Source organism: Brevundimonas sp. SH203 (assembly GCF_002157625.1).
In the GTDB taxonomy this organism is placed as follows: Bacteria; Pseudomonadota; Alphaproteobacteria; order Caulobacterales; family Caulobacteraceae; genus Brevundimonas.
Map to the genome: position 1 here is coordinate 225,198 of NZ_BDMM01000001.1, position 56,630 is coordinate 281,827.

Consider the following 56,630-nt stretch of genomic DNA (forward strand, 5'->3'; position numbering starts at 1 on the left):
CCGCTACAGCCGCAATCTGACCGTGCTGCATACCGACGCCTCCCTGATGCCGCGCCGACGCCGAGCCTGGGCCAGCTGGAACTATATCGGGGCGGACGACGGCCTGTGCGTCACCTATTGGATGAACCGGCTGCAAGGCCTGGCGGGCGACGACCTGTTCGTCACCCTGAACCCGCCGCGTCCGCCGCGCCCCGACACCCTGTTGCGCAGCGAAATCTACGAGCATCCGATCTTCGACCCTGCCGCTGTCTCCGCTCAGAAACAGTTGTGGAGCCTGCAGGGGCAGGGGGGCGTCTGGTTCTGCGGGGCGCATTTCGGCGCCGGCTTCCACGAGGACGGCCTGCAATCCGGCCTCGCCGTCGCCGAGCAACTGGGCGGCGTGCGGCGGCCCTGGACCGTCGAAAACGAGAGCGGCCGCATCCATCTGACGCCCAGTCCAACGCCTCAGTTCGAGCGCGCGGCATGACCCAGGCCTCGGCCCTCTATCGCGGCCGGGTCATGCACCATCGGCTGCGGCCAAAGGTTCATCGACTGGATTACCGGGTCTTCTGGCTGTTCCTTGACCTGTCCGAGATCGACGCCGTGGCCGACCGTCTGCGTCTGTTTTCCCGCAATCGATTCAACCTGTTGTCCTTACACGACGGCGACTATGGTGACGGATCGGGCGACTTGAGGCCCCAGGTTCAGACCTGGCTGGCGCGGGCCGGGATCGACATTGGCGAGGGATCGATCCGCCTGTTAACCATGCCGCGCGTCATGGGCTACGTCTTCAATCCGATCAGCCTGTACTACTGCCATCACGCCGACGGCCGGCTGGCGGCCATGGTCTATGAAGTGACCAGCACCTTCGGCGTTCGCCATGCCTATGTCATTCCGGTGCCGGCCGCCGACCAGGCGAAGGGTTTGATCCGTCAGGGCGCCGCGAAGGCGCTCTATGTCTCGCCATTCATGGGCATGGAGATGGACTATTGTTTTCGCGGCCATGCGCCGGGCGACCAGTTGGACATGACCATAGACGGTCTGGACGCCGACGGCGTTCTGATCACCGCCGCGATGCAGGCCCGGCGTCAACCGCTGACCGACCGCGCCATCGCATCGGTCACGGCGGCGATTCCGCTGATGACGCTGAAGGTCATGGCCGCAATCCATTGGGAGGCGCTCAGACTCTGGCTCAAGGGTGTCCGCTTGACCAAGCAGCCGCCGCCGGCACACACGCCGGCGACATATCAGACGACGGCGGAAGAAAGTCGCTTAAGTCACTGAAACAGCGCCAAAGCGCCGCTTACCCTGATCTATATTTCGCATAATATATCTTAGGCGATAAACGCATGCGGTGGGCTGGACCCTAGTTCCTCAATCCCGACATGACCTCAGCCGCCCTCAGACTGTCCGGTAATCCGATGTCGATGAAGGTCCCGCTCTTGAGTTCGGCGCCGAGCAGTTCCTTGCCGCACAACATGGGCAGTATGTCCTTCTCCAGCGAGGCGCGGCCGCGAACATCGGCGAAGGCGTCGCGCTTCAGGCGATAGACGCCGCCGTTGATGACGCCTGACGCCAGATTCCCCCGCGGTCGAATGGCCGCGACACGGCCTTCAACGATGTCCAACGTCTCATAGCGATCCGCTGGCGACACCTGACGCGCGGCGATCATGCCGGACAAGCCGTGGGACAGTCTCAGGCCGGACCACTCGAAATCGAACCAGGTGTCGCCGTTAACCAGCAGAAAGTCCTCGCGCAGCAATGACGCGGCATGGGCGACGGCGCCGGCGGTGTCCAGCGGTTCGGGCTCTATCGAAAGCCGCACCGGCACGCCGCGCCATGCGCCCGCATAGGCCTCGACTGCCTCGTGCCGATAGCCGGCCAGCAGGACCAGGTCGTCGAACCCCTCGCGAACGGCCTTGTCCAGTAGGTGTTCGATGAAGGGCCGTCCCGCCACGAGTAAAAGCGGCTTGGGCGTATCCAGGGTCAGATCGCCCAGGCGCGAACCCCGGCCGCCGACCAGAAAGACGGCCTGTCCCGCGCTCATCGCGGCACGCTCCAGGCTTCGGCGCCGTCCAGAGTGAACTTGACCGCGCTGGCCGCTCCGCCCGCCTCGTTCAGGGCGGCGGTCAGGCGATAACGATTTTCGGGGTCGGTGCAGAACATCAGGAAGCCGCCGCCCCCTGCGCCCGTCACCTTGCCGCCCCAGGCGCCTTCGCGCAGCGCCAGATCGAACAACTGGTCCACCAGGGGCGTGGCGATGCCCGAGGCGGTCATCTTCTTGGCCTCCCACGACCGCATCATCACACGCGCGATCCGGCGCATGTCGCCCTCCAGAACCGCATCCTTCATCGCCGTCGCGTCCTGCTTCAGCCGATGCATCCCGTCCAGAACGGCGGCGTCCAGATCGGTCAGCCCCCTCACCTGCTCGTTGATGATGGTCTCGGACCGGCGCGACTGACCGGTGAAACAGATGACCAGCGAGGATTCCAGCTCGGCCAGATAGGCCCGGCGCACGCGCAACGGGTTCACCACCACGCGGTCGTCGGCCAGAAACTCGATATAGTTCACGCCGCCGAAAGCGGCCGCATACTGGTCCTGACGCCCGCCTGACAGACCCAGTTCTATGCGTTCGATCTGATAGGCCAGCCGCGCCACGTCATAGGGACCAAGCGGCAGGTCCAGCGCGACGCGGAACGCCTCGACCAGAGCCACGACGATTGCCGAGGACGAGCCAAGCCCTGATCCGGCAGGCGCATCCGACGTGGTCGAAACGGTCAGGGCCGGTGTTTCGCCCCCCAGCCAGGTCTGGACGACATGGCGATAGACGGCCCGGTGCAGCGCCAGTTCGCCATGATCCGGCGCAGGCAGGCCGGGCTCCATCACCTCCTCCACGCCGATGTCGCGGGCGCGGAAGGCCAGGCGTCCTTCAGGATTGAGGTCGATATGGGCGAAGGCGAAGCGGTCGATGGTGGCGTTCAGAACAGCGCCCCCGAACTGGTCGCAATAGGGCGACAGGTTCGTGCCGCCGCCTGCCAGACCGAGCCGCAGCGGCGCCCGAGCGCGTACGCCCCAGTTCGGCGTCTGGCCCGACCGCACCATCATCGCGGTGTTTCCGCCATCTGGCAGGAGCCGGTGCGGTCGATGCCGTAATGCAGGCGCGGCATGTTCTGCGCGGCCATATAGGCCTCAAGCTCGGCGCCGTCGCCGGGCTGGAACAGCATCAGAAAGCCTCCGCCTCCGGCCCCGATCACCTTGCCGCCGGTCACGCCCATGTCGCGCTTCACATGGTCATACAGGTCGTCGACGGCGGACCAGCTGATCTTGCCCGACAGCCTCTTCTTCTGGGTCCAGTGCTCGTCCAACATCCGGCCCCAACCGTCCAGATCACCCGCCGTCCAGGCGTCGCGGATGCGGTAGCCCAGGTCCTTGATGAAGCCCAAGCTGTCGCTGACTGTCTCGCGGCGCGGAGTGGCCTCGGACAGCATGGCCGTGTGCTGGTCGGCCAGAACCACGGCGGCGTCGCGACGCAGGCCGGTGTAATAGATGTGGGTGTGCGCGATAAAGGCCGCCTCGACCTCGGCGTTCAGATCGACGCGCCTGACCGTCACCTGCCCGTCCGGCGCGATGTCCAGCGTGGTCAGGCCGCCATAGGCCGCCATATATTGATCCTGCTTGCCGATGCCCTTGTTCAGGACGCGGATCTCCAGGTCGCAGGCCTCTTCGGCCAGGGCCTGGGGCGACGGCGTGTTTCCCTTCAGGCCATGCAGGGCGTTCAGGAATCCGACCATGAAGCTGGACGACGAGCCCAGCCCCGTCCCGCCCGCAATGTCGGCCAGGGATGCCGTCTCCACCCGGTCATCGAAGCCGTGGGCCATCAGGGCGGCGCGGACCAGTTCGTGCTGAACCTCGGTGGCGCGCGACGACACCTCGGGCTGCGGGCCATAGACCACCACGCGGTCGTCGAAGGCCGGCCGATGGGCGACGACGCGAATGTATTTATCCAGCGCCATGGCGAAGATGAAGCCGCCGTCGTGCCGGTAATAGCTTTCCAGGTCCGTGCCGCCGCCGCCCAGGGTGACGCGCAGCGGCGTGCGTGTGGTGATCATGGCCGGAGCTTCAGGCGGTCGGCGCGGCGACGGGGGCGATCTGCTCCCAGTGGCCCTTATGCAGGGCAAGAGCCGGGTGGGACACCAGCAAGTGCCAGACGACGGCGGCCAGACCCTCGACCAGCGGCGTTATCAGTTGCGGATCGACCGTCGGCACGATGACGCAGGCGTCCGCCGCCTCGGCCGTATAGCCGCCGTTGCGCCCGACGATGCCTGTCACGGTCGCGCCGCGCGTCTTGGCCAGCTGGATGGCGCGCACGATGTTAGCGCTGACCGGCGGTTCGACGCTGCCGCCGCCGACCGAGAAGATCAGCAGACCATCCTCGGCCTTCAGGCGGCTGGTCTCCAGCCAGGTCGACAGGGTGCCTTCCCAGCCCTCGTCATTGATGCGCGCCGTCAGCTCGGACACATTGTCGGTCGGGCAATAGGCCTCGAAGCCGCAGATCTTGCGGAAGTCGTTGGTGGCGTGGCTGGCGTGACCCGCACTGCCGCCCACGCCGATCAGAAACAGGTGGCCGCCGCGCTCGCGCACCTCGGCCAGACGCTGAGCCATGGCCTCCACGGCGTTGCGGTCGATGGCGGCCATCGCCTTTTCGGCGGCGGCGAAGAAATGGTCGGCGAACATGGTCTCGATCAGTCCTGAAGCGCCGGCGTTGGAACCGCCGGCGAGGTTTGAAGAATCCAGGCCGCAGCCTGACGAAGATCGGGAACCACGACGTCCGCGCCGCTCCCGCTGTTGTAGTCACGGCCCAGCAGCACGGTGCGAGCCCCGGCCGACCTGCCGCAATGGGTGTCGCGGTCCATGTCGCCGATCATCCAGCTGGCGCCCAGATCGATGGTCCAGCGAGCTGCAAGATCGAGCAGCATGCCCGCCTTGGGCTTGCGGCAGTCGCAACCATCGTCATTGTCGTGCAGGCAGGCCCGCACCTCATTGACCGGAACCGTCTGGATCAGGGCGTCATGGATGGCGTCCAGAGCCTCCGCCGTCATCTTGCCGCGCCGCACGTCGGGCTGGTTGGTGACGACGAAGGTCAGATAGCCCGCCGCGTTGAACGCCTGCACCGCCTCCGCCGCCCCGTCCGCGATCCGCAGTTCGTCGACGGTGCGCGGCGAGGCGGGCTTGCCGTCACGCCAGACCACGTCGTTCAGCACGCCGTCGCGGTCCAGGAATATGGCGGGACGGCCGGACATGATTACAGGCTGAATCCGGCGGCGACGGCGTCCTTGCGGAACATGGCCACGGTGTCCAGCGACAGATCGGCCAGGTCCCGGCCCGCCATCTCAAGCTTCTTGAGGATGTCCGGCGTGGCGGTGATGATGTGGCAGCCGCATTCGGCGGCCTGATAGACATTCAGCACCTCGCGGGTCGAGGCCCACAGCACCTCGGCCATGGGCTTGCGCGCCGCCATGGCCACCGCGGCCCGCATGACCGGCACGGGATCGACGCCGGTGTCGGCGATGCGGCCGGCGAAGACCGACAGGATGGCGGGGGTGTCGTCGGCCAGAACCTCGATCGCCTCGGCGACCTGCTCCAGCGTCAGCATGGCGGTGATGTTCAGCTTCACCCCGTCAGCCGCCAGAGCCTTGGCCATCGGCAGGCTGGACTGGCCCTTGGTGTTGGTGATCGGGATCTTCACATAGACATTGTCGCCCCAGCCGGCGATCAGACGGGCCTGACGCTCCATCTCGGCGAAGTCGTCGGAAAACACCTCGAACGACAGGGGCATGTCCGGGATCAGGGCGATCAGCTGCCGCGCGAAGTCGGCGTAGTCGGTGATTCCCGCCTTGAACATCAGCGTCGGATTGGTGGTGAAGCCCGTGACCCTGCCCTCGGCATGCAGTCGCGAGAATTCGGCCAGGCTGGCGCCGTCGCCGAACAGCTTGAGTCCGGTTGTCGCGGGCATGGACGCCGCCTTCGACGGGTTGGGGCGATCGACCTGGATCAGCATGACGGAAGTCCTCAAGAAAGCGGTGTGGCGCAGCATCTTCCAAGATGCGTGCCGGGCGCCGATCCTAGTATCGGCGAAAGGACGCCCCCTTAATGTAAAAGGTTAAGGCGCGCCAAGACCGTCAGGCGTTTGTTTCGTCGATGAAGCCGACCGGCCTGCGCCAGGTCAGCTTGCCCAGTCCGTGCTGCGTCAGCAGGCGCCACCTCAGGCGGGACGCGGAGCCATGCTCCAGCGTCAGCCACGACAGGGCGCCGCCGACGGCCGTCTGGATTAACCCTTTGACGAACAATTCCGCCCGCGCCAGCAGCGGGCGCCGCGCGGCATCGACGTAGATCGAGACATAGTGTTGCGTTTCGCGACGGGTGCGGATCAGTCGGTATGGAATGGCTGTCCGATTTCGGAACACCGTCTCGGTGACGCGCGCACGGGCGGCCCAGACGATGCGGCGTCCCTGACGATGCAGGCGCACGAACAGCTCGGCGTCCTCGCCGCCCGCATCGCCGAACGCCTCGCGCATGGCGGCCTGGCCGTTGGGAAAACACCGCCTCATGTCGAAGATGGAGTTGCCGGTGCCCAGACCGTATCGCGGGCGGCCCGAGGGTTCGGTCAGTTCGATGTCCGCCAGATCGGCCAGTTCGAGATCGCGCACGAACTGACGGCCCTGCGGGTCATAGTCGGGAGGCGCGCCCGCCTCGAACACCGCGAAACGCGGTCCTACGGCGATGTCGGCGTCCGTGGCTTTCAAGGCGCCGACCAGGGCGTCGGTCCAGTCGGGATCGGCCGTCTCATCGTCGTCGATGACCGCCAGCCAGCGCCCGCGCGCCTCGACGAAACCGCGATTGCGCAGGGCCGCCATATTCCGCGTCAGGTCCGACACATACCGGATGGGCCAGGACGAACCGGGCGACAAGGCCTCGACCACGCCCTGCCCCGCCCCGCCCGGATGGTTGTCCACCACCACGATCTCCATCGTCAGGCCGAGACCGTTCGTCTGGGCCAGGCAAGACCGCAACGTCGCCTCAAGCCCCCTGGGACGATCATAGGTCAGTATGGCCAGCGTCAGGTCGGGGGCCGGCTCGCTCACGCCGACGTCTCCGCGATGAAGCCGATGGGCGCGCGCCAGGTCAGCTTGCCCAGCCCCTTGGCCATGCCGATCTGGTGATCGTAGCGATGTTCGCGGTCCAGAAACTCGCCCGTCGCGACATAGAGACCGGCATGCACCGCCGTCTGCGCTAGCCCCAGCAGCGTCACCTTGGCCGTGGTCAGGGGCTTGTTGTCGCTGGTGTCGATCCGGCACACGGCATAGTGTTGCGAGCCGCGCTTCATGCGGGTGATCATATAGTCCGGCCGCGCGCGGCTGGTCTCGATGAACTCGCGCACCACGGCGTCGGGGCACCAGACGAAGCGTCGCCCCGCCATCGCCAGACGAAACAGCAACTGCGTATCCTCGCCATTGGCGTCCCCGAAGGCGACGCTGAACGGCTCGGGCCCGTCCAGACAGGTCGCGACGCGGAAGGCGGCGTTGCCGCTGCCCAATCCCTTGCCGCGTTTACGCAGCCGCCCGAACATGTGGATCGGCTCGTCCGCCGGCATCTGGAAGTCCAGCGTATAGCGCCACCCTTGCGGGTCCCAATCCGGCGCGCGACCGCCTTCGAACTCGGGCAGTTTGGGGCCAAAGGCGGCGTCCGCGCCGGTTCGGTCCAGACAGGCGGTCAGCGCCGCCAGCCAGCCGGACTGCGGTTCTTCGTCGTCGTCGATGAAGGCGACATAGCGGCCTTTCGCCGCCGCGATGCCCTTGTTGCGGACGATGGAGATGTTGCGCCGCGGATCGGCCAGATAGGTCATGGCCACGCCCTTCTCGACCGTCAGCCGCTCGACCAGACCCCGCGCCAGTTGGTCGGGATGGTTGTCGACCACGATGATCTCGAACCTGCCCCAGCCGCCGCCCTGAGCCGCGCAGCCGCGCAGCGTCCGTTCCAGCAGATGCACCCGGTCATAGCTCAGGATGACGACGCTGATGTCCACGCTCATGCCCCGGTCCCCCGCAGCACCACCCCGGCGGTGCGGATCAGAATCCAGAGATCCAGACCCAGCGACCAGGTCTCGATATAGCGGATGTCCAGCCGCACCCATTCGTCGAAGTCGTTGATCCGGTGACGTCCCTCGACCTGCCACAGGCAGGTGATGCCCGGCTTGACCGCCATCTTGCTCATCTGGAAGGGGGTGAAACGGACATATTCATGAACGCGCGGCGGACGCGGGCCGACCAGGCTCAGATCGCCCTTCAGCACGCTCCACAACTGCGGGAACTCGTCCAGGCTGTAGCGGCGCAGCACTCGCCCCAGGGGCGTGATGCGCGGATCGTTCTCCATCTTGAAGGCCGGACCCCGCATCTCGTTTCGGGACTGCAGCGCCTCTTCCTGGCGATCCGCATCGACCACCATGGTTCTGAACTTGTAGCCCCGGAACCGGCGGCCGCCCTGCCCCACCCAGTCCACGCCGTACAGCGCCGGCCCCGGTGACGTGGCCCGGACCAGAACCGCGATGGCCAGCCACAGCGGCGACAGCGCGACTAGCAGGACGGCGGAAATCCCGATGTCCATCAGCCGCTTCAGCGCCAATCCCAGGCGCACGTCGCGTCCGCCCGCCAGGCGCGGCAGGACGGGTTTTTCGTTCGACAATGGCAAGGCGGCGTCGCTCATGCCGCCCCTATATCAAGAACCACGCCACGTCGCGCGGCGCCGTGGTCGCGGCAAGCGAATTGCAGTTTGCCCCGACGCAACGCAGAACGGTCGCACCATGAACAGCCTGTCGCCCCACAGCCGTCTTCAGCCGCAGCCCGAATTGCGGTTCGCGGGGCTGCGCTTCCATCCGATGACGACGGACGAAACGGTCGCGGCCCTGGCGGCCCGTCCGGCGGACCTGGCTTTCGACATCCTGATCACGCCGAACGCCGAACACGCCTGGCTGCGTCGCAGGGACGAGGTCTTCGATCGTATCAGCGCCCGGGCCTGGCTCAGCACCAACGACAGCCGGGTCCTGCGCAAGGCCGCCGCCATCGGGGGCGTCGATCTGGGCTTCGCGCCCGGCTCCCATGTGGTCGAACGGCTGTTCCAGGGCGTCATCGGCCCCGATGACGCCCTGACCGTCATCGGCGGCGACGCCTCGGTGATCGCCGAACTGGTCCGCCGATACGGTTTGAGGCGGGTCGCCCATCACAATCCGCCGATGGGCTTCATCCATGACGCCGCCGCCGTTCAGGTCGCCGTCGACTTCGTCGTCGCCCACCCCGCCCGGTTCGTCTTCGTCGCCATGGGGCCGCCCCAGTCGGAAAAGTTCTGCCAGCGGATCATCGACGACGGCCGCGCGACCGGCCTTGGCCTGTGCATCGGCAGTTCGATCACCACCCTGATCGGTCGCACCCCGCCCGCGCCGCAATGGATGGAGGATCGGGGGCTGGTCTGGCTGTATCGCCTGGCCCGCGAACCGGGCCGCCTGTGGCGGCGCTACCTGATGCGCGGTCTCTATGGGCTGGGCCTCGGTCTGATCGATTCCATCGCCTTCCGCCTGCGGGTCAAGTCGCCTGTCCCGCGTGACTGAGGCCGGCCGCCTTCAGGACTGGCAGGGTCGCCTGGACCGGCAGACGCGCACGCGCGACATGCAGGGCGACCGCCTGATCGCCCTGTGGGCCGGGGCTGTGCTGGTTCTGATGCTGCTCTACATCTGCATCGGCCCCAACCCCTATCAGCACGAGATCGTGGTCGATCCCCTGACCGGCGGGGCCGAGGCGTCGCCGGTGAACCGGCTGGTCTGGCTGGGTCTGTTCGGTCTTTCGGCGCCCCTGCTGTGGTTTCGTCGCCGGGCCTTGCCGGCCATGATGCTGAAGCTGCTGCCGCTTCTTCTGCTGTTCGGCTGGTTCGCCCTGACGACGCGCTGGGCGCTTGACCCGGCCGTCTCGACGCGCCGACTGATCCTCTATGCGGTCAATCTGGCGATCTGCGTGGCGGTTGCGGTCGGTCTGGGCGACAGCCGACGGCTGCATCTGGCGATGGCGACGGGCTGCGCCGTGCTGGTCGGCATCGACATCCTGTCCTGGATCGCGGCGCCCGGCGTGTCGATGACGCCCCTGGGCCTGGCCGCCATCCATTCGCACAAGAACACCCTGGGCGCAGTCATGTTGTTGGCCGGCTTCGTCTGCGGAACCTACGCCTGGTCGCGGACGCAGTGGCGGGGGCGCGTTTTCTGGTGGAGCGTCACCGTGCTGGCTCTGGCGCTTCTGGTCGCCAGCCTGTCCAAGACCAGCATGGGCCTGTTCGTCGCCCTCGCCTGCGCCACCCCGGTCATCGTTGCCCTGATGGCCCAGCGGCGCATGGTGCGGCTGGGCCTGATCGCCATCGCCGCCCTGATCGTCGCGAGTCTCGTCTTCGGCTGGCTGGCCTATTGTCTGGTGGTCGGCGCCGATCCCTGGGCGCCCTTCGCCGGCATCACCTTCACCCAGCGCACCGAGGTCTGGGCCTTCGTCTGGGACGAGTTCGTCAAGCGCCCGATACAAGGCTGGGGCTTCGGCGCCTTCTGGGACATCGACCCGAAGGTCCAGCCCAGCCTGCAGACCGACGCCTGGTTCGCCCAGCCCGACGCCTACACCAACGAGGCCCACAACGGCTTCCTGGACCTTGCGGTCACGACCGGCCTGATCGGCCTGACCGGCGCCCTCGTGGTGCTGATACGCTGGATTTTCGGCGGGCTGGTCCTGATTCGCGACGCCGTGGGCGGGGATCGTCAGCGCCTGGGCGCCGCCATCCTGCTGGGCGTCTTTCCGTTGATGGTGTTCGGCCACAACTTCATGGAAAGCAGCTATTTCACCGCCAACTCCATCTTCGGCACGGTGCTGCTGCTGTTGGGGGTGGAGATCGAGCGGCGTTTCATCCGCGCCTGAGACGGCGGATCAGAGCGACCAGCACCACCAGCATGGCCGCCGCCTCCATCGCCTGCCCCGCCGCCGTGCCCAGGATCGCGCCGCCCGGTCCCAGCCGCCTGATGCCCCACAGCACTCCGACGGCCGCGACGGCCGAGGCCGAGGCGTTGGCGATGGCCAGGGGCTTGAACGCCTTCAGGATTTGCAATCCCGTGCTGACCACCACCTGAACGAAGCCGAACGCCACGCTGACGCCCCACAGCGGCAGCATCCACCGCGCATCGGCGTATTTGCCATCGAACGCCAGGCCCGTGATCGCGGGCCAGGCCGCCCAGATCACGGCCGCCCAAATCAGTGCGAAGGCCGCCCCGGCCGCGCCCGACAGCGTCAACAGCCGAACATAGCCGCCCCAGTCGCCGGCCTCGCGCCGCGCCACCAGATCGCTTCTCGCCGCCATGCTCCAGGACGAGGCCAACAGCGGCGCGGGCCGCAGGAAGGTCTGGCTGAACGACAAGGCCGCCAGCACCCCCGGCCCATAGGCGGCGCCCACGGCGAACACATAGAATCGCGCCAGGATTTCGGTGCTTGAAACACCCAGGAACAGCCAGCCGGATTGCCGGCTATAGGCGACATAGGCCGGCAAGGCCGCGATCATCCCCCGCCACAGGCCCTTGCCGATGTGCGCCAGTCCGGCCAGTCCCACGAGGGCGTAGGCCGCCCCCATTAGGGCCAGGACGGCCTCGGCCTGCAACGGCCGGAACACCACGGACCCCAGCGCCAGCAACCCCGTGGCGACGACCAGCACCGCCCCCGTCTGGATCGTCGCTGCGCCCGGCGCTCCCCGGCTGAACAGGGTCAGCCGCACATATTGCTGCATCAGATAGGCGGGCGTGAACAGAACCGCCGCCCAGACCCCGAACGGCCCGTCGCCGGTCATCAGTGCGACCGCAACGGCGGCGCCGGCCGCGACCGCCGCCCAGAAACAGATCGTCGCGCCCAACATTACCCGTTCGGTCGAAAACCGCGCCGGATCGACGCCTCGCCCGTTGGGCAGAACCTGCAGATGCGCGACGCTGACCGCGTTCTGAACGCTGGCCAGCACATAGGCGACCGAGAACCACAGGACGCAGGCCCCGAACTGGTCCGGCGTCATCACCCGCCCCAGCACCAGAACCACGCCCAGGTTCAGCAGCGAGAACAACCCCTGTTCGATGATGGCCGTCAGATAGGGCGACGCGCGGCCGATCCGCCCCGCCAGCGCCCTCATCGGAAGCGGTTCAGGTCGTAGCTGAAGCCGAAGTTGAACGGCAGGATGCCGTTCAGATACTGACGCACGAACAGATTGACCTCGGCGATGGCGCTGCGCGGCACGAAGATCAGGTCGCCGGGATGCAACAGGAAGTCCTGCTGCGGGTCGCTGTTCAACAAGGCCCTGGCGTCCACGATGCGTGAGGCCAGCCGTCCGTCGGCGACGCGCCGCAGCACCACGACCTTGCCCGTCCCGGCCGTCTCGGCGAACCCGCCGGCCGCGAAGATGGCCTGGGCCGTATTCATCTCGCCGCGAATCTGCACCACGCCCGGCGTCTTGACCTCGCCGCCGACATAGATTTGCGACGCGCCATAGGTCGTCACGCTGATCTGCACCTGCGGATTGCGCAGCACCCCGGCATAGGCTTCCGTCAGCCTCTGGCTGGCGTCGCGCACGGTCAGGCCGCCGACGGGAACCGGCCCGATCACCGGAAACACGCCCTGCCCGTCCGGCCCCAGCACGACATCGCCGTTCAGCCCGTCCTCGACCAGAAAACCCAACCTCAGCGCATCGCCCGCCGCCAGCCGATATTGATAGTCGTCCTGGCCCCAAGGCGCGAAATCATAGGGTTGAGCCTGCCCGCGCACGCCGCCGCCAGAGGCGCAGGCGGCCGAAAACAGCACCAGGACGATCGCGATCGTGCGCCAGACGGCCATCGGTTTTCCTTGTCGCGGGCCGACTCGCACGTCGCCGTCCGGGACATCTTTCTGTTTTTTGCCTGTAAAGCCAAGGCCGCACTGGCGTCCGGTCTCCGACTCAGGCCTTTATGGGACAGGCTGACCGGCAGCCTGGTCCCCCGTCGGCGGGACGCCCCGCTCAGAGCCGCGTATTGACCGACCAGACGCAGAAAACCGAAGACGATCCACGCCCCCGCAACACCGGGGCGGCGATCACCATTCGCGAGCTGGCGACGCCGGTCTTCTATCATTGGCGCAAGGCGCTGATCGCCTTTCTGATCCCGGTTCTTCTGGCCCTCGCCGCCGCGACCCTGGCCCAGCCCGTCTATACCGCCCAGTCGCGCCTGCTGATCCTGCTGGGCGACGACTATGTGTTCCGCCGTTCGGTGGGCGAGGATTCCACCGGCAATCCCCAGACCTTCGACCGCGCCCAGATCGTCCATGCCGAAATGGAAATCCTGGGCTCGCGCGAAATCCGCGAGAAGACGCTGACCGACATCGGCCTGACGCGCGTCTATCCCAAGGCGAAGACGGGCCCGGCGGGGATGAACGCGGCGCTGGAGCAACTCGGGCGCGACCTCGTGATCGAGAACGTGCCTCAGTCCAACACCATCGAGGTGCGCCTGCGCCATCGCGATCCCAGGGTGGCGGCCGACTTCGTCAATCGTCTGGTCCAGAACTACATCGCCAGCCGGCGCGAAATCTTCCAGCGCGCCGACACCGCGGCCGTCACCGATCAGAAACGCGACCTGTCCGACCAACTTGCGGCGACCGAGGCCCAGATCGCCGATCTGTCGAACCGCTACGCCATCGGCGACTACGATCAGGAGGTTCAGGGCGTCCAGTCCCAGCAGACCACCCTGACGTCCCAGTTGGCGGCCCAGGATCAGCTGATCGCCACCGCCGCCGCCCGTGCGAACCGTCTGGCCGCCCAGCTGCGCGGCAGCGCGGCCGTCATCGCCCTGAACACCGACGACACCCGTTCGCAGCAGGTCACGGCCCTGACCGAAAACCTGATGCAGCTACGCGAACGTCGCCGCATCGCCGCCGCCCGCTATGCCGACGGCTATCCCCTCGTGGTCGAGCTGGATCGCCAGATTTCCGATCTGGAGAGCCAGATCGCCGCCGCGCCGCAGTCGCAGACCACCCTGGTCCGCAGCGGCCCCAACCCCGTGACCCAGCAGATCGAGACCCAGCTGGCCACGACGCGGGGCGAACTGGCGGGCTTGCAGTCCGGTCGCGCCCAACTGTCCGACGCCCTGGGCGCCGCGCGCAGCCGCCTGGCCAGTCTGGTCGAGATAGGGCCGCGTTATCGCGAACTGACGCGCCAGCGCACCCTGACCGAAACCGCGTATCGCAGCGTCGCCGAGAACGCCGAGGATACGCGGCTGCAAAGCTCGATCGCCGGCGCCAACGCAAACGTGCGTGTGATCGAGGCGGCCCAGCCGCCGACCAAGGCCCGCACCGGCCGCCTGCTGATCCTCGCCGCCGGTCTGGTCGTCGGGGCGCTGGCGGCGCTGGCGGTCATCATCGTGTCGGCCGCCGCCTCGCCCGTCATCCTGACCCCGCGCGATGCGGAGGTGCGCCTGCGCGCGCCGGTTCTGGCCACCGTGCCCCTGGGGGACGAGGACGACAGCCCCCTGCCCCGCTGGCGCCCGCTGACGTCGCGCCTGACGGCGGATCAGGCGGCCCTGGTCCTGCGTCGCCTGCGCGAGACCGCCGACGCCCATGCCGCGCTTGCCGTGATCGGGCCGGAGGATGGAGTGGGCGTCACCAGCATCGCCCTGGATCTGGCGATGGCCTCGGCTTTCCGCTCGGGCGTAGAGACCCTGCTGATCGACGCCGAACCGAACGCGGACACCAGCGTCGCCATGGCCATCCACGGCCTGGGCGGACAGCTGACCAATATCCCCGACAGCCCCTATGTGCTGCGTGTCGAGGACAGCAATCTGTATGTCACCACGCCGATGACGCGCGCCGGCTCGAACATCTCCGAGGCGCGCTGGCGCGGCTTCGTCGATGAGATGAAGGCGCGTTTCCCGGTGGTCGTCGTCGATACGCCATCGCTTCACCGATCCTCTGCGGCCCTGTTGCTGGCGCCGCTCACGGACCTTTCGGTGGTCGTGATCGAAGCGGAGGAAACCCGCACCGCCGTCGCCGCCAATCTGATCGAACGGGTCACGGCGGCGGGCGGGACGGTGGCGGGCGTCATCCTGAACATGCGCCGCTTCCACATTCCCCGCTTCATCTACACCCGCATCTAGCGCAGCGCCGCCAGAGCGCGGGGCAGGATGTCGCCCAGATCGTCCGCGATCAGGCCCGGCCCGAAACGCGCCGCCGCGTCACTGTGAATCCAGACCGCCGCACAGGCCGCCTCGAAACTCTCCATTCTCTGCGCGGTCAGGCCCCCGATCATGCCTGCCAGAACGTCGCCGCTGCCGGCGGTCGCCAGCCAGGGCGATCCGTTCGGGTTGCGCCGCACGCGCCCGTCGGGGGCCGCGATCAGGGTCTCGGCGCCCTTCAGCACGACGACGGCCTGGGCCCGACGCGACGCCTCGACCACGGCGGCCTCGCGTCCCTGATCCAGCAATCCCGGAAACAGCCGTTCGAACTCGCCCTCGTGCGGGGTCAGTATGTCGTCGCGGTCGAGCAGGTCGGTCAGTTCGCCCGTCCGTCCCTTGAACGCCGTCAGACCGTCGGCGTCGATCACCAGCACCGCCCCGGTCGAGGCCAGGGTGTGGATGTTGGCCACGGTCGCCTCGTCGACGCCCGCCGCCGGGCCGACCACGACCGCATCCGCGCCGCTCGCCTCCCGACCCAGCGCCTCGGCCGAGGCGAAGGGTGTCAGCATGATCGCCTGGACCGCCGGGGCGATCACCGCCGCCGCGTCGGGCGGACACAGGATTCGCACCACCCCGGCCCCCATCCGCAAACCCGCGTGCGCCGCCAGACGCGCGGCCCCCGTCTGGTGCGCCCGTCCCGACACCACCACTAAACGACCCCGAGCATGTTTGTGCGTTTCGGCGCTCGGCCAAGGCAGAAAACTGCGCCATAAAGCGGGGTCGTTGGTCTGCATTGTCCGTCTTCCGATTATCCGTGTCTTTTCGACGAAAACCGCTTGCTTTCAGCGCCCCGGGTGTGTCCCATTCACGCCCGAGCGCCGCTGCATTTCGTGCGCCGCTCAGGGGTCGCCATGAAGAAGATCGAAGCCATCATCAAGCCCTTCAAGCTGGATGACGTGAAAGAGGCGCTCCAGGATGTGGGCGTGCAAGGCATGACCGTGCTGGAGGCCAAGGGATATGGCCGCCAGAAGGGCCATTCCGAACTGTATCGCGGCGCCGAATACGTCATCGACTTCCTGCCCAAGATCAAGATCGAGGTGGTGGTCGCCGACGACATGGCGCCCGCCGTGGTCGAGGCCATCCAGTCCTCGGCCCGCACCGGCAAGATCGGCGACGGCAAGATCTTCGTGTCCGACGTCGCCGAGGTGATCCGCATCCGAACCGGCGAAACGGGCGCACAGGCCGTCTGACGTCAACGACCCTCCCCGGCCTCGGCCCTCGGGTCGTTGTCCGGTCTCCTCCCCAAACGACAAGAAAACAGGACTTCCGAGAATGAGCGCCAGCAAGATCCTCAAAGAGATCAAGGAAAAGGACGTCCAATATGTCGACGTCCGCTTCACCGACACGCGCGGCAAGCTGCAACACGTCACCTTCGACATCGATCTGGTCGACGAAGACTTCCTGAACGAAGGCACGATGTTCGACGGCTCGTCCATCGCCGGCTGGAAGGCCATCAACGAGTCCGACATGCTGCTGAAGCCGGACCTGACCACGGCCTATATCGACCCCTTCTATCAACAGACCACGATGTTCCTGTTCTGCGACGTGCTGAACCCGGACACCGGCGAACCCTACAACCGCGACAGCCGCTCGATGGCCAAGAAGGCGCTGTCCTATGTGCAGTCGTCGGGCGTGGGCGATCAGGTCTTCTTCGGCCCCGAAGCCGAGTTCTTCGTCTTCGACGACGTGCGCTGGTCCACCCAACCGCACGACACCGGCTACAGCTACGATTCCACCGAACTGCCCGCCAACACCGGCGCCGAATATTCCGAGGGCAACCTGGGCCACCGCCCCGGACCCAAGGGCGGCTATTTCCCGGTCAACCCGGTCGATTCCGGTCAGGACCTGCGCGGCGAGATGCTGGGCGTCATGCGCGACATGGGCCTGCAGCCCGAGAAGCACCACCACGAGGTGGCCCCGGCCCAGCACGAACTGGGTCTGAAGTTCTCCGACCTGCTGACCATGGCCGACCGGCTCCAGCTCTATAAGTACGTGATCCACAACGTGGCCCACGCCTACGGCAAGTCCGCGACCTTCATGGCCAAGCCCATGTTCGCCGACAACGGCTCGGGCATGCACGTCCACATGTCGATCTGGAAGGACGGCAAGCCCCAGTTCGCCGGCGACCAATACGCCGGCCTGTCGCAGGAATGTCTGTGGTACATCGGCGGCATCATCAAACACGCCAAGGCCATCAACGCCTTCGCCAACTCGACCACCAACTCCTACAAGCGTCTGGTGCCCGGTTACGAAGCCCCGGTGAAGCTGGCCTATTCGGCCCGCAACCGTTCGGCCTCCATCCGCATCCCCCACGTCTCGTCGCCCAAGGCCAAACGTCTGGAAGCCCGCTTCCCCGACCCGATGGGCAACCCCTATCTGACCTTCGTCGCCCTGCTGATGGCCGGTCTGGACGGGATCGAGAACCGCATCGATCCGGGCGCGCCCGCCGACAAGAACCTCTACGACCTGCCGCCGGAAGAGCGCGGCTCGATCCCCGAGGTCTGCGGCTCGCTGCGTGAAGCGCTGGAGAACCTGGATAAGGACCGCGCCTTCCTCAAGAAGGGCGGCGTGATGGATGACGACTTCATCGACAGCTACATCGAGCTGAAGATGGAAGAAGTGATGCGCCTGCAACTGCACCCGCACCCGGTCGAATTCGACATGTACTACAGCTGCTGATCGCCAGATCGCTGAAAAGACGAAGGGCCGGGGATCGCTCCCTGGCCCTTTTTAATGTCTCGAACAGGATGCGTCGGCGCGACGCCGTCGCCCGGCGATCAAACGATCAGGCGATCTCGGCTTCCAGCGCGTCGGCTTTCCGGCGGCGCAGCTCGATCAGCCGCACGCACCAGATCGACACCTCGTAGAGCAGCACCATCGGCACGGCCAGCATCAGCTGGCTGATCGGATCGGGCGGGGTCACGACGGCGGCGACCACCACGACCGCGACGATGGCGTAGCGGCGGCCGGACGACATCAGCTTGGAATTGATCAGCCCCGCCATGCCCAGCAACGTCATCACGACCGGCAGCTGGAAGCACAGACCGAACGCCAGCAGCAGCGCCGTCACCAGGTTCAGATAGTCCGACACCTTGGGCAGCAGATTGGCCGCCACCCCGTCGCCGATGATCTGCTGGCTAAGCGAGAACCACATGACGAAGGGCAGCATGACGAAATAGACCAGCGCCGCGCCCAGGAGGAACAACACCGGCGCCGCCACCAGGAACGGCAGGAAGGCCCCCCGCTCGTTGCGGTAAAGCCCCGGCGCCACGAAACGATACAGCTGCCACGCCAGCACGGGGAAGGCCACGAAGACCGCGCCGAAGCCCGCCAGCTTCATCTTGGTGAACAGGATTTCCAGCGGCGCCGTATAGATCAGATTGACCGTATGGCCGTTCACGTGCGGCAGGGCCTTCAGCCCCGCCGTGCCCAGGATCAGGTCCAGCGGGGACACGTGCCCATGCGGACCGACCGACGAATAGAAGGCCTGGGCCGCCACGAACGGCTTGACCAGAAACAGATAGATCGGCTCGGAAAAGGCGAAACAGCCGATGAAGCCGACCGCAAAGGCCACGACGCAGATCAGCAGCCGCCGACGCAGCTCGATCAGATGATCCATCAGGGGCGCGCGCGACGCCTCGATCTCGGCTTCGTCACGATCGGAAAAGGTCAAAGATCGACAGCCTTCTTGCGCGCGACCTTGGGCTTGGCGGCGCCCGCCGCAGCGGTCCTGGTCTTGGTCTCAGCCGGCTTGGCCGCCGTGGTCTTGGCCGAGGGCGCTTTTGGGGTCTTAGTCTTGGCGACGGCCGCAGGCGCGGCGTCCGCCTTCTTAACAGCCGGCTTGCGCTTGGGAGCGGGCGCCGCAGCCGGTTCGCCGCTCGCCGCCGCGTCGGGCCATTCGTCAACCGCCGGCGTCATCACCGGCGCCTCGGGCGCGGGCAAGGGCGTCGCCGTCGTCGGCGCGTTCAATCCGGCGTTGATGTCCTTGAAGGCCGCATCGGCCTCGGCGCCCAGGGGATACATGGCCCCCTGCCCCGTCCTCAGCGCCTCGACCTCCTTGCGCAGCTCGTCCAGTTCGGACTGGCGCGCCATTTCGTCGAAACTGGTGCGGAACTCATTGGCCATTGCGCGCGCCTTGGCCACCATCTGGCCGACGCGACGCATCAGGATCGGCAAATCCTTTGGCCCCACCACAAGCAGGGCCACCAGGCCGATCACCACTAATTCGAAACCCCCGATTCCGGGGCCGAGCCCGCCCATGCGTCAGCCCTTACAGACGACGACTAGCGTTTCAGCTCTTCCTTTTCCGCCTCGGTGCGCGGCAACGAGCTGACGCCCTCGTTCGGGCCGTCCTTCTTGTCTTCGTCCTTCAGGCCGTCCTTGAAGGCGCGGATGCCCTTGGCGGCGTCGCCCATGATGCCCGACAGCTTGCCGCGTCCGCCGAACAGAACGGCGACGACGACGATGACGAACACCCAGTGCCAGATGCTCATGGAGCCCATGGCGTATTCTCCTCATGGGGACCGGTCGTCCGATCCCATCCACTCTTATTCGACCCGCATATAGGCGCAGTCATGGCGTCCCGCCAAGGGAGGCTGTAGGCCTGCGCGACCATGAGTCCCTCCGATCACGTCATCATCCACACCGACGGCGCCTGCAAGGGCAATCCCGGCCCCGGCGGCTGGGGCGCCGTGCTTCAGGCGGGCGGCGGTCACGAGAAGGAACTGTGGGGCGGCGAGGCCAACACCACCAACAACCGCATGGAGTTGATGGCCGCCATCAAGGCGCTGGAGGCCCTGAAACGTCCCTGCAAGGTCGAGCTGCATACCGACAGCAAATACGTCATGCAGGGAATCACCGAATGGATGCGCGGCTGGAAGGCGCGCGGCTGGCTGACGGCGGACAAGAAGCCGGTCAAGAACGCCGATCTGTGGCAAAGGCTGGACGCCGCCCGCGCGCGTCACGAGGTCAAATGGCGCTGGGTCAAGGGTCACGCCGGCCATGAGCTGAACGAGCGCGCCGACCAACTGGCGAATCGCGGCGTGGCGGATCTGAAAGCGCGCTAGACGGCCTCGATTTCCTTTTCCGGTTCGGCCGGACGGCGACGGATGCGCGATCCGCTCATGACCGCGCCGAACAGGGCGGCGACGGCGGCGATCTGAAACCCGTGCCCAACCCCGGTCTGCGGCGCCGTGGCCAGCAGGAAGGCCACCACAACGGCGCCCATCGACTGGCCCAGCACGCGCGCGGTTCCCAGGGCGCCGCCCGCCGCCCCGGCTCGCTCACGCGGAGCCTCCGACAGCATGGCGCGGTTGTTGGGCGACTGGAAGAAGCCGAACCCAACCCCGCACAGGGCCATCCGCCAGACGATGTCGAAATGCGACGCCTCGGCGTTCAGCAAGCTCAGCGCCATCAGTCCGCAGGCGAACAGCGTCAGTCCCACGGCGCCCAGAACCCCGGCCGAATATCGGTCGGACAGAGCCCCGGCGATCGGCGCGGCGAACATGGTCCCCAGCGGCCAGGGCGTCATCAGCAGACCTGTCTGCACCGCGCTCAGACCCAGTGATCCCTGAAGGAAGAAGGGCAAGGCCACGAAGGCCATCATCTGGGCGGTGAAGGAAATGATCGACGTCGCCACCGACAGGGCGAACATCGGTCGCGCCAGAAGGTCCAGCGGGATCAGCGGCGTCTTGCTGGGCTTTTCGTGTCGCACCAGCAGGACGCCCGCAGCCAGCCCCAGTCCCGTCAGGCCGAAGCCGACGATGGACGCCTCGCCGTGCGCCAGCGCCTGCATTCCGGTGATGAGGAAGCCGAAGGCGGCCGCGCTCAACAGGGCGCCGACGATGTTCAACCGCCGCTTCTGCAACGGATTGTGCGGCAGGGTGAACCCCGCCATCGACACCGCCAGCACGCCCAGCGGAATGTTCAGCGAGAACAGCCAGCGCCATTCGCCGACGCTCAGGATCGCGCTGGCGATGGTCGGACCGGCCGCCGCCGCCATCGACACGATCACCGCATTGATCCCGACCGCCCGGCCCAGCAGGCGCTGCGGATAGGTGAAGCGCACCAGGGCGCCGTTCACGCTCATGATCCCGGCGGCGCCGAACCCTTGCAGAACGCGCGCCAGGCTCAGCGTCAGGATCGAATCGGACAGGGCGCAAGCGATGGACGCCAGGGTGAAGACCGCCAGCCCCACTTGCGACACGCGGCGATACCCGACGATCTCGCCCACGGACGCCAGGGGCAACAGGGCGACGACGATGGCGATCTGATAGGCGTTGACGATCCAGATCGAGGCCGCCGCCGACGCCTGCATATCCTGCGCGATGGACGGCAGAGCGACATTGGCGATGGCCCCGTCCAGCACCGCCAGGGTGATGCCCAGGCCGATGGAGACCATGGCCCAGTAGCGCCGAGGCGTGGGCAGGCCGTCGGCTGCGACGATCGGGCTGGTCATGCCACGCCAACGCCTCAGACGACGGAACGGTTCAGACGCCGGCCTGGACCGTCAGACGCGAGCCGTCGACGCGCTTGACCACCACGTCCTGCCCTTCGCCCGGCGCCTCGCCTTCGATCTCGGCCGGCCATTCCGCGCCGGAGATGAACACACGCCCCCGCCCATCGACGAAGGCCTGCACGACTCTGGCTCTCTGGCCGATCAGACGGCTGTCACGGTCGTTGATGTCGGGGCCGTCGGGGTTGGCCCTGGCGATCAGACGGCGCGACAACAGGGTGGAGATCACCGTCAGGACGGCGAACACCGCCACCTCGCCCGGCAGACCCAACCGCACGCCCGCCGCCGTCATCACCGCGACGACACCGGCGGAGACGGCGGGCCACAGCAGCCATTCGGTCGAGAACATCGCCTCGATCGCCAGCAGCAGCACGCCCACGGCCAGCCAGATCCAGAACGGCTGGGCGGCGTAGAGTTCGGCGAGCGTGATCATCGATCAGCCTCCTCTGGGTCAGGCCGAGGGCGGGACGGTTGCGGCCGCCGGACGACGCGGCGGGGCCGGACGGGCCGGCGCGGGCGTCGATCCATTCTGCTGCTTGGCCAGGCCGACCATCTCGCCGATGCCGGCGATGGTGCCGACCAGGGCGCTCATCTCCGTCGGCACGATGACGGTGCGCTGCTGCGGGCTGCGGGCCAGTTCGGCGAAGGCTTCGACGTATTTCTGGGCCACGAAATAGTTGATGGCGTTCACGTCGCCGCGCGCGATGGCCTCCGACACCATGGCGGTGGCGCGCGCCTCGGCCTCGGCCTCCCGCTCGCGGGCCTCGGCGTCGCGGAAGGCGGCTTCCTTACGGCCCTCGGCCTGAAGGATGGCGGCCTGTTTGGCGCCCTCGGCGCGGGCGATGGCGGCGGACTTCTCGCCGTCGGCCTCGGTGATGACGGCGCGACGCTCGCGCTCGGCCTTCATCTGGCGGGCCATGGCGTTGGTGATGTCGGTCGGCGGGGTCAGGTCCTTGATCTCGATCCGGTTGACCTTGACGCCCCACGGCTCGGTCGCCGCGTCGATGACGTGCAGCAGACGAGTGTTGATGCTGTCGCGCTGGCTCAGCACCTCGTCCAGCTCCATCGAACCGACCACGGTGCGCAGATTGGTCATGCAGAGCTGCGAGATCGCATAGGGCAGATCGTCGACGCGATAGGCGGCGCGCGCGGAATCCATCACCTGGATGAAGACGATGCCGTCGACCTTCACCATGGCGTTGTCCTTGGTGATGACCTCCTGGGTCGGGACGTCCAGCACCTGTTCCATCATGTTCATGCGACGACCGACCCGTTCCACGAACGGGGTCAGGAAGCCGATGCCGGGGCTGAGGGTCTTGGTGTATTTGCCGAACCGTTCGACCGTGAATTCACGGCCTTGCGGCACGATCTTGATCACGCTGATCAGCAGCACGATGGCCAGCAGCAGCACGACCCCGGCGAAAATGGTGGTGACGTCCATTCAAGATCCTCCCTGAGGCATCGACCCTACCCGCTGCGCGCGAGCGGCGCCATAGAAACCGGCGGGCGTCTTGTCTCAGGCGCCGTTACGCCGACGCCAGGCCCCGACCCGCGTCGCCACGTCCCGCTCGATGTCGCCGTAGAACAGATTGTAGGGCACGATCTTGCGCCGATCCGCCCAGCTTCCGCCCGCCGTCAGGAAGTCGGCGTCCGGCGCACTGTGCCACAGCAGACCGCCGCGACATTTGGTCGAGATCAGCCGCCCGGTCAGGGCCGGCCTCGCCCCCCATTCCAGGCCGGTGGCGTTGGTCGCGCCGCTGTGCTGACGCGCCTCGGCGCGGGGTTGATCGCTGTCGCCGGTGACGGGATTGACGCAGATCGGAGCGCTCTCCAGCCCGACCAGCTCGCCCCGTTCGTTCCACTCCAGCGCGCGTCGCAGGGCGCGGCGCGCGGACGATTCGTCGCCGTCCTTGACCGACATCCAGGCCACTAGGCACCCAGTCTGGTCGGCGGCGTCGCAGGGGGCGATGCGGCCGTCGAACATGTCGCGGCTGACCAGGGTTTCGATCAGATAGGCGGCGGCCAGACGCGCCTTCAACGCCGGTTGGAGCTCCAGTTCCTCGCGCACCAGACGGGCCGCCAGTTCGCCGCCCTGCTCGACCCCGGCGATAACGATGGGACCGTGGGGATGGTTGGCCAACCACAGGTCGAAGGCCCGCTTCACGTCGTCATAGGCGAAGGCCCGGGCCTCGCGCGCATCGTCGCGCAGCGTCAGCCGGGTATAGAGGCTGGCCTGGCGATACAGCGGCGCGCTGACCCTGGCCTCCCGCGCGAACGGCGAGGCGTAGTTGGGCAGGACCACCCGGCGCATATAGGCGTTGGCCCGCGCGTCATCGATGGCGCCGTTCCAGCCCGATCCGCCGTCGAAAGTCGTCGGCATGACGAAGAAGACCGACGCCTGATCCGACCGTCCATCGTCCTGCAACGCCCAGGACAAGGCCGAACGATAGTCAGGCGCGGGCGGCGGCTTATAGGTCTGGAACGGAACCTGCGGGTCCAGCCCGGCCCTCAGGATGTCGCCGCTCCACACGGCGACGGCGGCGGTTACGACGAAGACGGCGGCGAACCCCGCATAGCCGACCCACTGTCTGAAGGACAGCCTGCGCATCAGCGGTACGGATCGGCCGTGGACAGGAAGTTCTGGACGTAGCGGCGCACGCCCTCTTCCAATGGCGTCGACTGCCCCTCGAAGCCGGCCGCGCGAATACGGTCCATGCGCGCCTGGGTGAAATACTGATAGCGATCCCGGATCGAAACCGGCGTGTCGACATAGTCGATGGAGGGCGTCTTGCCGGCGGCGGCGAAGGTCGCCTTGGCCAGGTCGACGAACGACCGCGCCTGTCCCGACCCGGCGTTGAACACCCCCGACACCTCGGGCGACTGAAGCAGGAACTCGACAATATCGACCACATCGTCGACATAGACGAAGTCGCGCATCTGCCCGCCGTCGGCATAGTTCGGATTGTGCGAGCGGAACAGGGTCACGGTCTCACCCGCCTGCACCTTGGGCCAGATTTGGGCCACGACCGACTTCATCCCCCCCTTATGGCCCTCGTTCGGACCATAGACGTTGAAGAATTTCAGCCCCGCCCACTGACGCGGCGCCTGGCCGCGATCCGCCTGTCGCACGGCATATTGGTCGAACAGCATTTTCGAATAACCGTAAGCGTTTAGCGGCCGAAGCTGGGACAAAGACTCCGCATCGTCATCATCGTTGAACCCCGTCTCGCCGTCGCCATAGGTCGCCGCCGACGAGGCGTAGATCATCCGTGCGTCTCGAAGGGCGCACCAGTCCCACAGGTCGCGCGACAGGGTGAAATTGGTCCGCAGGATCAGGTCCGCATCCGGCTCGGTCGTCGCGGAGATCGCCCCCATATGGACCACGACCTCGATCCGGTCGGCATGGCGTTCCAGCTGTTCGAACATCTCTTCGGGCGACCAGAAGTCGGCGATGGGGTGTTTGGCCAGGTTCTTCCACTTGGCCAGATCGGCGGTTTCCAGACGGTCGCAGACCACGACGTCATAGGCCGTCTCGGCCGTCAGCCGCGCCACGATGTTGGAGCCGATGAAGCCGGCGCCGCCGGTCACAACGATCATGCGCGGGGTCATTGCTCTTGTCCTGTCGCCGGCGCGGCTTCCGGACCCGCCGTCATCTTTTCGATAGTCCGGGTGGTGGAAAAGCCGTCCTTGAAATCGGCCAGCTTCACCTCGCCGCCCCAGCTTTCGACCAGATCGCCGCCGACCACGCCTTCTCGCGTATAGTCCGAACCCTTGATCAGCACGTCGGGCTTCAGCCGCTCGATCAGGGCCAGCGGCGTCGGATCGTCGAAACTGGTCACGCGATCCACGCTGGCCAAGCCGCCGATGACGACCGCGCGGCTGTCCAGGTCGTTGACCGGCCGCCCCTCGCCCTTCAGTCGCCGGACCGAGGCGTCGGTGTTCAGCGCCACCACCAGCCGGTCGCACCAGCTGCGCGCCTGGGCCAGATAGGCGACGTGGCCCCGGTGCAGGATGTCGAAACAGCCGTTGGTGAAGCCGACCTTCAGCCCCTGACGCCTCCAGGTCTCCACATCGGCGGCCAGCTCCTCCAGAGGCGTCACCTTGGCGACGGCGGCGCTGGCGTGCTGGCTGACCTCGGCCTCGATCAGTTCGGCGGGCGTGACCACGGCCGTCCCCGCCTTGCCCACCACCACGCCCGAAGCCAGGATGGCGAACTGCACCGCCGTTTCCAGCGACGCGCCCGCGCCCAGCGCGAGGCCGATGGCGGCCAGACCCGTATCGCCGGCCCCGGACACGTCAAACACCTCTCGCGCCCGGCCGGGGAAATGTCGCACAGCCTCGCCGCGCCGCGCCAGGCTCATGCCCTTGCCGGCGCGCGTGACGATGACGGCCTTGGCGGTCGTGGCGGCCAGCAGGGCGGCCAGCGCCGCCTCGACCTCGGCGTCCGTCCCGACCGGTAGGCCGGTCGCCGCCGCCAGTTCCGACGCATTGGGCTTGATGACGTCCACGGCGCCATAACGGGCGAAGTCCCGCCCCTTGGGATCGACCACGACCGGCGCACCCGACGCCTCGGCCGCCGTCAAAGCCGCAGTTATCAGATCATCGCCGACCACGCCCTTGGCGTAATCCGACAAGAGATAGACCGAAGCACCTGAAAAGGCATCGGAATGCCTGACGGACGCAGGCGCCGCTTCGTCGTCCAGCCGCAGCAGCTGCTGCCCCGCCGAGACGAAGCGCGTCTTGACGATGGTGGCGGCGCCCGCAGGCCGGACCAGCACATCCTCGATGCCGGGTTCGGCGGCGATCAGAGCCGTCAGCTCCGCCCCCGCCGCATCGTCGCCGACGACGGCGCCCAGTCGCGCGACGCCGCCCAAGGCCGCAATGTTGCGCGCCACATTGCCCACGCCGCCGGGCATGGCGACGGTGCGCGCGGCGCGCAGAACGGGGATCGGCGCCTCGGGCGAAATCCGGCTGACCTCGCCATAGACATAGCGATCCAGCATCAGGTCGCCGACGCAGGCGATCTTCAGGCCGCGCACGCGCTCCAGCAGGCTTTGCAGGGCGCCCAGATCCAGGGTGTCAGACATTCGCCCGACCTAGAGGATTCACGCCGCCTGCGCCACCGGCGCCTTGGCGCCCAGCTTTATGGCCAGGTCGTCGAAGGCGATCAGTTGCGCGGCCAAGGCTTCGAACTGACCGAGCGGCACCATGTTCGGCCCGTCCGACGGCGCGTGGTCGGGATCGGGATGGGTCTCGATGAAGACGGCGTCCACGCCCACCGAAACGGCGGCGCGCGCCAGAACCGGCACGAACTCGCGCTGGCCGCCCGAAGACGTGCCCTGCCCGCCCGGCTGCTGAACGCTGTGCGTCGCATCGAACACGACCGGGCAGCCGATGTCGCGCAACACCGGCAGGGCCCGCATGTCGCTGACCAGGGTGTTGTAGCCGAAGCTGGCCCCCCGTTCGCAGGCCATGACGTTCGGATTGCCGGCTCCGACGACCTTGGCGATGACGTTCTTCATGTCCCACGGGGCCAGGAACTGGCCCTTCTTGATGTTGATGGCCTTGCCCGTCGCGGCGGCGGCCAGCAGCAGGTCGGTCTGGCGGCTGAGGAAGGCGGGAATCTGCAGCACGTCCACCACCTCGCCCACAGGCCCGCACTGGGCCTCGGAGTGGACGTCGGTCAGGGTCGGCAGGCCGGTCGTTTCGCGGATTTCGGCGAAGATCGGCAGGGCCTCCTTCAGTCCGATGCCCCGCGCCGCGCTGGCGCTGGTGCGGTTCGCCTTGTCGAAGCTGGTCTTGTAGATGATGCCCGCGTTCAGCCGCTCGCCGATTTCCTTCAGCTGATGCGCGGTTTCCAGCGCGTGCTGGCGGCTCTCCATCTGGCAGGGGCCGGCGATGAAGGCGATTCGCGCGCCGCCGCCGATGAGGACAGGCGTCCGAAGACCTTCGGACAACGTAATGACAGCGTTGGGTCGGCTCACAGGTACGGCTTTCTACATTCTATTGGGTCTGACGTGCGGGAATGCCGCGTGTCTCAGGCCATCAGTTGGCGCTCGTCGGCGATGAGCGCAAGTTATCACGGAGTTCGCCCGCTTGGCCAATACGCCCGTCATCCTCTGGTTCAGGCGCGATCTGCGGCTTCAGGACAATCCGGCCCTGAACCATGCGGCCGAGACGGGGCGGCCCGTCCTGCCGGTTTTCATTCTGGACCATCACTACGACCGCCCCATCGGCGCGGCGTCGCGATGGTGGCTGGACAAGTCGCTGCGCGCCCTGGATGCCGCGCTGAAGGATCGCGGCGCGCGTCTGATCCTGCGCCGGGGCGACAGTCTCGCGGCCTTGCAGGCGTTGATCGCGGAAACCGGCGCCGACACCGTCTTCATGAACCGCCTGTTCGAGCCGAAAGCCTTCGAACAGGACGCCGAAATCGCCCACGCGCTGAAATCTGACGGCGTCGACTTTCGCGGCTTCAACGGCGCCCTCATGTGCCGCCCCGGCGCCGTTCTGAACGGGTCGGGCAATCTCTACAAAGTGTTCACGCCCTTTCTTAAAGCCTTGCTTTCGATGGCGGAGGCGCCGTCGCATACGACCGGCCCGCGCCGTATCGAGACGCCCGGTCAAATCGCCGGCGACGCTCTGGACGACTGGGGCCTGCATCCCGCCGCCCCCGACTGGTCGGGCGGGTTCGACTGGACGCCGGGCGAGGCGGGGGCGGCGGACGCGCTGTCGACCTTCCTCGCCGAGGGCCTCGCGACCTATGCGAAGGACCGGGACTTCCCCGACCGCCCCGCCTCCAGCCGCCTGTCCCCGCATCTGCACTGGGGCGAGATCAGTCCGTGGCGCGCCATCGAACGCGCCCGCCAGGCCGCAGAGGCGGGCAAGGCCTCGTCCGCCGAGGCTGAAAAATTCGTCGCCGAGATCGGCTGGCGCGAATTCTCGGCCCATCTGCTGCACCAGTTCCCCTACATCGTCGATCACGCTTTCCGCCCCGAATACGACGCCATGCCATGGCGCGACGATCCAAAGGGGCTTGGGGCCTGGAAGCGCGGGCGGACGGGCTATCCGGTGGTGGACGCCGGTATGCGCCAGCTGTGGACGACGGGCTGGATGCACAATCGGGTGCGGATGATCGTCGCTTCCTTCCTGATCAAACATCTGCTGATCGACTGGCGCGAGGGCGAGGCCTGGTTCTGGGATACGCTGGTCGACGCCGACCTGGCCAGCAATGTGCAGAACTGGCAGTGGGTCGCCGGTTCGGGCGCCGACGCCTCGCCCTACTTCCGCATCTTCAATCCCATCGCCCAGGGCGAGAAGTTCGATCCCGAGGGCGGCTATGTCCGCCGCTGGGTTCCCGAACTGGCCCGCCTGCCCGACCGCTGGCTCCACGCCCCCTGGACTGCCCCCGCCGAGGTGCTGCGCGACGCGGGCGTGCGCCTGGGCCACGACTATCCCCGTCCCATTGTCGAGCACGACAAGGCCCGCGCCCGCGCGCTGGACGCCCTGAAAGCCGTCTCGGGGCGCGGCGACGATCATAGCGATCGCGATTGACCCCCTTGCCCAGTAAGCCGAGAGTCCGAGCATGAGCGTCGCCAGCGCCGATCTTCAAACCGTCGTCCGCCAGACCCCGCGGGTCTTTGCGATGATGCTGCGTCTGTTGGCCCGGAACTGGACCTTCGGGCGGCTGACGGTCCGGCTGCCGAACGGCGAGACCCACGTGCTTCAGGGCGCCCGTCCCGGCCCCAGCGGCGTCCTGGACGTCAGGGACTACCGCTTCGCTCGCCGCGTCCTGGCCGCCGGCGACATCGGGTTCGCGGAAGGCTATATGGCCGGCGAATGGGACAGCCCCCATCTGGCCGCCCTGCTGGAGACGCTGGTCGACAACTACGACCACATCCGCCGCCTGTTCGACGGCAACTGGCTGATGATGGCCGTCAACTGGCTGTCCCACCGCCGCAATCGCAACAGCCGCACCGGGTCGAGAAAGAACATCCACGCCCATTACGACCTCGGCAACGCCTTCTACGCCCGCTGGCTGGACGGCTCGATGACCTATTCCTCGGCCCGTTTCGACCGGGCGGGCGAACCGCTGGAGGCGGCCCAGCGCCGGAAATACGCCGACCTCGCCCGGATGATGGGGATGCAATCCGGCATGACGGTGCTGGAGATCGGCTGCGGCTGGGGCGGCTTCGCCGAGTTCGTGGCGCGCGACATCGGCGCCTACGTCACCGGCATCACGATTTCAAAGGAACAGCACGATTTCGCCAGGGCCCGGCTGTTCAACGCCGGCCTGTCGGATCGGGCCGACATCCGCTTGATCGACTATCGCGACGTTCAGGGCCGGTTCGACCGCGTCGCCTCCATCGAAATGTTCGAGGCTGTGGGCAAGGCATACTGGCCCGCCTATTTCGGCAAGATTCACGACGTCCTGACGCCCGGCGGCGTGGCGGGCTTGCAGATCATCACCATCCAGGACGCCCTGTTCGACGAATACAACGCCCGCACCGACTTCATCCAGAAATACGTCTTCCCCGGCGGAATGCTGCCGTCCGAACAGCGGCTGGCCCCGGTGACGAAGGCTGCGGGCCTGAACTGGCAGGCGGTCGAGCGGTTCGGTCAGGACTATGCCGAGACGCTGAAACTGTGGGACGAGCGGTTCCAGGCGGCCTGGGGCGACATCAGCCGGATGGACGGCTTCGACGAGCGGTTCCGCCGTTTGTGGCGTTTCTACCTGGCCTATTGCGAGGCGGGCTTCCGTTCGGCCCGAACCGATGTGATCCAACTGACGCTTTCCCGAGGATGACGGCGCGCACATGAGCTTTCTGATTTCTGTCGAAGACCTGGCGGCCCAGCTGGGACGACCGAACCTGCGGATCGTCGACGCCAGCTGGCATCTGGACGGCCGCGACGCCCGCGCCGATTTCGAACAGGCGCATATTCCGGGCGCGGTCTTCTTCGATCTGGACGCTGTGTCCGACCACGACACCGCCCTGCCCCATATGATGCCGACCCCGGCGGCCTTCGCCGAGGCGGTCGGCGCCCTGGGCGTCGCGGCGGACGACCGGATCGTGATCTATGACACGGCCGGCCTGTTCTCGGCCGCGCGGGTCTGGTGGATGTTCAGGACGATGGGCGCGCGCGATGTGCGCGTTCTGGATGGCGGTCTGCCCTTGTGGCGCGAGCAGGGACATCCGGTCGCGCAAGGCGCCGCCCATCCCGAACAGGCCCGGTTCGACGCGGTCGCGACGCCCGGCGTCGTCGCCGCCCTCGACGATGTGCGAACCGCTCTGGACGGCGGCGCTCAGGTCATCGACGCGCGCGGCGCCGCCCGATTCTCGGGCCAGGCGGCCGAACCGCGCCCGGGTGTCCGCAGCGGCCATATGCCGGGCGCGCTCAACCTGCCTTTCGGCCAGCTGCTCGATCCCGATGGCCGGATGAAGCGCGGCGAAGCCCTGCAACGGGCCTTCGTCGACGCCGGGGTGGATTTGAACAAGCCCGCCATCACCACCTGCGGCTCGGGCGTCACCGCCGCCATATTGACGCTGGGCCTGGCCGAACTGGGCAAGACCTCGCGTCTCTACGACGGCTCATGGTCGGAATGGGGCGGGCGCGCGGACACGCCCGTCCAGACCGGCTGATCCCTTCAGACCGTTTCGTGTGTCAGGCCGCGTCGACCCGCGCCAGGCAGGCCTTCCGTTTCGTTCATATCCTTTGCGTCCGACGTATCGGCCTCGCCGCGCGACACCACGGTCGCCAGCACAAGGTCGCCGGTCACGTTCAGCGTGGTGCGGCACATATCCAGGAAGCGGTCGACGCCCAGGATCAGGCCAATGCCTTCGGGCGGCACCTTCACCATCACCAGGATCATGGCCACCACCGGCAGGGAGCCGGCCGGCACGCCCGCCGTGCCCACGCCGCCCAGGATGCAGACAAGCATCACCACGACCTGCTGGGTTATCGACAGATCGACGCCGAAGAACTGGGCCAGAAACAGGACCGTAACCCCCTCGAACAGGGCCGTGCCGTTCTGGTTGGCGGTGGCGCCGACCGTCAGGACGAAACGGGCGATCTTGCGCGGCAGCTTCAACTGCTCCTCCGCCGCCTTCAGCGACACGGGCAGCGAGGCGTTGGACGATGCGGTCGAGAAGGCCACCACCATCGGCTCGCGCACGCCCTTGAAGAAGGCGAACGGCGAACGCCCGGCCAGCAGCCAGATCACCAGCGGATAGACCACGAACATATGGATCGCCATGGCGCCCACGGCCACGCCGACGAAGGCCGCCAGCCGCACCAGCAGATCCCATCCGAACAGGGCCGCCAGGTTGAACATCAGACAGGCGATGGCCAGCGGGGCCAGTTTGATGAACAGGTTGATCAGGGTCATGGAGACCTCGAAAATCCCCTGGATCACCTCCTGCAGACGATCCGTCGCCGGGCTCTTGGCCATGACCAGGCCGATGCCGAAGAACAGGGCGAAGATCATCAGCGGCAGGATGGCGTTCTCCGCCGCCGCCGTGACCGCATTGGACGGCACCAGGTCCAGGAAGAAGTCGCCCAGCTGGATCGAGCTGTCGCGCCCGGTCTGGACGATGCTGGCCGCGCCGTCCTTGCCCTGGGCCAGCAACTGCTGCGCCACCGCCGGGTCGACCCCGCGCCCGGGTTGGAAGACGTTGACCATCACCAGGCCGATGACCACGGCGATGCTGGACACCACGATGGTCAGCAGCAGGGTCTTGATGCCCGCGCGCCCCAGGGCGCTGAGATCGCCCATCTCCGCCACCCCGACCACCAGGGCCGAGAACAGCAGCGGAATCACCATCATGAACAGCAGCCGCAGGAAGATCTGACCGATCGGTCCGGTGACATTGTCCGTCACCCACACGACCCAGCCCGTGTCGGCGCCCACGGCCAGATTGACCAGAAGCCCCCCAACGAGCCCTACGGAAAAGCCGATCAGCATCAGCCAATGCAGCGCAAGGCCGCGTTTCGTCTCGGTCATCTGTCCCCCCGGAAAGCCGTATCGCCTTCGCGCTTATCGGATCGGCAGTCCGTAGATCAAGCCCGCCGGCCGCGCGTTCCATTGTGCGTTCAAACCGCGGTCCAGGTCGAGCGCCGATTGAGACCCCAGATTCCGCTCGAAGATCTCGCCATAGTTTCCGACCGCCGCGACCGCATCCCTGGCCCAGGTCTTCGACAGGCCCAGCATGGGGCCGAAATCGCCCTCCGCGCCCAGCAGCCGCCGGATGCGCGGGTCCGTCGCTGTCTTGGCCAGATCGGCCGCGCCTTCGCGCGTCACCCCCAGTTCCTCCGCGAGCATCAGGGCGTTCAGCGTCCAGCGCACGGTCGCGGCCCAGCGTTCGTCGCCCGCCTTCAGCACCGGCCCCAGCGGCTCCTTTGACGCCACGTCGGACAGGATCACATGTTCGTTGGGATTGCTCATCACCGTGCGCGCCGCCGCCAGGGCCGAGATATCGGCGCTGAAGGCGTCGCAGTCCTCGCGGTTATAGGCGTCGCGCGCCGCCTCTTCGGTGTCGAAGACCACGGGCCGGTAGTCGATGCCGCGCGAGCCGAAATAGTCTGCGGCGTTGGCTTGGGACGTCGAACCGGACTGGACGCAGACCCGCGCGCCCGTCAGCTCGGTCGCGCTGTTCAGATTCAGCGAACGCCGGACCAGAAAGCCCTGGCCGTCGTAATAGTTGACGCCCGCGAATACGAAACCCTCGCCCGCGTCGCGCGTCATGGTCCAGGACGAGTTGCGCCACAACACGTCGATCCGCCCGTCGTTCAGGGCGTCGAACCGATCCGCCGCCGACAGGGGCACAAACCGCACCGCATTGGCGTCACCCAGCACCGCCGCCGCCGTGGCCCGGCAGAAATCGACGTCGAACCCGCGCCACTGACCGCGATTGTCGGTGTAGGCGAACCCCACCAGTCCCTGGTTCACGCCGCAGTTCAGCCGCCCGCGCCGCTTGATCGCCGCGACGGTCGGGCTTTGCGGCAGGACGGTCGGCCCGCTCCTGGTCGGCGTGGCGGAGGGTTCGGGCGCGGCGGGCGGCGCGTCCCGCCGTCCGCAACCGGCGGCCAGCAGCGCCAGGGCCATCGTCCCGATCATCCAGCACCGCATCGCGTTTCGTCCCTCGCCGCTTGCGCCCATGAAGGCTTTAGAGGCTTTTAGGGCCTGAACCGCAACCCATGGATCGCCATGCCGACGCCTTCGGACCGCACCCGCCTGATCGCCGCCGCCACGCGCAGGGGCCGGGGACGCCGCCCGGTCAATCCGCCGCTGGAACGCGCCTCGACCATGCTCAGCGACACCGTCGGCGTCATGCGCGACGAGACGGACGGCCCGTCCTACGGCCTGTCGGGGACCAGCGCGGCGCGCGACCTTCGCTGCGCCCTGGCCGATCTGGAAGGCGCCGAGGACGTCTTTCTGGTTCCCTCGGGTCTCGCGGCGGTCACGGTCCCCTTGCTGGCCCTGCTGCGCCCCGGCGACGAGGTGGTGACGACCGACGCCGTCTATGGCCCGACGCGCCGTTTCCTCAGCCGCTATCAGGCCGCGCGCGGCGTCACGACCCGCTTCCTGCCCGCCGATGCCGATGCGGCGGCGATCGTTGCGGCGCTCGGCGACCGGACCCGACTGGTGCTGATGGAATCGCCCGCCTCACTGACGTTCGAGATGGTGGACGCGGCGGCGGTGGCGACCGCCTGTCGCGCGCGCGGGGTTCTGACCGTCATGGACAACACCTGGGCCGCGGGCCTGGCCTATCGTCCCCTCGCCCACGGCGTCGATGTCAGCGTCCAGGCCGTGACGAAGTATGTCGGCGGCCATTCCGACGTCCTTATGGGCGCCGTCGCCGTCAACGCCCCCGCCTGTCGCCGCGCCATCGCCGACGTCATCGAGGATATGGGCTGGCACGTCTCGCCCGACGACGCCTGGCTGGCGCTGCGGGGGCTTCGCACCCTTCCGCTCCGCTATGCCGAACAGGCGCGGTCGGCGCTGACGGTCGCGACGTGGCTTCAAGCCCGGCCGGAGATTTCGCGCGTTCTTTATCCGCCCCTGCCCGGCGCGGCCGGTCATGACCTCTGGACCCGCGACTTCACCGGCGCCGCCTCCCTGATGGGCCTTGTGATGAAGGGCGGCGACATGGCGGCGGGCGAGGCCATGCTCGATGCGCTGACCCTGTTCGGTCTCGGCTATTCCTGGGGCGGGTTCGAAAGTCTGGCCACGCACGAGACGCATCAGATGGCCTATCGCGACCAGCCCCCGGCGCTGGAGGGCGAACTGATCAGGCTGCACATCGGGCTGGAAGACCCCGCCGATCTGATCGCGGACCTGGAGACGGGCCTGTCCGCCTTCCGCGCCGCGCTCACCCTTCCTTAAGCGACGCGACGGACTGTCCGCCCGTGCGCGCCTCGCCCGTCCAGATTCGCGATGATTCGCCGCCGCTGTGGGAACAGCTGGCGGCCGGTTTCGTCGTCTTCATGCTGACGGGCGCCCTGATCGCCCCCGTCATCGCGCCGGATCAGGCTGAGACGCCGATCCTGCGGCTGATCTGGCTGCCGGTCTATGCGGTCACGGCCGGCCTTCTGGTCTTCCGTTTCGACAAGGTGATCCGCGCCTGGCCCGCCTGGCTGATGGTCGGCGCCCTGGTCGCCCTGGCCTATGTGTCCCAATACTGGTCGATCGATCCCGAAGTCACCGACCGTCGCGTCATCGCCATGGCGATCAACAGCGCCTTCGCCGTCTATCTGGGCGCGGTGTTTCGCGGGGCCGCCCTGCCGCGCGTGCTGATGCACACCTGTCTGGTCATGGCGGTGGGCAGTCTGATCATGGTGTTCGCCTATCCCAAGGTCGGGGTCCACCAGCTGGACAACGCCGGCCTGTGGCGCGGCCTGTGGTACGAAAAGAACCAGATGGGTTTGGTCATGGTGGTCGGCGCCGTCTCGGCGGCGGCCTGTCTGGCGGCGGATCAGATCGCCGGCGCCGGCCGGAAACCCTGGGCCGCCCTGCTGACCCTGGCCCTGACGACCGTGCTGATCCTGGCGACCCAGTCCAAGACCTCGCTGCTGTGCCTGATGATCGGCGTCGGCATGGTGGGCGGCTGGTGGACGTTGAAACAGGGCGGCGCGGCCGTGACCATCGTGGCCATCTGGGCCGCAGTGGTCGGGATCGTCGGCGGCGCCTGGTCCTGGCACATCGCCTCGGCCTCCATCCTCCAGGCCCTGGGCAAGGACCCGTCACTGACCGGCCGGACCCTGATCTGGGAAGCCCTGATGCGAAAGGTGGCCGAGCGTCCATGGACCGGCTACGGCTTCAGCGCCTTCTGGGGCGTGGACTCGATCCCGGCGCGCGAAATCCGCATCCAGACCCAGTGGCCCGTGCCCTCGGCGCACAACGGCTGGATCGACCTTCTGGTGCAACTGGGCTGGCCCGGCGCGGTCGCGGTCGGCGCCCTGATCGCCATCGCCGCGATCATGATCCTGGCCCGCACCAACGGCCTGGGCGCGCGCGAAGGCTATTGGAGCATCGGCTATCTGTCGGTCTTCGTCGCGCTGAGCCTGTCGGAAAGCGTCCTGCTGAACCACGCCAGCCTGCCCTGGTCGCTGATGCTGGCCATTCTGACGCGCGCCGTGACCTTCGATCCAGCGCCCGTCCGTGCGCCCATGCGCGCGCCGCTTGCCCGACCGGCCGCACGGGCCTACCAGAACCGGCCCCGAATCGCCTCAGACTATGTGAATGGCCGCCGACCTCTTCGCTTTTGACGACGAACCCGAAGCTCGCAAACCCGAGCCGCCCAAACCCGCTGCGGTGATTCCACCGCAGGTCGCGCCCCCCGTCGCGCAATCAGCTGTGCAGCCGGCCGCGCCCAAACCCGTCCAGGCCGCCGCGACCACGGCCGCCGCCACCGGCTATTCCGCCTCGTCCATCGAGGTGCTGGAGGGGCTGGAGCCCGTCCGCAAACGCCCCGGCATGTATATCGGCGGCACCGATGAACGCGCCCTGCACCATCTGTTCGCCGAAGTCCTCGACAATGCGATGGACGAGGCCGTGGCCCGCCACGCCAAGCTGATCACCGTCGATCTGGACGCCGAGGGCTATCTGTCCGTCCGCGACGACGGTCGCGGCATTCCGGTCGACCCGCACCCGAAACACCCCGGCAAGTCGGCGCTGGAGGTGGTCATGACCGTCCTCCACTCGGGCGGCAAATTCTCGGGCAAGGCCTATGAGACCTCCGGCGGTCTGCACGGCGTGGGCGTCTCGGTCGTCAACGCCCTGTCCGAACATCTGGACGTCACGGTCTGGCGCGACGGGTTCGAGTGGAAGCAGTCCTTCTCGCGCGGCCATGTCCTCGGCCCCATTCAGCAGGTCCAGCCGTCCAGGAAGCGCGGCACCCTGATCCGGTTCAAGCCGGACGACGAAATCTTCGGCATGGGCGCGGCCTTCAAGCCCGCCCGCCTGTTCCGCATGGCGCGGTCCAAGGCCTATCTGTTCCGCGGCGTCGAGATCAAATGGACCTGCGCGCCGGAACGGATCACCGACACGACGCCGGCCCAGGCCACCCTGCACTTCCCCGGCGGCCTGGCCGACGCCCTGGCCGACCGCATCGGCCAGCTGGACACCGTCACCCCCACCTTCGCCGGCCGCGCCGAGCGTCAGGGCGAGGCGGGCGCCTTCGAATGGGCCGTCACCTGGTCGCCCATCGGCTTCGGCGAGGCGGACGGCTTCATCCAGTCCTACTGCAACACCGTCTCGACCCCCGACGGCGGCACGCACGAGGCGGGCTTCCGCGCCGCCCTGGTCAAGGGGCTGAAAGCCTATGGCGAACTGACCAACGAGAAGCGCGCCGGCATCATCACGGCGGAAGACGTCATCGCCAACGCCGGCGCCCTGATCAGCGTCTTCATCAGAAACCCCGAGTTCCAGGGCCAGACCAAGGACCGCCTGTCCTCGCCCGAGGGCGCCCGTCTGGTTGAACAGCTGCTGCGCGACCCGTTGGACCACTGGCTGACCGAAAGCCCCAAACAGGCCAACGCCCTGCTCGGCTTCGTCGTCGACCGCGCCGAGGACCGCCTGCGCCGCCGCAAGGACAAGGAGGTCCAGCGCGCCGCCGCCACCCGCAAGCTGCGCCTGCCCGGCAAGCTGTCGGACTGTTCGCGCCAGGCCGCCGAGGGCACCGAACTGTTCATCGTCGAAGGCGATTCGGCCGGCGGTTCGGCCAAACAGGCGCGCGACCGCACGACCCAGGCCATACTGCCCCTGCGCGGCAAGATTCTGAACGTCGCCTCCGCCACGGCCGACAAGCTGCGCGCCAACGTCGAACTGTCCGACCTGGCCCTGGCCCTCGGCGTCCAGCCCGGCAATCGCTTCAACATCGACGACCTGCGCTACGAGCGGATCGTCATCATGACCGACGCCGACGTGGACGGCGCCCACATCGCGGCCCTGCTGATCACCTTCTTCTACCGCGTCATGCCCGAGACGATCCGTCAGGGCCGGGTCTTCATGGCCCTGCCGCCGCTCTACCGGATTTCGGCGGGCCCCTTGAGCGAATACGCCCGGGACGACGCCCACCGCGACGAACTGCTGGCCACCGTCTTCAAGGGCAAGAAGACCGAGATCGGCCGGTTCAAGGGCCTGGGCGAAATGATGGCGTCCCAGTTGAAGGAAACCACCATGGACCCGAAGAAGCGGACCCTGGCGCGCATCACCGTCCCCGACGCCGAATCCAGCATCGAGGATCTGGTCGAACGGCTGATGGGCAAGCGCGCCGACGCCCGGTTCCAGTTCATTCAGGAAAACGCGCAGTTCGTGAAAGAAGAACTGGACGTCTGACGCCATCGCGCCCCTTCCAACGAACGGCGACGCCTGACACAAGGAGGCCCATGAGCACGACCGCCCCCTCCTCCGCCGTTCTCGACGAACTGAAGGTCGCCCTGGGTCCGGGCGGCTGGACCCAGGACCCGGACGTCCTCGCGCCCTTCCTGAGCGAATGGCGCAACCGCTGGACCGGAAACACGCCGATCCTGCTGACGCCCCGTTCGACGGACGAGGTCGCCCGCGCTGTGACCATCTGCGCCCGCGAGGGCTTAGCCATCACGCCCCAGGGCGGCGGCACCGGCCTGGTCGGCGGCCAGGTGCCCTTCGGCGAAGTCCTGCTGTCGCTGAAGAAGATGCGCGCCGTCCGCGACGTCACCCCGCTGGACGACGCCATGACGGTCGAGGCCGGCCTGACCCTGCTGGAGGCGCAGCAGGCGGCGACGGCGGCGGGCCGCTATTTCCCGCTCAGCCTGGCGGCCGAAGGCTCGGCCACCATCGGCGGCGTCATCTCGACCAACGCCGGCGGCACCCAGGTCCTGCGCTACGGCATGATGCGCGATCTGGTGCTGGGCGTCGAAGCGGTCATGCCGAACGGTCAGGTCTTCAACGGCCTGAAACGGCTGCGCAAGGACAACACCGGCTATGATCTGAAGCAGCTTTTGATCGGCGCCGAAGGCACCTTGGGCGTCGTCACGGCCGCCACCCTGAAGCTGTTCCCGATCATGCGGTCCCGCGCCGTGGCCATCGTCGGGCTGGAGACGGCGGCCGCCTCGATCGAGCTTCTGGCCCGCGCCAAGGCCGAGACCGGCGGCGGCGTCGAGGCCTTCGAGCTGATGAAGCGCCTGGGGATGGAATTGGTGCTGAAGAACATCCCCGACACGCGCGAGCCGCTGGATTCGACGCCCGACTGGTATGTGCTGATCGAGATCGCGTCGGGCACGCCCGGCGGCGCCGAGGCCCAGATGGAGGCCCTGCTGGAGGTCGCCTTCGAACAGGGCCTGATCACCGACGCCGCCATCGCCCAGAACGACGCCCAGCGCGCCGCCTTCTGGCGTCTGCGCGAGGAGCATTCGGCGGCGTTGAAACCCGAGGGCGGCGGCTGGAAACACGATGTCTCGGTGCCCATCAGCCGCATCGCCGACTTCATCGACGAGGCCTCCGCCGCCGTCGAACGCTTCCACCCCGACGCCCGCATCTCGGTCTTCGGCCATGTCGGCGACGGCAATCTGCACTATGACATCCTGCCGGGCGTGGATCAGGACATCCCGGCCTTCATCGGCCGCTGGAAGGAAGGCTCCCAGGTCGTCCACGACGTCGTCGCCCGCTACGACGGCTCGATCTCGGCCGAACACGGCCTGGGCCGCCTAAAGACCGACGAAGCGCGCCGCTACAAGTCGCCCCTCGAAATCGAGACCATGGCCGCCATCCGCCGCGCCCTCGACCCCAACCGAATCATGAACCCCGCCGTCCTTTTCTGAGCCCGCCCATCGTCTCCTCCCCACGTGTGGGGAGGGGGACCGCAAAGCGGTGGAGGGGTTCTTGACGCCCGACAGGCGCCACCCTTCCTTTCGTCATTCTCCGGCAAGCCGCCCTTCGCGGCGCAGACCGGGGAACCCAGCGGCGCCGAAGGCGATGTCTCCGCCGCACGGTCGCCAGCCACTCCGCGACAGGTTCACGCGACCGCGCGCCGCTGGGTTCCCCGGTCTCGCTACGCTCGCCGGAGAATGACGAAAGGAAGGTCGTCGGTCGGCCCCAGCCATCACGATGCGCCTGGTACCCGTCTCGTCGCATGGAGGGCTCGCCTGGCCTGCGACCTTGCGGCGGCGAGAGCGGAGGGAACGGGAGCGGGTCTGCAACGGCCCGCGCCGGCGGCGACACACGGTTGCGCCGTCGGAGGGTCGAGGGGGATACTCGGCCGCACTCGGGACGGTCCTCGCAGGGACCACCGACCCGTCGCAGGCTTATGGGGTTAGGCGATAAGACCGCCACCGCTCGACGCCCCGAGCTTGCAGGCCAACCTTCCGCGCGGAGCGTCATACCCTTCGTCGAAACGGTACTTACAAACTCACACTCCGGGCGAAGGCCCGGCGCTCCGCCCAGCCCTCCAACTTCGCTGCGAAAGCGCGAGGCCGCTTTCGCGTGTCTGCGCGCCCGGATCGCCGCACCCGGTTCAAATCGTCGTCGAAGGAGCCTATGTGGGCGGCATCGTTACGGAGCCTTGTCTTGCTGATCGTTCTTTCCCCCGCCAAGCGACTGGACTTCACCGAGGCCGACCCGGCCCTGCCCGGCTCCGAGCGTCGTTTTCTGGAAGACACCGACAGCCTGGCCAAGACGGCGCGTCGTCAGACCAAGGCCGATCTGCGTCGCCTGATGGGGATTTCCGACGATCTGGCCACGCTGAACGTCGAGCGGTTCAAGGCCTTCGATTCCGAATCGACCGACGGTGTTCAGGCCGCCTTCGCCTTCGCCGGCGACGTCTATGAGGGGTTGAAGGCGCGGGAACTGGACGCCAGTGCGCTGGACTTCGCCCAGGCCCACGTTCGCATCCTGTCGGGCTTCTACGGCCTGCTGCGGCCGCTGGACCGCATTCAGCCCTATCGGCTGGAGATGGGCACGCGGCTGAAGACGCGGCGCGGGGCCAGCCTCTACGACTTCTGGGGCGACCGCATCTCCCGACAGTTGAACGAAGACGCCGAGGGCCAGACCGACCCGACCCTGGTGAACCTGGCCAGTCAGGAATATTTCGGCGCCGTGGACGCCAAGGCGCTGAAACTGCCGGTCGTCACGCCCCAGTTCCGCGAGGAAAAGAACGGCGAGACCCGCATCGTCTCCTTCTTCGCCAAGAAGGCACGCGGGGCCATGACCCGATTCGCCATCGACGAGCGGGTGGAACGGGTCGAGGACCTGAAGGCTTTCGACCGCGACGGCTATCGTTTCGACAAGGCCGCATCGAGCGACAGCGACTGGATATTCATCAGGTCGGGAAATTCTTGATCCCCGACGGGCGATGCCGCTAGTCTCGACCGAAAGATCATAAAGGGCGGACCCATGCTTCATTCCACGACCGAAGATCAGGCTTCGCCGTTTCGCCAGATCGGCGACCTGTCCGGTCAGGTCGCGATCGTGACCGGCTCGACCTCAGGCATTGGTCTGGCCCTGGCCCGCGCGGTGGCGGCGGGCGGCGGCGAAGTGGTTCTGAACGGTCTGGGTGAGCCAGCCGAGATCGAGCGCACGCGCGCCGATCTGGAGGCCGCATCCGGCCGGCGCATCCTCTATCATCCGGCCGACATGACCCACGGCGACCAGATCGCCGACATGGTCGCCTTCGCCCGGCGTGAGCTGGGGCGGCTGGACATCCTGGTCAACAACGCCGGCATCCAGCACGTCGAATCCGTCGAGAACTTCCCCACCGATCAGTGGGAGAAGATCATCGCCATCAACCTGTCGTCCGCCTTCTACGCCACCCGCGCCGCCATCCCGATCATGAAGGCCCAGGGGCGTGGCCGGATCGTCAACATGGCCTCGGCCCACGGTCTGGTCGCCAGCCCGTTCAAGTCTGCCTATGTCGCGGCCAAACACGGGATCATCGGCTTCACCAAGACCGTGGCGCTGGAAGTGGCGCGCGACAACATCACCTGCAACGCCATCTGCCCCGGCTTCGTCGAGACGCCCATCGTGTCGAAACAGATCGCCGACCAGGCCCGCACCCGCAACATGACCGAGGCGCAGGTGCTGACCGACGTGATCCTGGCGGCCCAGCCGACCAAACGGTTCGTCACGACCGAGGAACTGACCGGCGTCTTCCTCTATCTGGTCAGCGACCTGGGCGCCTCGGCCAACGGCGCCAGCTTCTCCATCGACGGCGGCTGGACCGCGCAATAGGGCCGCTCCGACGCGGGCGGACGAAGGGGCGACATGGCGATCTTCAGACGCAAGACCGCCCAGCCGGCGGACCCGGCCCCGCCCGCGGGCAAGCGGCCGATCTGTCTGGCGCTTCAGGGCGGCGGCGCCCACGGCGCCTTCCAGTGGGGCGTGCTGGACCGGCTTCTGGAGGACGACAGGCTCGACGTCCGCGCCGTCTCGGGCGTCTCGGCCGGGGCGATGAACGCCGCCGCCCTGGTCTCGGGCCTGGCGGCCGGCGACGCCCGCGCCACGCTCGACAAGCTGTGGCGCGAGGTCAACCAGTCGGGGGGTCGCAACGTCTTTGGCGACAGCGCCCTATGGAACGCGGCCCAGCCGCCGGACTGGATGAAGGACAACCCGTTCTGGCGCGCCGGCGAGACGCTGGCCCTGTCCATGAGCCCCTATGAATTCAATCCGCTGAACCACAATCCTTTGAATCGGGTTCTGAAGGCCGCCATCGATTTCGATGCGGTTCAGGCGTCCGACATCAAGCTGTTCGTCGCCGCGACGGCCGTGCGTCAGGCCAGGGCGCGGGTCTTCACCTCCGCCGAGGTCAATGCCGACGTCCTGATGGCGTCGGCCTGTCTGCCGCACCTGTTCCAAGCGGTCGAGATCGAGGGCGAGCCCTATTGGGACGGCGGCTATCTGACCAATCCGCCCCTATGGCCCCTGACCGGCGAGGATACGCCCGACGATGTGCTTCTGGTCACGCTGAACCCCATGACCCGCGACGAGACGCCCCGCAGCGCCGCCGACATCATGGATCGGCTGAACGAGATCGTCTTCAACGCGCCCCTCGTGGCGGAACTGCGCGCCATCGCCATCGCGGGCGAGATGATCGGCCAGGGCCAGATCGAGATGGGCGGCCAGGGCCCCTATCGCCACGTTCGGATGCACGCCATCGAGGCGGATCGCTGGCTGTCGGACCTGTCGCTGCGGTCCAAGTTCAACACCGAATGGAGCTTTCTGAACGACCTGAAGACGCGCGGTCGCGCCGCCGCCGACGAATGGCTGGACAGCTGCCTGGGCGCCGTCGGCCGTCACGCCAGCGTCGATATGCAGGCCCGCTTCGGCTAGCCGACGAAGCCGGCGGCGCGGCGCAGGCGATCGTTGATCGCCTCGCCCAACCCCGTCGCCGGGATCGGCGAAACGGCGATGCCGGCCGGCCGGGTCCGGTCCGCCTCGCGCAGCAGTCGGAACAGATTGACCGCCGCCTCGCCCAGATCGCCGGTCGGGCTCAGGCTCCAGCGAGGCTCGCCCACGCCGGGGCCGAAGCCCAGCAGAACCTCGTCCGGCCGCACCGTCGCCGCCTCGATCCGCACCGGGGCGTCCGGGGCGTAATGCAGCGTCAGCCGGCCGGGGGAACGATGCCCCTCCCCTCTGTCGGCCAACGGCCCGACCACGGCCTCGATCTGGGCCCGCGTCACCGCGCCGGGCCGCAACAGGGCGACACGGCCGTCCAACACCGAGACGACCGTGCTTTCCAGCCCCACCCGGCATGGCCCGCCGTCGACGGCGGCGGCGACGGCGAACCCCGTCTCCTCCACCGCATCGTCGAACGTCGTCGGGCTGGGCCGGCCCGAGCGATTGGCCGAGGGCGCCACGACCGGGCCGTCGAACGCCGCCAGAACCGCCCTCGCCATCGGATGGGCCGGAACCCGGATCGCCACGCTGTCCAGACCGGCGCGGGCCAGGTCGCAGACCCGCGCCGCGTCGCGAACGGGCCCCACCAGGGTCAGCGGCCCCGGCCAGAAGGCGTCGGCCAGGGCCTGGGCGGCGGCGTCGAACACCGCGATCTGGGCCGCCGCCGCCGCATCGGCGACGTGAGAGATCAATGGATTGAACCGCGGCCGCCCCTTGGCCTCGAAGATGGCCGCGACTGCCTTAGGATCGCCGGCGTCGGCGCCCAGCCCATAGACCGTTTCGGTCGGCAGCAGGATCAGCGCCCCGTCCCGCAGGGCCGCCGCCGCCTCTTGCGGCGTCGCGCTCACGGTCGGCGCGGGATCAGCGGGATCATCCGGTGCAGCACATTGTCCCGGTCGATGAACTGATGCTTCAGCGCCGCCAAAACGTGCAGGGCGATCAGGACATACAGCCCCTTCACCGCCAGACCGTGGGCGCCCATGAAGCTGCGCGCCGCGTCACGCCCGCCGCCGATCGGCAACAAGGGCCATTCGAACAGGCCGAACCACGAAATGGCTCGCCCGCCGGCCGAGGAAGCCAGCCATCCGGTCATCGGAATGACGATCAGCGCCAGATAGAACAGCACATGCGTCGCCCGCGCCCCGATCCTCTGCCAGCGCGGCAGGTCGGACGGCAGGGCGATGGCGGGATGGGCCAGACGCCAGCCGATCCGCGCCAGGGTCGCCACCAGAATCGTCAGCCCCAGCGACTTGTGCAGCATGACGAACTGGCCCGACATCGGCCCTTCGGTATTCTCGTGCGCCGTGATCAGCAGCACCTGGATCAGCACCGCCGCCGCGATTCCCCAGTGCAGGATCAGGGAAACGGTCGAATATCGATTTCGCGGTTCGGCCATGGCTTCCCTTCCGTGACGGCACGGCGTCACCTTGCACAGAGACGGGGCGCGTCGCCAAGACGCTTGCGACACCCTGCCTCGACGCGGCACTTAGGCCGCAAAGACGATTGAGGAAACCCATGACCTACCGTGCGCCCGTTCGAGACCTGGCCTTCACCTTGGAGGCTGTCGCCGGCATGGCCGACGTCGCCGCGACCGGCGCCTTTCCCGATTACGCCGCCGATGTCGCCGCCGCCGTGATCGAGGCCGCCGGGCAGTTCTCGGAAGAGGTGCTGGCCCCCCTGAACCGCATCGGCGACCAGCAGGGTTCGACCTACGCCAACGGCGCCGTCACCGCAGCGCCGGGTTTCGCCGACGCCTATCGCCAGTTCGCCGCCGGCGGCTGGACCGGCCTGTCCGCCTCGACAGAGGCCGGCGGCCAGGCCCTGCCCAAGGCGCTGGAGCTGGCGGCCTATGAGACGGTCCACGCCGCCAACATGGCCTTCGGCCTGTGCCCCATGCTGTCGCTGGCGGCCATCGAGGCGCTGGAGCAGGTCGGCACGCCCGAGCAGAAGTCGAAATATCTGACCCGACTGGTCAGCGGCGAATGGACCGGGGCCATGGTGCTGACGGAGCCGGGCGCGGGTTCGGACCTGGGCGCCCTGACCACGACCGCGACGCCGAACGGCAACGGAACCTATGCGCTGAACGGCCAGAAGATCTTCATCACCTGGGGCGACCACGACGCCGCCGACAACATCGTGCATCTGGTCCTGGCCCGCCTGCCCGACGCCCCCAAGGGACCGAAGGGGATCAGCCTGTTCCTGACGCCCAAGTTCGCGGTCAGGGACGACGGTTCGCTGGGTGACCGGAACGCCTTCCGCCCCGTCGGCGTCGAACACAAGCTGGGCATCCACGCCTCGCCCACCTGCGTCATGAGCTACGAGGGCGCGACCGCCGAACTGATCGGACAGCCGAACCAGGGCCTGGCCCATATGTTCGTGATGATGAACGCCGCGCGTCTGGCGGTCGGGGTCGAGGGCGTCGGCGTCGCCGAGCGCGCCTATCAGCACGCCCTGGCCTATGCGTTGGAGCGCCGCCAGGGCCGGTCGGTCTGGACGGGCGAGGCCAACGCCCCGATCTTCGACCACCCCGACGTTCGCCGGATGCTGGGCGTCATGAAGGCCAAGATTTCGGCCGCCCGCGCCATCTGCCTGTCCACCGGCGTCGCCGCCGACCTGGCCCGCCATGCCGCGACGGAAGAGGCGCGTCGCCGCTGGAAGGGGCGCGAGGACCTGTTCACCCCGATCGCCAAGGCCTGGTCCACCGATGTCGGCTGCGAGGTCGCCTCGATGGGCGTCCAGGTCCACGGCGGCATGGGCTTCATCGAGGAAACCGGCGCGGCCCAATACTATCGCGACGCCCGCATCGCCCCGATCTACGAGGGCACAAACGGCATCCAGGCGATGGACCTCGTCGGGCGCAAACTGTCGATGGACGGCGGCGAATCGGCCAAGGCCCTGATCGCCGACATGAAGGCGACCCTGGCCGATCTGGGCGCGCTCTATTCCGGCAAGCCGGTCGAGCGGTTCGCCACGGCCATCGAGGCGGTCGAGGACGCGACGCTGTGGCTGCTGGATCAGAAGGCCGACGCGAATGCGGCCGCCGACGTTCTGGCCGCCGCCGACGCCTATCTGAAACTGCTGGGCGACGTCGTCGGCGGCTGGATGCTGGCCAAGGGCGCGCTGGCGGCCAAGGCCAGACTGAACGCCAATGACGGCGATCCCGCCTGGCTGCAGGGCAAGATGGACCTTTATGAAATCTACGCCGCCAACGTCCTGGGCCATGTCTCCAGCCGACTGGCGGCCGTGGGTCAGGGCGGCGCCCTGCTGCAACGCCTGTCGGTCGAGGCGCTGGCGGGCTGATCCGCCTGGCGTCGCATTGACCTTGGTCCTCGGTCGCCCTCAAGGTGCGGCCTTCGACTTTCAAACGCGGGGAGCGACCGATGAACCGTCGGCAAGTGATAATGTCCTCTGCGGCGACGGCGCTCGCCGCCTCGGCCGTCCCCGCCCTCGCTCGCCAACCTGTCGGAAACTCGATGCCCCAACCGCCCGTCGCCAAGAAGATTCCCGTCGTCATCGAACAGCTGGGCCGCACCCGCACCGACGACTATCAATGGATGAAGGACGACAACTGGCAGGCCGTGCTGCGCGACCCGACCCTGATCAAGACCGAGGTCAAGGAGCATCTGACGGCCGAGAACGCCTATCGCGAGGCCATGATGGCCTCCACCCTGCCGCTGCAGCAGACGATGTTTGCGGAGATGCGCGGCCGCATCAAGGAAGACGACAGTTCCGTCCCGGCTCCCGACGGCGGCTGGACCTACTATGTCGAATACCAGACCGGCGACCAGCATCCCCGCTACATGCGCGTCGAACGCCAGGGCACATGGATGGTCGATGGCCAGCCGGTGACGAAGAACTTCGTCATGGCCCCGACGCCGCAGCTGCTTCTGGACGCCAACGTCCTGGCCGAGGGCAAGGCCTATTCCGAGGTTTCGGCTGCATCGCACAGCCCCGACCATGCCCTGTTCGCCTATGCCGAGGACGCCCAGGGGTCCGAGGTCCACAAGATCTACGTCAAGGACCTCGCCACGGACGAGGTTCTGCCCGAGGTGATCGACAGCGCCACGGGTGACTTCGTCTTCTCGCCTGACAGCCAGTGGATATTCTGGACCAACCGCGACGACAACGGCCGCCCGGACAAGATCTTCCGTCGCCCGGCGCGCGGCGGCGAGACCACCCTGGTCTATGAGGAGGACGACGACGGCATGTTCATCGGCGTGGGCCGCACGGCCGACGACCAGTTCATCGTCATCGGCATCCAGAACCAGGAAACGTCCGAGGCCCGCTACATCCCTGCCGCGACGCCCACCGCGAAACCGATGGTGCTGGAGCCGCGCGTGGTCGCCATTCGCTATGACGCCGATCACTGGGGCGACCGCTGGGTGATCCGCACCAACGCCGACGACGCCATCGACTTCAAGATCGTCCAGGCCCCGACCGCGACCCCGTCAAAGGCCCACTGGACCGATTTGGTGCCTCACACGCCCGGCCGTTTCATCGAGGGTCTGGACCTGACCAAGGGGCATCTGGCCCGTCAGGAGCGCGCCGACGCCAACACCCGCATCATCATCCGCGACCGGGCCGGCGCCGAGCATGAAATCGCTGTGGACGAGCCCGCCTTCGCCCTGTCGCTGGCTGGCGCGTCAGAGTTCGACACCACGACGACCCGCTACGCCTACAACTCGCCGTCCACCCCGACCCAGACCTTCGACTACGACATGGCGACGCGCGAGCGGACGCTGCGAAAGACCCAGCAGATTCCGTCGGGTCACAACGTCGAGGACTATGTCGTCGAGCGGCTGAACGCGCCCGCGTCAGATGGTCAGCTGGTGCCGGTCACGGTGCTGCGCCGCAAGTCGACCCCGATCGACGGTTCGGCGCCACTGCTTCTCTATGGCTATGGCTCCTACGGCATTCCCATGCCCGCCAGCTTCTCGACCAACCGGCTGTCGCTGGTGGATCGCGGCTGGATCTACGCCATCGCCCATATTCGCGGCGGCTCCGACAAGGGCTGGGGCTGGTTCCTCGACGCCCGGAAGATGACGAAGAAGAACACTTTCACCGATTTCATCGCCGCCGCCGAACATCTGATCGAGCGTAAATACGCCTCGACCGGACACATCGTCGCCCAGGGCGGGTCGGCGGGCGGCCTCCTGATGGGCGCCGTCACCAATATGCGGCCCGACCTGTGGGCCGGCGTCATCGGACAAGTGCCCTTCGTGGACGTCATCAACACCATGAGCGACACCTCCCTGCCGCTGACGCCGCCGGAATGGCCCGAATGGGGCAACCCCATCGAGGATGTGGCCGCCTACGACTATATGCTCAGCTACAGTCCCTACGATCAGGTCGCGCCGAAAGCCTATCCGGCCGTGCTGGCCACAGGCGGCCTGTCCGATCCGCGCGTCACCTATTGGGAGCCGGAGAAGTGGGTCGCCAAGCTGCGGCCGGCCACCACTTCGGGCAAGCCGGTGCTGCTGAAGATCAATATGGAGGCCGGACACGGCGGGGCGGCCGGGCGGTTCGACTATCTGAAGGAGGTCGCCCACGACTACGCCTTCGCCGTGTGGGCCATCGACAAGGGGTGGCAGGCCGCGTGACCCCGCCCAAGGTTCGCAACGCCGGTTTCGACGACATCGCGACCATCACCGCCATCTACGCCGAGAGCGTCGTCAACGGTCGCGGCACCTTCGAGCTTGAGCCGCCAGACGAGGCCGAGATGGCGTCGCGTCTGGCGGCGGTCGAAGCCCTGGGTCTGCCTCGCCTGGTCGCCGAAATCGACGGCCGGGTCGCCGGCTACGCCTACGCCGCGCCGTTCCGCACGCGCCAGGCCTATCGCTACATGGTCGAGGATTCGATCTATGTCGCACCCTGGGCGCGCGGCCGGGGCGTCGCCGGCGCCCTGCTGGACGCCCTGATCAAGCGGTGCGAGGCCAGGGGGCTTCGTCAGATGGTCGCGGTCATCGGAGATTCTGAAAATACCGGCTCCATCGCCCTTCACCGCACGCGGGGCTTCACCGACGCCGGCGTCTTCAAGGCGGCCGGCTGGAAGCACGACGACTGGCGCGACGTCATCTTCATGCAGCGCGCCTTGGGCCAAGGCGGCGATGCGGCCCCCGACGCGCCCGGCCTGCCCCTGATCGACAAGAAACCCCGCTAGACCGACGACGACGACGCCGGTCGGCTCGGTTGATCGCCCATGCGCCGCACCGCCTCATAGCCGAGCAAGGCCGCGCCGACGAGGAGCATCACCCCGCCGGCGATCAACACCAGACGGACGTGCCGGTGCAGGTGATAGAGCAACTCGCCGATCATCGACGGTCCCGCGACATTTCGGATCGTGCCAAATCGATCCGTTCCGGCCGTCTTAACGCAAAAGCCGCGCCTGACGGAGTCGCAGGTCCGTGAACGGTGTCAGGTCACACCAGCCGGCTTTGAACCACGGCCGCCTCGATGAAGCTGGCGAACAGCGGGTGCGGCGCGAACGGCCGGCTCTTCAGTTCCGGGTGATACTGGACCCCGATGAACCAGGGGTGGTCCGGGCGCTCGACCGTCTCGGGCAGCACGCCGTCGGGCGACAGACCGGCGAAAACCAGTCCGGCCTTGGCCTCAATGGCGTCGCGATAGTTGATGTTCACTTCGTAGCGGTGGCGATGGCGCTCGCTGATCGCGGTCGAACCATAGATTCCGGCGATTTTGGAACCGGCCGCCAGCGTCGAATCGTAGGCGCCCAGCCGCATGGTGCCGCCCAGGTCGCCGCCCTGTTGACGCAGAACGCGCTGGTTGCCCTGCGTCCATTCGGTCATCAGGCCCACGACAGGCTCAGTGGTCGGGCCGAACTCGGTGGAGGACGCCTTGGGATAGCCCGCCAGGTTCCGCGCCGCCTCGATCACCGCCATCTGCATGCCGAAGCAGATGCCGAAATAGGGAATGTTGCGTTCGCGGGCGAAGCGCGCAGCCTCGATCTTGCCTTCCGAGCCGCGCTCGCCGAAGCCGCCGGGCACCAGCACGGCATGGGCGCCTTGAAGCCGTTCTTCGCAGGCCTCGGGATCGCCCTCGAAGGTGTCGGCCTCGACCCAGTCGATGTTGACCTTGACGTTATTGGCGACCCCGCCGTGATGCAGGGCTTCGATCAGCGACTTATAGGCGTCCTTCAGGACCGTGTATTTGCCGACCACGGCGATGGTCACTTCGCCGTCGGGCTGCAGGCGCCGACGCGAAATCTCCTGCCAGCGGGTCAGGTCCGGCTCAGGCGCGTCGGTGATGCCGAAGTGGGCCAGGACTTCGCGGTCCAGCCCCTCGCGGTGATAGTCCAGCGGCACGGCGTAGATGTCGGCCGAATCCATCGCCTGGATCACGCCGCTTTCGCGCACATTGCAGAACTGGCCGATCTTGCGCTTCTCTTCAGCCGGAATGGGCTGTTCGCAACGGCACAACAGGATGTCCGGCTGGATTCCGATGGAGCGCAGTTCCTTGACCGAATGCTGCGTCGGCTTGGTCTTCATCTCCCCGGCGGTCTTGATGAAGGGCAGCAGGGTCAGGTGGACGAAGCAGGACTGGCCGCGCGGCAGGTCCTGACCCAGCTGGCGAATCGCCTCGAAGAAGGGCAGCCCCTCGATGTCCCCGACCGTGCCGCCGATCTCGACCAGCACGAAATCGACGTCCTCGCCCTGATCGGTCAGGGCGGGCGTCAGGCAGAAGGATTTGATCTGGTCAGTGACGTGGGGAATGACCTGAACGGTCGCGCCCAGATAGTCGCCGCGACGTTCCTTCTCCAGAATGGTCGAATAGATGCGGCCGGTCGTGACGTTGTCGGACTTGGCCGCCGAAACGCCGGTGAACCGCTCATAGTGGCCCAGGTCCAGATCGGTTTCCGCGCCGTCGTCGGTCACGAAGACCTCGCCGTGCTGATACGGGCTCATCGTGCCCGGATCGACGTTCAGATAGGGGTCCAGCTTACGCAGGCGGACCTTGTAGCCGCGCGCCTGAAGAAGAGCGCCGAGAGCGGCGGAGGCGAGGCCTTTTCCTAACGAGGAAACCACGCCGCCGGTGATGAACACATAGCGAGCCATGGGGGGACACCTTACTCCATGATTCGCGAACGGCGCATGGCCCCCGCGAATCGAACTGTTGATCAAAAGAAGAAAGCGCGCCCTGCGGCGCGCTTTCCAAAACTCTGGTCGGGTCTTCGCCCCTTAACGGGCGGGCTGCTGCGCCGGGGCCTGAGCGGGATGGGCGGAGGCCGAAGGCAGGCTGGCTTCCAGATCGTCCAGCGACGGCGCCGCCGGTTTCGCCGGAGCGGCCGGCTGTTGCTGGGCGGGCTGTTGCGGCGCCTGCGTCTGGGGCGTGGTGGCCAGCGATCCGACGGCGTCGGCGTCGATGCCCGACACCGAGGCGCGGTCCATATTGCCGACCACGGTCAGCACGATGGTCAGGCCGAACAGCAGGGCCGCCAGAATCCAGGTGATCTGCGTCAGCAGATTGCCCGCGCCACGCGCCGTCATGAAGCCCGAAGGCCCGCCGCCCATGCCCAGGGCGCCGCCCTCTGACCGTTGAAGCAGCACCACCCCCGTCAGGGAGACGGCGACGATGATAATGGCGACGAGCAGAATGGTCTGGAGCATGGTGTCAATCATGTGGGCGCGGACATGCGCCGATCAAGCGGCGGCCTCTATCATCGAAGCGCGCCGGGGGCAAACCGTCCTCAGACAGCCGCCTTCATGATCGGAATGAAATCGGCCGCCTTCAGCGAGGCGCCGCCCACCAGGGCCCCGCCCACCTCGGGCGTCGCCAGGATGTCGCGGGCGTTGTCGGGCTTGACCGAACCGCCATACAGGATCGGGGCTGTGCGCGCGCCCTGCCCCAACCGCTTGACGATGGCGGCGCGGACGGCCGCATGAACCTCGGCGATCTGCTCCAGCGTGGGCGTCAGCCCCGTGCCGATCGCCCACACCGGCTCATAGGCCACGGCGAAGGGCCGTTCCGACAGGCTGTCGGGCAGCGAACCCTCGACCTGGGCCGAGACGACGGCGATCGCCTCGCCCGCCTCCCGCTGGGCCAGGGTCTCGCCGACGCAGACGATGGGTTCCAGACCCGCGGCGATGGCCGCCTCGACCTTGGCGGCGACCTCGGCGTCGGTCTCGCCGAACGCAGATCGGCGCTCGGAATGGCCCAGGATCACCAGGGTCGCGCCCGCATCCGCCAGCATCTCGGCCGAGACCGACCCGGTGAAGGCCCCCGACGGCTTGGCGTGGCAATCCTGCCCCCCGACCGCCGCCTCACCGTCCCTCAACACCGTCGCCATGCGGTCGATAAGCGTGGAGGGCGGACACAGGGCGACTCGGCAGGCGCCGTTCAGGGCCTTCGCGGCCTCGTCGATGGCCCGCGCCTGGTCCAGGGCGCCGCCCAGACCGTGCATCTTCCAATTGCCGACGATCATCTTCACGGATTGTTTCATGGCCGCCTGTCTAGGGGGCGCAAACTCCGAAGCCAAGAGGCCGCGCCGCAATCTGGACATCATGCCGTCCTTGCGGCGGCCCGCCCGGCGCGACTATACGCGACAGCTGACGCCAATATTGGCCTGTCCCGGGTTTTCGAATGCTCACCGCCTTCCGCGCCTTCTCTCGATCCAAATGGGCGGCCGCCCTGCTTGCCCTGATCGCGATCAGTTTCGTCATCGTCGGCGCGCGAATGGACGTCTTCTCGAACCTGGGGCCGAAACACGTGATCGACGCCGGCGAGCGTTCGATGAACGAGGCCGAGTTCAAGACCGCCTTCGACCAGGTGCGCGAGCGACTGCAGCAGCAGGTCGGTCGTCCCCTGACCAATCAGGATCTGGTCGCCGAAAACATCCACACCCGCTTCCTGACCGAGCAGACCGAACAGCTGGGCTTCCTGAACTGGGCCTGGAAGGCGGGCATCCGTCCGGGCCAGGAGCTGATCGTCAAACAAATCCGCAAGATCCCGGCCTTCTTCAACTCGGTCACGGGCCAGTTCGACCAGCAAGCCTATCAAGCCGCCCTGGCCCAGCAGAACCTGACCCCGGCCATGCTGGAGCAGGATCTACGCGACCAGTACGCCACCGAGCATTTCGGCGCCGCCGTCTTCGCCGGCGCCCGCGTGCCGCGCATCTACGGCGCCCTGCTGGCCGGATCGGCCCTGGAGACGCGCGACGGTCGCTGGTTCGAAGTGACCTCGGCCATGGCGGGCCAGGTTCCCGCCCCGACCGACGCCCAGCTGAACGCCTTCATCCAGGAGAACGCCGAACGTCTGCGCGCGCCCGAGTTCCGCATGGTCTCGGTCGTGCTGTTCACGCCCGACAACGCCGGAAACGCCCCGATCTCGGAAGACCGCATCCGCGAGCGTTTCGAGTTCAAGAAGGACACTCTGGGCAAGCCTGAGACCCGCACCTTCGTCACCCTGACGGCCCCGAACCGCGAAACGGCCCAGAAGATCGCCGCCGCCCTGCGCGCCGGTCAGTCGCCGGCCGATGTGGGGCGCGCGAACAATATCGCGCCCGCCAGCTTCGACGCCACGCCGCGCGCCGCCATAGGCGACGCCGCCACGGCCGGCGCCGTCTTCGGCCTGCAGGCCAATCAGGTGTCCGATCCCGTCCAGGCCGGCGTCGGTTTCGCCGTCGCCAAGGTCACGGCCATCCAGCCCGCCGCCCCAGCCTCGCTGGACAGCGCCCGTCAGGAGTTGATCCAGGAACTGCGCGCCGAGGACGTGAAGACCCAGACCTACGCCAAGGTCGAGAAATACGAAGCCGCCCGCACCGCCGGCAAATCCCTGGCCGACGCCGCGCGTGAGGCCGGCGGCCGCGTGGTCGACCTGCCGCCCTTCACCAAGGACGGCAAGCTGCCGAACGGTCAGGCGCTGAACGCCCCGCCGCAAATCTTCGAGACGGCCTGGAGCCTGTCGAAGGGCGGCGAGAGCGATGTGGTGGACGCCGGCCAGGGCCAGTATTTCGCCATCCGCGTCAACGACATCCGACCCTCGGCCCTGCCGACCCTGGCCGAAGTCCGCGCGCCCCTGGCTGAACAGTGGGTCCAGCGCGAAACCATGCGCCGCCTGTCGACCAAGGCCGAGGAACTGACCGCCCGCGTCCGCAAAGGCGAGGACATCGCCGCCGTCGCCCGCTCGGTGAACGCGCCCCTGACCGTCCGCACCGGCGTCGTCCGCAACCAGACCACCCAGCAGTCGCTGGGTCAGGGCGTGCTGCAGGGTCTGTTCGGCCAGTCGAAGGGCCAGGCCTTCTCGCAGCCGTCGTCCCAGACCGCCTACGTCGTCGGCCGCGTGGACAACATACATGCCGCCGATCCGGCCGCCGCCGGGCCGCTGGCCGAACAGGTTCGTCCGCGTCTGACCCAGGAACTGGTTCAGGCCATGGTGCAGTCGTCCTTCACCGCCGGCGCCCAGCGCTCCAAGGCCAAGAACGACCCGGCCCAGGCGCTGTCGGCGCTGGGCCTGTCGGCCGACGCCAAGCCCGCCGCCCCGGCGCAATGACGACGGCGACGACACCCGCCGCCGCCGATTTCGACGCCTTCGCCGCCGGTCTTCGGGCCGGTCGGCCGCAGGTGATCGTGCGCCGGATCATCGACGATCTGGAAACGCCGGTTTCGGCCTATCTGAAGCTGGGCCTGAACCGTCCCTACGCCTGTCTGCTGGAATCGGTGGAAGGCGGCGCGGTCAACGGGCGATACTCGATCCTGACGCTGGACCCCGACGTGGTCTGGCGCTGCCGGGCGAACGCGGCGGAACTGGCGCGCGGGCCAGCCATCGAGCAAGGCGTGTTCACGCCCGAGGACCAGCCGGCGCTTCAATCGCTGCGCGCCCTGATCGCCGCCTCGCGCTTCGACCTGCCCGACGATCTGCCCCCCATGGCGGCCGGGCTGTTCGGCGTGTTCGGCTATGACATGGTGCGGCTGCTGGAGCCGTTGGGCCCGCCCAATCCCGATCCGCTGGACCTGCCGGACGCGGTGCTGACCCGCCCGTCCCTGGTCGCCATCTTCGATTCGGTGCGTCACGAGATCGTTCTGATCTCCGCCGCCTATCCCGACGCCGGACTGGAAGCCGGCTCCGCCCATGAGGCGGCGGTCGCACGGCTCGACGCCTTCGAGGCCGCCTTGCGCGATCCCCTGCCGGTCCGCGCCGCGCCGCAGGAAACGGCGGCGCCCGCCTTCGCCTCCCCGGTGGACGAAGACCGCTTTGGCGAGATGGTGGCCCGCGCCAAGGACTATATCTCCGCCGGAGACATCTTCCAGGTGGTTCTAAGCCACCGATTCTCCGCCCCCTGGTCGGACGATCCCTTCGCCTTCTATCGCTCGCTGCGTCGCCAAAACCCGTCGCCCTATCTGTTTTATCTGAACTTCGACGGCTTCCAACTGGCGGGGTCCAGCCCGGAAATCCTGGTCCGGCTGAAGGACGGCGAGGTGACCATTCGCCCGCTGGCCGGCACCCGCGCCCGCGGCGAGACGCCCGAGGCGGACAAGGCGCTGGAGATCGAGCTGCTGGCCGATCCAAAGGAGCGGGCCGAGCATCTGATGCTGCTGGACCTGGGCCGCAACGATGTGGGCCGGGTGGCGGCGCCGGGCACGGTCGAGGTGACGGAAAGCTTCGTCGTCGAACGCTACAGCCAGGTCATGCACATCGTCTCGAACGTGCGGGGCAAGGCCGATCCCCGGCTCGACGCCGTCGACACCCTGCTGGCGGCCCTGCCCGCCGGCACCCTGTCGGGCGCGCCCAAGGTTCGCGCGATGGAGATCATCGACGAGCTGGAAAGCGAAAAGCGCGGCATCGGTTACGGCGGAGGCGTCGGCTATATCTCGGCGGGGGGCGAGGCGGACATCTGCATCACCCTGCGCACCGCCCTGTTCGCGGACGACCGCATCTTCGTTCAGGCCGGGGCCGGCGTGGTCGCCGACAGCGACCCGGCCGCCGAATACGCCGAAACCCGGCACAAGGCGCGGGCG

The 56,630-nt window shown here is 67.6% G+C and carries 53 protein-coding genes (2 of these 53 cut by a window edge); 23 read left to right on the forward strand and 30 right to left on the reverse strand.

Annotation, left to right across the window (positions count from 1 at the left end; translation table 11 throughout):
- A protein-coding gene (locus SH203_RS01135) for an NAD(P)/FAD-dependent oxidoreductase (protein WP_087119036.1) crosses the window boundary here: on the forward strand, window positions 1-466 show its end. The gene continues 872 nt to the left of window position 1, outside the view; only the last 466 of its 1,338 coding nucleotides appear in the window; its start codon lies off the left edge, out of view; it ends in the stop codon at window positions 464-466.
- On the forward strand, window positions 463-1,263 hold the full coding sequence (locus SH203_RS01140; RefSeq protein WP_087119037.1) for a DUF1365 domain-containing protein: 801 nt from the start codon (window positions 463-465) through the stop codon (window positions 1,261-1,263). The genes SH203_RS01135 and SH203_RS01140 overlap by 4 nt, the downstream gene beginning before the upstream one ends.
- 82 nt (window positions 1,264-1,345) lie before the next feature.
- Here SH203_RS01140 and SH203_RS01145 read toward each other — a convergent pair whose 3' ends face one another.
- The 9 genes from SH203_RS01145 to SH203_RS01185 all read right to left on the reverse strand — a co-directional run bounded on the left by SH203_RS01145 (window position 1,346) and on the right by SH203_RS01185 (window position 8,739).
- Complete coding sequence (locus tag SH203_RS01145) at window positions 1,346-2,026, reverse strand: sugar phosphate nucleotidyltransferase (protein ID WP_087119038.1); 681 nt, start codon at window positions 2,024-2,026, stop codon at window positions 1,346-1,348.
- Complete coding sequence (locus SH203_RS01150; protein WP_087119039.1) at window positions 2,023-3,084, reverse strand: dehydrogenase; 1,062 nt, start codon at window positions 3,082-3,084, stop codon at window positions 2,023-2,025. Before SH203_RS01150 ends, SH203_RS01145 begins: the two co-directional genes overlap by 4 nt.
- Complete coding sequence (locus tag SH203_RS01155; RefSeq protein ID WP_087119040.1) at window positions 3,081-4,088, reverse strand: hypothetical protein; 1,008 nt, start codon at window positions 4,086-4,088, stop codon at window positions 3,081-3,083. Before SH203_RS01155 ends, SH203_RS01150 begins: the two co-directional genes overlap by 4 nt.
- A gap of 10 nt (window positions 4,089-4,098) precedes the next feature.
- A complete protein-coding gene (locus tag SH203_RS01160; protein WP_087119041.1) occupies window positions 4,099-4,713 on the reverse strand; it encodes an SIS domain-containing protein in 615 nt (204 codons plus the stop codon).
- 8 nt (window positions 4,714-4,721) lie between these two features.
- Window positions 4,722-5,279 carry an HAD-IIIA family hydrolase gene (locus SH203_RS01165; RefSeq protein WP_087119042.1) on the reverse strand — a complete coding sequence of 186 codons (558 nt, stop codon included), beginning with the start codon at window positions 5,277-5,279 and terminating at the stop codon, window positions 4,722-4,724.
- Window positions 5,280-5,281: 2 nt separating this feature from the next.
- Window positions 5,282-6,037 carry a transaldolase gene (locus SH203_RS01170; protein WP_234989337.1) on the reverse strand — a complete coding sequence of 252 codons (756 nt, stop codon included), beginning with the start codon at window positions 6,035-6,037 and terminating at the stop codon, window positions 5,282-5,284.
- Window positions 6,038-6,158: 121 nt separating this feature from the next.
- Window positions 6,159-7,121, reverse strand: coding sequence for a glycosyltransferase family 2 protein (locus tag SH203_RS01175; protein WP_159457515.1), 963 nt, complete (start codon window positions 7,119-7,121; stop codon window positions 6,159-6,161).
- On the reverse strand, window positions 7,118-8,068 hold the full coding sequence (locus tag SH203_RS01180) for a glycosyltransferase family 2 protein (RefSeq protein WP_159457516.1): 951 nt from the start codon (window positions 8,066-8,068) through the stop codon (window positions 7,118-7,120). Before SH203_RS01180 ends, SH203_RS01175 begins: the two co-directional genes overlap by 4 nt.
- Window positions 8,065-8,739: a sugar transferase gene (locus SH203_RS01185; protein ID WP_234989338.1), complete on the reverse strand. Its 675-nt coding sequence runs from the start codon at window positions 8,737-8,739 to the stop codon at window positions 8,065-8,067. Before SH203_RS01185 ends, SH203_RS01180 begins: the two co-directional genes overlap by 4 nt.
- A gap of 97 nt (window positions 8,740-8,836) precedes the next feature.
- On the opposite strand from SH203_RS01185, the gene SH203_RS01190 reads away from it, so the two are divergent.
- On the forward strand, window positions 8,837-9,637 hold the full coding sequence (locus SH203_RS01190) for a WecB/TagA/CpsF family glycosyltransferase (RefSeq protein WP_159457517.1): 801 nt from the start codon (window positions 8,837-8,839) through the stop codon (window positions 9,635-9,637).
- Complete coding sequence (locus tag SH203_RS01195; protein ID WP_087119046.1) at window positions 9,630-10,973, forward strand: O-antigen ligase; 1,344 nt, start codon at window positions 9,630-9,632, stop codon at window positions 10,971-10,973. The genes SH203_RS01190 and SH203_RS01195 overlap by 8 nt, the downstream gene beginning before the upstream one ends.
- Here SH203_RS01195 and SH203_RS01200 read toward each other — a convergent pair.
- Window positions 10,960-12,219: a lipopolysaccharide biosynthesis protein gene (locus SH203_RS01200; protein WP_087119047.1), complete on the reverse strand. Its 1,260-nt coding sequence runs from the start codon at window positions 12,217-12,219 to the stop codon at window positions 10,960-10,962. The genes SH203_RS01195 and SH203_RS01200 overlap by 14 nt on opposite strands.
- Window positions 12,216-12,917 carry a polysaccharide biosynthesis/export family protein gene (locus SH203_RS01205; protein WP_087119048.1) on the reverse strand — a complete coding sequence of 234 codons (702 nt, stop codon included), beginning with the start codon at window positions 12,915-12,917 and terminating at the stop codon, window positions 12,216-12,218. Before SH203_RS01205 ends, SH203_RS01200 begins: the two co-directional genes overlap by 4 nt.
- A 173-nt stretch (window positions 12,918-13,090) precedes the next feature.
- Between SH203_RS01205 and SH203_RS01210 the strand changes: the two genes are divergently transcribed.
- Window positions 13,091-15,202, forward strand: coding sequence for a hypothetical protein (locus SH203_RS01210; protein ID WP_159457518.1), 2,112 nt, complete (start codon window positions 13,091-13,093; stop codon window positions 15,200-15,202).
- On the opposite strand, the gene SH203_RS01215 is transcribed toward SH203_RS01210, so the two are convergent.
- Window positions 15,199-16,014 (reverse strand): NAD(P)H-hydrate dehydratase, encoded by an 816-nt coding sequence (locus SH203_RS01215; RefSeq protein ID WP_087119050.1) that lies wholly within the window; start codon window positions 16,012-16,014, stop codon window positions 15,199-15,201. The genes SH203_RS01210 and SH203_RS01215 overlap by 4 nt on opposite strands.
- A 117-nt stretch (window positions 16,015-16,131) precedes the next feature.
- Between SH203_RS01215 and SH203_RS01220 the strand changes: the two genes are divergently transcribed.
- Complete coding sequence (locus SH203_RS01220; protein WP_087119051.1) at window positions 16,132-16,470, forward strand: P-II family nitrogen regulator; 339 nt, start codon at window positions 16,132-16,134, stop codon at window positions 16,468-16,470.
- Between the two features lie 82 nt (window positions 16,471-16,552).
- Window positions 16,553-17,959, forward strand: coding sequence for a type I glutamate--ammonia ligase (glnA, locus tag SH203_RS01225; RefSeq protein WP_087119052.1), 1,407 nt, complete (start codon window positions 16,553-16,555; stop codon window positions 17,957-17,959).
- Between the two features lie 106 nt (window positions 17,960-18,065).
- On the opposite strand, the gene tatC is transcribed toward glnA, so the two are convergent.
- Genes tatC through SH203_RS01240 form a run of 3 tightly spaced genes read right to left on the reverse strand, consistent with a single transcriptional unit; the run spans window position 18,066 to window position 19,782 of the window.
- Entirely contained in the window at window positions 18,066-18,953 is an 888-nt protein-coding gene (tatC, locus tag SH203_RS01230) for a twin-arginine translocase subunit TatC (RefSeq protein ID WP_087119053.1), read from the reverse strand.
- Entirely contained in the window at window positions 18,950-19,540 is a 591-nt protein-coding gene (gene tatB, locus SH203_RS01235; RefSeq protein ID WP_087119054.1) for a Sec-independent protein translocase protein TatB, read from the reverse strand. Before tatB ends, tatC begins: the two co-directional genes overlap by 4 nt.
- 23 nt (window positions 19,541-19,563) lie before the next feature.
- A complete protein-coding gene (locus SH203_RS01240) occupies window positions 19,564-19,782 on the reverse strand; it encodes a twin-arginine translocase TatA/TatE family subunit (RefSeq protein WP_087119055.1) in 219 nt (72 codons plus the stop codon).
- Window positions 19,783-19,893: 111 nt separating this feature from the next.
- On the opposite strand from SH203_RS01240, the gene rnhA reads away from it, so the two are divergent.
- Window positions 19,894-20,346: a ribonuclease HI gene (gene rnhA / locus SH203_RS01245; RefSeq protein ID WP_087119056.1), complete on the forward strand. Its 453-nt coding sequence runs from the start codon at window positions 19,894-19,896 to the stop codon at window positions 20,344-20,346.
- Here rnhA and SH203_RS01250 read toward each other — a convergent pair.
- From SH203_RS01250 to kdsA, 7 genes are all read right to left on the reverse strand, one after another.
- Window positions 20,343-21,737 (reverse strand): MFS transporter, encoded by a 1,395-nt coding sequence (locus SH203_RS01250; protein WP_087119057.1) that lies wholly within the window; start codon window positions 21,735-21,737, stop codon window positions 20,343-20,345. The two genes, rnhA and SH203_RS01250, sit on opposite strands and share 4 nt — an antisense overlap.
- Window positions 21,738-21,768: 31 nt before the next feature.
- Window positions 21,769-22,227: an NfeD family protein gene (locus tag SH203_RS01255; RefSeq protein WP_087119058.1), complete on the reverse strand. Its 459-nt coding sequence runs from the start codon at window positions 22,225-22,227 to the stop codon at window positions 21,769-21,771.
- Window positions 22,228-22,245: 18 nt separating this feature from the next.
- Window positions 22,246-23,235 carry an SPFH domain-containing protein gene (locus SH203_RS01260; protein WP_087119059.1) on the reverse strand — a complete coding sequence of 330 codons (990 nt, stop codon included), beginning with the start codon at window positions 23,233-23,235 and terminating at the stop codon, window positions 22,246-22,248.
- Window positions 23,236-23,310: 75 nt separating this feature from the next.
- Complete coding sequence (locus tag SH203_RS01265) at window positions 23,311-24,402, reverse strand: DUF3089 domain-containing protein (RefSeq protein ID WP_087119060.1); 1,092 nt, start codon at window positions 24,400-24,402, stop codon at window positions 23,311-23,313.
- Window positions 24,402-25,403 (reverse strand): ADP-glyceromanno-heptose 6-epimerase, encoded by a 1,002-nt coding sequence (rfaD, locus tag SH203_RS01270; RefSeq protein WP_234989340.1) that lies wholly within the window; start codon window positions 25,401-25,403, stop codon window positions 24,402-24,404. Before rfaD ends, SH203_RS01265 begins: the two co-directional genes overlap by 1 nt.
- The gene (gene rfaE2, locus SH203_RS01275; protein WP_087119061.1) at window positions 25,400-26,881 is read right to left on the reverse strand and encodes a D-glycero-beta-D-manno-heptose 1-phosphate adenylyltransferase; all 1,482 of its coding nucleotides are present in this window, start codon (window positions 26,879-26,881) and stop codon (window positions 25,400-25,402) included. Before rfaE2 ends, rfaD begins: the two co-directional genes overlap by 4 nt.
- Before the next feature lie 18 nt (window positions 26,882-26,899).
- Window positions 26,900-27,778: a 3-deoxy-8-phosphooctulonate synthase gene (kdsA, locus tag SH203_RS01280; RefSeq protein ID WP_200808755.1), complete on the reverse strand. Its 879-nt coding sequence runs from the start codon at window positions 27,776-27,778 to the stop codon at window positions 26,900-26,902.
- A gap of 112 nt (window positions 27,779-27,890) precedes the next feature.
- Here kdsA and SH203_RS01285 point away from each other — a divergent pair, with 112 nt between their 5' ends.
- Genes SH203_RS01285 through sseA form a run of 3 tightly spaced genes read left to right on the forward strand, consistent with a single transcriptional unit; the run spans window position 27,891 to window position 31,432 of the window.
- Window positions 27,891-29,345 carry a deoxyribodipyrimidine photo-lyase gene (locus tag SH203_RS01285; protein ID WP_087119063.1) on the forward strand — a complete coding sequence of 485 codons (1,455 nt, stop codon included), beginning with the start codon at window positions 27,891-27,893 and terminating at the stop codon, window positions 29,343-29,345.
- Window positions 29,346-29,376: 31 nt separating this feature from the next.
- Window positions 29,377-30,597: a cyclopropane-fatty-acyl-phospholipid synthase family protein gene (locus SH203_RS01290; RefSeq protein ID WP_087119064.1), complete on the forward strand. Its 1,221-nt coding sequence runs from the start codon at window positions 29,377-29,379 to the stop codon at window positions 30,595-30,597.
- 10 nt (window positions 30,598-30,607) lie between these two features.
- The gene (gene sseA / locus SH203_RS01295; RefSeq protein ID WP_087119065.1) at window positions 30,608-31,432 is read left to right on the forward strand and encodes a 3-mercaptopyruvate sulfurtransferase; all 825 of its coding nucleotides are present in this window, start codon (window positions 30,608-30,610) and stop codon (window positions 31,430-31,432) included.
- A 5-nt stretch (window positions 31,433-31,437) separates the two neighbouring features.
- Here sseA and SH203_RS01300 read toward each other — a convergent pair whose 3' ends face one another.
- Window positions 31,438-32,793, reverse strand: a complete 1,356-nt coding sequence (locus SH203_RS01300) for a dicarboxylate/amino acid:cation symporter (RefSeq protein ID WP_087119066.1) — start codon at window positions 32,791-32,793, stop codon at window positions 31,438-31,440.
- 33 nt (window positions 32,794-32,826) lie between these two features.
- Window positions 32,827-33,918: an amino acid ABC transporter substrate-binding protein gene (locus tag SH203_RS01305; protein ID WP_234989341.1), complete on the reverse strand. Its 1,092-nt coding sequence runs from the start codon at window positions 33,916-33,918 to the stop codon at window positions 32,827-32,829.
- 78 nt (window positions 33,919-33,996) lie between these two features.
- Between SH203_RS01305 and metC the strand changes: the two genes are divergently transcribed.
- The 7 genes from metC to SH203_RS01340 all read left to right on the forward strand — a co-directional run bounded on the left by metC (window position 33,997) and on the right by SH203_RS01340 (window position 43,593).
- Window positions 33,997-35,175 carry a cystathionine beta-lyase gene (gene metC, locus SH203_RS01310; RefSeq protein WP_087119067.1) on the forward strand — a complete coding sequence of 393 codons (1,179 nt, stop codon included), beginning with the start codon at window positions 33,997-33,999 and terminating at the stop codon, window positions 35,173-35,175.
- 23 nt (window positions 35,176-35,198) lie between these two features.
- Window positions 35,199-36,557 carry an O-antigen ligase gene (locus SH203_RS01315; RefSeq protein WP_087119068.1) on the forward strand — a complete coding sequence of 453 codons (1,359 nt, stop codon included), beginning with the start codon at window positions 35,199-35,201 and terminating at the stop codon, window positions 36,555-36,557.
- A complete protein-coding gene (locus tag SH203_RS01320; RefSeq protein WP_087119069.1) occupies window positions 36,532-38,628 on the forward strand; it encodes a DNA topoisomerase IV subunit B in 2,097 nt (698 codons plus the stop codon). The genes SH203_RS01315 and SH203_RS01320 overlap by 26 nt, the downstream gene beginning before the upstream one ends.
- A gap of 50 nt (window positions 38,629-38,678) precedes the next feature.
- A complete protein-coding gene (locus SH203_RS01325; protein WP_087119070.1) occupies window positions 38,679-40,091 on the forward strand; it encodes an FAD-binding oxidoreductase in 1,413 nt (470 codons plus the stop codon).
- Between the two features lie 745 nt (window positions 40,092-40,836).
- Entirely contained in the window at window positions 40,837-41,607 is a 771-nt protein-coding gene (gene yaaA, locus SH203_RS01330; RefSeq protein WP_087119071.1) for a peroxide stress protein YaaA, read from the forward strand.
- A gap of 54 nt (window positions 41,608-41,661) precedes the next feature.
- Window positions 41,662-42,495 carry a 3-hydroxybutyrate dehydrogenase gene (locus tag SH203_RS01335; protein WP_087119072.1) on the forward strand — a complete coding sequence of 278 codons (834 nt, stop codon included), beginning with the start codon at window positions 41,662-41,664 and terminating at the stop codon, window positions 42,493-42,495.
- Window positions 42,496-42,528: 33 nt separating this feature from the next.
- Entirely contained in the window at window positions 42,529-43,593 is a 1,065-nt protein-coding gene (locus SH203_RS01340) for a patatin-like phospholipase family protein (RefSeq protein WP_087119073.1), read from the forward strand.
- Here SH203_RS01340 and SH203_RS01345 read toward each other — a convergent pair.
- Together SH203_RS01345 and SH203_RS01350 are read right to left on the reverse strand one after the other, a co-directional pair.
- Window positions 43,590-44,507 carry an L-threonylcarbamoyladenylate synthase gene (locus tag SH203_RS01345; RefSeq protein ID WP_087119074.1) on the reverse strand — a complete coding sequence of 306 codons (918 nt, stop codon included), beginning with the start codon at window positions 44,505-44,507 and terminating at the stop codon, window positions 43,590-43,592. The two genes, SH203_RS01340 and SH203_RS01345, sit on opposite strands and share 4 nt — an antisense overlap.
- On the reverse strand, window positions 44,504-45,055 hold the full coding sequence (locus SH203_RS01350; protein WP_087119075.1) for a cytochrome b: 552 nt from the start codon (window positions 45,053-45,055) through the stop codon (window positions 44,504-44,506). The genes SH203_RS01345 and SH203_RS01350 overlap by 4 nt, the downstream gene beginning before the upstream one ends.
- A 119-nt stretch (window positions 45,056-45,174) precedes the next feature.
- On the opposite strand from SH203_RS01350, the gene SH203_RS01355 reads away from it, so the two are divergent.
- The 3 genes from SH203_RS01355 (at window position 45,175) to SH203_RS01365 (ending at window position 49,819) form a co-directional block, all read left to right on the forward strand.
- Complete coding sequence (locus tag SH203_RS01355) at window positions 45,175-46,959, forward strand: acyl-CoA dehydrogenase (protein WP_087119076.1); 1,785 nt, start codon at window positions 45,175-45,177, stop codon at window positions 46,957-46,959.
- A gap of 80 nt (window positions 46,960-47,039) precedes the next feature.
- A complete protein-coding gene (locus SH203_RS01360; protein WP_087119077.1) occupies window positions 47,040-49,259 on the forward strand; it encodes a S9 family peptidase in 2,220 nt (739 codons plus the stop codon).
- Complete coding sequence (locus SH203_RS01365; protein ID WP_087119532.1) at window positions 49,256-49,819, forward strand: GNAT family N-acetyltransferase; 564 nt, start codon at window positions 49,256-49,258, stop codon at window positions 49,817-49,819. The genes SH203_RS01360 and SH203_RS01365 overlap by 4 nt, the downstream gene beginning before the upstream one ends.
- Here SH203_RS01365 and SH203_RS15580 read toward each other — a convergent pair.
- The 4 genes from SH203_RS15580 to tpiA form a co-directional block, all read right to left on the reverse strand.
- On the reverse strand, window positions 49,816-49,974 hold the full coding sequence (locus tag SH203_RS15580; RefSeq protein ID WP_200808756.1) for a hypothetical protein: 159 nt from the start codon (window positions 49,972-49,974) through the stop codon (window positions 49,816-49,818). The genes SH203_RS01365 and SH203_RS15580 overlap by 4 nt on opposite strands.
- Window positions 49,975-50,078: 104 nt before the next feature.
- Window positions 50,079-51,731: a CTP synthase gene (locus tag SH203_RS01370; RefSeq protein WP_087119078.1), complete on the reverse strand. Its 1,653-nt coding sequence runs from the start codon at window positions 51,729-51,731 to the stop codon at window positions 50,079-50,081.
- Window positions 51,732-51,854: 123 nt separating this feature from the next.
- A complete protein-coding gene (secG, locus tag SH203_RS01375; protein ID WP_087119079.1) occupies window positions 51,855-52,295 on the reverse strand; it encodes a preprotein translocase subunit SecG in 441 nt (146 codons plus the stop codon).
- Window positions 52,296-52,363: 68 nt separating this feature from the next.
- Window positions 52,364-53,116: a triose-phosphate isomerase gene (gene tpiA / locus SH203_RS01380; RefSeq protein ID WP_087119080.1), complete on the reverse strand. Its 753-nt coding sequence runs from the start codon at window positions 53,114-53,116 to the stop codon at window positions 52,364-52,366.
- Window positions 53,117-53,256: 140 nt separating this feature from the next.
- Here tpiA and SH203_RS01385 point away from each other — a divergent pair, with 140 nt between their 5' ends.
- Both SH203_RS01385 and trpE read left to right on the forward strand, forming a co-directional pair.
- Window positions 53,257-55,164, forward strand: coding sequence for a peptidyl-prolyl cis-trans isomerase (locus tag SH203_RS01385; RefSeq protein ID WP_087119081.1), 1,908 nt, complete (start codon window positions 53,257-53,259; stop codon window positions 55,162-55,164).
- On the forward strand, window positions 55,161-56,630 hold the 5' portion of the coding sequence (gene trpE, locus SH203_RS01390) for an anthranilate synthase component I (protein ID WP_087119082.1). Its footprint extends 51 nt past the window's final position; 1,470 of the gene's 1,521 nt are visible here — the first part of the coding sequence; the start codon lies at window positions 55,161-55,163; its stop codon lies off the right edge, out of view. The genes SH203_RS01385 and trpE overlap by 4 nt, the downstream gene beginning before the upstream one ends.

What these genes read in the sequence shown, in the direction of transcription:
- SH203_RS01140 (WP_087119037.1), top strand. Translation starts at nt 463, where the DNA reads ATGACCCAGGCCTCGGCCCTCTATCGCGGCCGGGTCATGCACCATCGG.
- SH203_RS01145 (WP_087119038.1), bottom strand. Translation starts at nt 2,026, where the DNA reads ATGAGCGCGGGACAGGCCGTCTTTCTGGTCGGCGGCCGGGGTTCGCGC.
- SH203_RS01150 (WP_087119039.1), bottom strand. Translation starts at nt 3,084, where the DNA reads ATGATGGTGCGGTCGGGCCAGACGCCGAACTGGGGCGTACGCGCTCGG.
- SH203_RS01155 (WP_087119040.1), bottom strand. Translation starts at nt 4,088, where the DNA reads ATGATCACCACACGCACGCCGCTGCGCGTCACCCTGGGCGGCGGCGGC.
- SH203_RS01160 (WP_087119041.1), bottom strand. Translation starts at nt 4,713, where the DNA reads ATGTTCGCCGACCATTTCTTCGCCGCCGCCGAAAAGGCGATGGCCGCC.
- SH203_RS01165 (WP_087119042.1), bottom strand. Translation starts at nt 5,279, where the DNA reads ATGTCCGGCCGTCCCGCCATATTCCTGGACCGCGACGGCGTGCTGAAC.
- SH203_RS01170 (WP_234989337.1), bottom strand. Translation starts at nt 6,037, where the DNA reads ATGCTGATCCAGGTCGATCGCCCCAACCCGTCGAAGGCGGCGTCCATG.
- SH203_RS01180 (WP_159457516.1), bottom strand. Translation starts at nt 8,068, where the DNA reads ATGAGCGTGGACATCAGCGTCGTCATCCTGAGCTATGACCGGGTGCAT.
- SH203_RS01185 (WP_234989338.1), bottom strand. Translation starts at nt 8,739, where the DNA reads ATGAGCGACGCCGCCTTGCCATTGTCGAACGAAAAACCCGTCCTGCCG.
- SH203_RS01190 (WP_159457517.1), top strand. Translation starts at nt 8,837, where the DNA reads ATGAACAGCCTGTCGCCCCACAGCCGTCTTCAGCCGCAGCCCGAATTG.
- SH203_RS01200 (WP_087119047.1), bottom strand. Translation starts at nt 12,219, where the DNA reads ATGAGGGCGCTGGCGGGGCGGATCGGCCGCGCGTCGCCCTATCTGACG.
- SH203_RS01205 (WP_087119048.1), bottom strand. Translation starts at nt 12,917, where the DNA reads ATGGCCGTCTGGCGCACGATCGCGATCGTCCTGGTGCTGTTTTCGGCC.
- SH203_RS01215 (WP_087119050.1), bottom strand. Translation starts at nt 16,014, where the DNA reads ATGCAGACCAACGACCCCGCTTTATGGCGCAGTTTTCTGCCTTGGCCG.
- SH203_RS01220 (WP_087119051.1), top strand. Translation starts at nt 16,132, where the DNA reads ATGAAGAAGATCGAAGCCATCATCAAGCCCTTCAAGCTGGATGACGTG.
- glnA (WP_087119052.1), top strand. Translation starts at nt 16,553, where the DNA reads ATGAGCGCCAGCAAGATCCTCAAAGAGATCAAGGAAAAGGACGTCCAA.
- tatB (WP_087119054.1), bottom strand. Translation starts at nt 19,540, where the DNA reads ATGGGCGGGCTCGGCCCCGGAATCGGGGGTTTCGAATTAGTGGTGATC.
- SH203_RS01240 (WP_087119055.1), bottom strand. Translation starts at nt 19,782, where the DNA reads ATGGGCTCCATGAGCATCTGGCACTGGGTGTTCGTCATCGTCGTCGTC.
- rnhA (WP_087119056.1), top strand. Translation starts at nt 19,894, where the DNA reads ATGAGTCCCTCCGATCACGTCATCATCCACACCGACGGCGCCTGCAAG.
- SH203_RS01250 (WP_087119057.1), bottom strand. Translation starts at nt 21,737, where the DNA reads ATGACCAGCCCGATCGTCGCAGCCGACGGCCTGCCCACGCCTCGGCGC.
- SH203_RS01255 (WP_087119058.1), bottom strand. Translation starts at nt 22,227, where the DNA reads ATGATCACGCTCGCCGAACTCTACGCCGCCCAGCCGTTCTGGATCTGG.
- SH203_RS01260 (WP_087119059.1), bottom strand. Translation starts at nt 23,235, where the DNA reads ATGGACGTCACCACCATTTTCGCCGGGGTCGTGCTGCTGCTGGCCATC.
- SH203_RS01265 (WP_087119060.1), bottom strand. Translation starts at nt 24,402, where the DNA reads ATGCGCAGGCTGTCCTTCAGACAGTGGGTCGGCTATGCGGGGTTCGCC.
- rfaD (WP_234989340.1), bottom strand. Translation starts at nt 25,403, where the DNA reads ATGACCCCGCGCATGATCGTTGTGACCGGCGGCGCCGGCTTCATCGGC.
- rfaE2 (WP_087119061.1), bottom strand. Translation starts at nt 26,881, where the DNA reads ATGTCTGACACCCTGGATCTGGGCGCCCTGCAAAGCCTGCTGGAGCGC.
- SH203_RS01290 (WP_087119064.1), top strand. Translation starts at nt 29,377, where the DNA reads ATGAGCGTCGCCAGCGCCGATCTTCAAACCGTCGTCCGCCAGACCCCG.
- sseA (WP_087119065.1), top strand. Translation starts at nt 30,608, where the DNA reads ATGAGCTTTCTGATTTCTGTCGAAGACCTGGCGGCCCAGCTGGGACGA.
- SH203_RS01300 (WP_087119066.1), bottom strand. Translation starts at nt 32,793, where the DNA reads ATGACCGAGACGAAACGCGGCCTTGCGCTGCATTGGCTGATGCTGATC.
- SH203_RS01305 (WP_234989341.1), bottom strand. Translation starts at nt 33,918, where the DNA reads ATGCGGTGCTGGATGATCGGGACGATGGCCCTGGCGCTGCTGGCCGCC.
- metC (WP_087119067.1), top strand. Translation starts at nt 33,997, where the DNA reads ATGCCGACGCCTTCGGACCGCACCCGCCTGATCGCCGCCGCCACGCGC.
- SH203_RS01320 (WP_087119069.1), top strand. Translation starts at nt 36,532, where the DNA reads ATGGCCGCCGACCTCTTCGCTTTTGACGACGAACCCGAAGCTCGCAAA.
- SH203_RS01325 (WP_087119070.1), top strand. Translation starts at nt 38,679, where the DNA reads ATGAGCACGACCGCCCCCTCCTCCGCCGTTCTCGACGAACTGAAGGTC.
- SH203_RS01335 (WP_087119072.1), top strand. Translation starts at nt 41,662, where the DNA reads ATGCTTCATTCCACGACCGAAGATCAGGCTTCGCCGTTTCGCCAGATC.
- SH203_RS01340 (WP_087119073.1), top strand. Translation starts at nt 42,529, where the DNA reads ATGGCGATCTTCAGACGCAAGACCGCCCAGCCGGCGGACCCGGCCCCG.
- SH203_RS01350 (WP_087119075.1), bottom strand. Translation starts at nt 45,055, where the DNA reads ATGGCCGAACCGCGAAATCGATATTCGACCGTTTCCCTGATCCTGCAC.
- SH203_RS01355 (WP_087119076.1), top strand. Translation starts at nt 45,175, where the DNA reads ATGACCTACCGTGCGCCCGTTCGAGACCTGGCCTTCACCTTGGAGGCT.
- SH203_RS01360 (WP_087119077.1), top strand. Translation starts at nt 47,040, where the DNA reads ATGAACCGTCGGCAAGTGATAATGTCCTCTGCGGCGACGGCGCTCGCC.
- SH203_RS15580 (WP_200808756.1), bottom strand. Translation starts at nt 49,974, where the DNA reads ATGATCGGCGAGTTGCTCTATCACCTGCACCGGCACGTCCGTCTGGTG.
- SH203_RS01370 (WP_087119078.1), bottom strand. Translation starts at nt 51,731, where the DNA reads ATGGCTCGCTATGTGTTCATCACCGGCGGCGTGGTTTCCTCGTTAGGA.
- secG (WP_087119079.1), bottom strand. Translation starts at nt 52,295, where the DNA reads ATGATTGACACCATGCTCCAGACCATTCTGCTCGTCGCCATTATCATC.
- tpiA (WP_087119080.1), bottom strand. Translation starts at nt 53,116, where the DNA reads ATGAAACAATCCGTGAAGATGATCGTCGGCAATTGGAAGATGCACGGT.
- SH203_RS01385 (WP_087119081.1), top strand. Translation starts at nt 53,257, where the DNA reads ATGCTCACCGCCTTCCGCGCCTTCTCTCGATCCAAATGGGCGGCCGCC.